Here is a 44639-nt window from a genome sequence, read left to right as displayed (position 1 = left end):
CCGCACCGGTGCTGGCCGCCGCGCCCGGGACCGAGATCGCGCCCCAGGCCAACCGCTTCGCCAGCCCGACCGTCGTGTTCGACGCGGGCACCGGCGCTGCCGTGCCCGTTGCGGGTGTCGCCGGAGAAGTCGCCAAGGCAGGCGGCGGGACGGCCAACGACGACTTCGCTGCGCGCATCGGCGGCCCCGGCTCGACCGCATCGGCCGCACGTTCGTTCGATCCGGCCACCACGGTCACGCAGGGCACGCTGATCCCCGCCGTGCTGGAAACCGCGATCGACACCGACGTCCCCGGCTATGTGCGCGCCATCGTCTCGACCGACGTGCGCAGCTTCGACGGCAAGCGCGTGCTCGTCCCGCGCTCCTCGCGCCTGATCGGCCAGTACAAGAGCGGGCTGACGGCGGGCCAGAAGCGCGCCTATGTGATCTGGAGCCGCCTGATCCGTCCGGACGGCGTCTCGGTGAACCTCGGCTCGCCCGCGATCGCGTTCGGCGGCGAGACCGGCCTGCCGGGCAAGGTCAACACGCACTTCTTCGAACGCTTCGGCTCGGCCATGCTGCTCTCGGTAGTCGGCGGGCTGACGACGCTGGCGTCGAGCGGTTCCAACGTCGTCATCGGCGGCGGCACTTCGGCGGCCTCGGCGGCGGTGCAGAGCGGGTCGAGCATCGGCCCGACCATCCGCGTGCGCCAGGGCGAGCCGATCCGCGTGTTCACCGCCAAGGACCTGGACTTCAGCGCGGTTCAGTGAGCGATCATGGCCGAAGTCCTCACCTTGCAGCCTGCTGCTGCGCATGCGTCCGTGACTGTGGCGCCCATGGCTGACACGCCCATCCATGCGGAGCCGCGCAGCGTCTATCTCGACGCCTACCTCGCGCCGTTGCGCCCGTGGCTCGACAAGGAGACGGTGACCGAAATCCTCGTCAACCGCCCCGGCGAGATCTGGGTGGAAGACGCGGCGCTGTCCGGCATGCAGTGCATCGCGCTGCCGCAGATGGACAACCGCCTGCTGCAGCGTCTCGCGGAGCAGGTCGCGCGGATCAGCCACCAGGGCATCAATCGCGAGCATCCGCTGCTCTCGGCGACGCTTCCGGCTTATGGCGGGCACTCAGGCGCGCGTATCCAGCTGGTCGGGCCGCCCGCCACGCGCGCGAACTGGGCGCTGGCGATCCGTCGGCATCGATTGCTGGAACTGCCGCTCGATGCCTACGATCGCGGCCCGATCCCGCCGCATATCGAGGAACCCGCGCCCGACGCCATGCTGGAGCCGATCGCCTTCCTGCGCGACGCGATCCGGCGGCGTCGGACGATCCTGATCTCGGGCGGCACTTCGACCGGCAAGACCACGTTCCTCAATGCGATGCTGTCCGAAATCCCGGAGCATGAGCGCGTGGTGCTGGTCGAGGATACCGCCGAACTGCGCCTGCCGGGCGCGAACGGCGTCGGCCTCATCGCCGTGAAGGGCGAACTGGGCGAGGCCAAGGTCTCGGCCAACGACCTCCTGCAAGCGGCGCTGCGCCTGCGTCCCGACCGCATCGTGCTGGGCGAACTGCGCGGCACCGAGACGGTCAGCTTCCTGCGCGCCATCAACACGGGCCACCCGGGTTCGTTCTCGACCGTCCACGCGAACACTCCGCGCGGTGCGCTGGAGCAGATCGCGCTGATGTCGATGCAGACCGGTATCGGCCTGACCCGCGCGGAGACGCTGGAATATGCGTCCTCGGTGATCGACATCGTGGTGCAGCTCGACCGCAGCGGCGGCAAGCGCGGCATCTCGGCGATCGCGGAGAGCAAGACGCTGGTGTGATGCGCTTGTTGGGTTTCGTTGATGGGGCTTCGACAAGCTCAGGCTGAGCGGGTTTGAGAGCGGGTCTTTAAATCCCGCTCAGGCTGAGCCTGTTGAGGCCCCACCAACGCGCAACGAGGTTTCCGGATCAAGCCGGGATCAACATCACGCCTCGATCGCGGACCCTTGTGCGTCCTGCACCCGGCATCCCAGTCTTAGCCAGTCGGCCAGCGCTTTCAGGTCCTTGCCGTTGCCCGCGCCGTAGAGCGGCCGCACGGCGTCCTGCACGGTCAGCACCAGCGTGCCCTGCTCCACGGCCAGCGAGGTCGCGGCAAGACCGCCCGCAACGCCGCCGGTCAGGCGTCGGCACAGGCGCACCGCGAGGCCCCAGCCAATCGCGCGGCGCAAGTCCTCGTCGCTGGCCAGCTTGGTGAACTGCGGCGGCACCTCGGTCTCGCCGGAGTTCGCAAAGACGGTCATCGCCATCATGCCGCGCCCGCGCATGTCGAGGCCGATCCAGCGCTTGCGCAGGGCCCAGGTAAGCGCTTCCTCGGTGCGCATGTTCGGTTCGGTGCGCATCGCGGCGAGGGCGAGCAGGCTGGCGGCCTTGCGCAAGTCGGCGTCGGTCCGGGCCTGCGTGCAGGCGGGGGCGGTCCATTCGGCGATGCGCACGGCGTCGTCGGCGCTGACGCGGGCGGTCTGCGCGAAATCGGCGACGCTGGCCAGCATCGGGCTTTCCTGACGGATGCTCTCGGGAAGCTGCATGTGCAGCAGCCCTTCGCGCAGGCCCCAGGACGAGAAGATCAGGCGTGAGGGATGCAGTTGCCCGACCATCTGCGCCATCAGCGCGGCGGCGTCGGGCAGTGTGGCAAGGCGCGAGGCAGAGATGCGCGGATCGGGGTTCTCGAGCTTGCCCTTGGCGAACTGCCGGGCGAGATGCATCGCCTCGGACGGGGCGAGTTCGAAGCCATGCGGATCGTCCACCGGCCAGTCGAGCACGCGCATCGCCTGCAGCGCCAGCGCGCGCCACGAACCGCCGACGATGTAGAGCGGTATCCCGCGGCCGCCGTGGTGACCATTGACGCCCCAGCCCCGCGCGGAAAGGCCGTCGCGCACGGCAGCGGCGAACTTCTGCTGGCCCAGCGCGCGCAGGTCCGGCAGGCGCAAGGTGCCGAAGGGAAGGGTGATCCCGCCCGGAGCGATGCCGCCGGGAACCGCCGCGTCGATCTCCACCAGTTCGAGGCTGCCACCGCCGAGGTCGGCCGCGATGCCGCGCGCGCCCGGGAAGGCGGCGATGACGCCGGTGGCGCTGGCGCGGGCTTCCTCCTCGCCAGAAAGCAGGCGGGGAGAGAGACCGAAGCCGCGCACGGCCTCAAGGAATGCAGGTCCGTTGGAGGCATCGCGCGCGGCGGCGGTGGCGACGCATTCGACGTCGTCCACCCCCTGCAGCCGCAGCAGCGTGGCGAATCGCGCCAGCGCGGCGAGGGCCGTGCGCATCGACTTCTCGCCGATCGCGCCGGTGCGGCCGAGGTCCTTGCCGAGCCGGGCGTTGACCTTCTCGTTGAGCACGACGACCGGCGAACGCGGCGGCCCGTTGTAGACGACGAGGCGTACCGTGTTCGATCCGATGTCGATGATGGCGCGCCGGGCGCTGGACTGGCTGATGCCGATCATTCTGGTCAATACTTACCACAAGGGCCCAAGGTTGCGATGCGCTCTTTAGAGCGGCGCTGACGCAAGGTGAAGTGTGAGGGGTCACATTTGTCCCCTCTCTCGTCATCTTTGCGCGGGAATGTGAACCTGTCGTTCGTCATTGCGAGCGCGGCTTCGCTGTGCTCGCAATGACGAAGGGGCTGGGAATCGTGTCAGATGTTGCCACGCCTCAGCGACAGCTTCGGCACCTTTCGTCCACTGTCGAGTGCTGCGCCGCGTCCGGAAAGCGACGGGTTGGTCATGAAATAGCGGTGGAGATTGAAGGGGTTCTCCACTTCGCCGACGCGGTCGTAGGAACCGTCCGGCGCCAGATCCCAAGACTGTTCGGAGTCCAGCAGGTTCGCCAGCATGACCTGGTCGAGCACCTGGTCGTGCACCGTCTTATTGCGGATCGGCAGCAGCACTTCGACGCGGCGGTCGAGGTTGCGGCTCATGCCGTCGGCCGAGGTGATGAACAGCTTGGCGCGGCGGTTTGGCAGGTAGGCGCCGTTGGCGAAAGCCCAGATGCGCGCGTGTTCGAGGAAGCGGCCGATGATCGACTTGACCGCGATGTTCTCCGACAGGCCCGGCACGCCCGGACGCAGGCAGCAGATGCCGCGCACGACGAGGTCGATGTCCACGCCCGCCCGGCTGGCGGCATAGAGGCGGTCGATCAGGTCGGGGTCGGTCAGCGAGTTCAGCTTGGCCCAGATCGCCGCGGGCTTGCCGGCTTCGGCATTGGCGATCTCGGCGTCGATGCAGTCGTTGAGGGTCGAGCGCAGTGAGATCGGGGAGATCGAGAGCATTTCGAGGCTCTTGGGCTCGACGTAGCCGGTGATGAAGTTGAACAGGCGCACCACGTCGCGTCCCGCCGCCGGTTCGGCGGTGAAGTACGACAGGTCGGTATACACGCGCGCGGTGATCGGGTGGTAGTTGCCGGTGCCGAAGTGGCAGTAGGTCCGGTACGAACCGTTCTCGCGCCGCACCACCGCCGAAACCTTGGCGTGGGTCTTCCAGTCGACGAAGCCGTAGATCACCTGGACGCCCGCGCGTTCGAGCTGGCTGGCCCAGAGCAGGTTCTGCTCCTCGTCGAAGCGGGCTTTCAGTTCGACCACGGCGGTCACCGACTTGCCCTGCTCGGCCGCCTGGATCAGCGCCGAGATGATCGCCGACTGCTTGCCCGCGCGGTAGAGCGTCTGCTTGATCGCCACCACGTCCGGGTCGAGCGCGGCCTGGCGCAGGAAGTCGATGACGACCTCGAAGCTCTCGTAAGGATGCTGGACGACGATGTCCTTCTCGCGGATCGCCGCGAAGATGTCGCCGTCATGTTCCAGGATGCGCTCGGGGTAGCGCGGGGTGTAGGGCTCGAACTTCAGCTCGGGCCGGTCCTCGTCGCAGATCGCCGACAGGCCCGAGAAGCCGATGATGCCGTCGGTCTTCATGATGAGGGCCTTGTCGAGGCCCAGCTGCGTGCGCAGGATTTCCTCGGCGGCCGGGTCGAACTTGCCCTGCAGTTGCAGCACGATGACGAGGCCGCGGCGGCGGCGCTGGATCGCGGTGCGGAAGTAGCGCACGAGGTCCTCGGCGTCTTCCTCGACCTCGAGGTCGCTGTCGCGCAGGATGCGGAACACGCCGTGGCCGTTGAAGCGGAAGCCGGGGAACAGCTCCTCGGTGTTGCGGCAGATCAGGTCCTCGATCGAGATCCAGGATGCCTCGGCGCCCGGAATGCGCACGAAGCGCGGCAGCGGCGAGGGGATCAGCACCATCTCCATCACCGACGCCTCGTCCGCCTCGCGCGTCAGCGAGAACAGTACGCCGATGCCCTGGTTGGCGACGAAGGGGAAGGGGTGCGCCGGGTCGATCGCCTGCGGGGTGATCACCGGCATGACCTGTTCGATGAAGTATTCGCGCAGCCACTTCTCGCGCTCGCGGTCGAGCTTGTCATCCTCGCCGACGACGGTGATGCCTGCTTCGCCGAGCTGGGTCTTGAGGGTGGACCAGGTTTCCTGCTGGATTCGCTCCAGCTCCATCACTTTTTCGTGCGTGACCGCGATCGCCTGCGACGGGGTGAGGCCGTCCATCGAGATTTCCTCGATCTGGCGGCGCACCTGCGCGTGGAAGCCGGCGACGCGCACCATCAGGAACTCGTCGATGTTGTTGCCCGAGATCGACAGGAAGCGCAGCCGCTCCAGCAGCGGATAGTTCGGGTTGCAGGCCTCGGCCAGCACGCGCTCGTTGAAGGCGAGCCAGCTCAGTTCGCGGTTGAAGTAGCGCGAAGGCAGGGTGGCGAGGTCTTCGGTTTCCTCCACGTCCTGCGCGGGTTCGTTGGCGGTCAGCATGTCCATGGTATTCACGAGAAGCCCTTTCGCACGCAAGAATGACACAAGTGCGACGGTGTGGGGAAGGTTTTACGCCCACTGTTGAACAATCGTTGCAGCGCAGCATTGAATCGCGCACACTCCGTTTCGATGATCAAGGCAGCCCTGCACCATCTCACCCGCTACCGCTATTCGCGGCGCATCCGTCTCGGCCCCCAGGTTATCCGGCTTCGCCCGGCGCCGCACAGTCGGACGGAGGTGCCCAACTACTCGCTGAAGATCAGCCCGCCCGACCATTTCCTGAACTGGCAGCAGGACCCGCACGGCAACTGGCTGGCGCGCGTGGTGTTTCCCGATCCGGTCGATCATTTCTCGATCGAGGTCGATTTGCTGGCGGAACTGGCCGTCATCAACCCGTTCGACTTCTTCGTGGAACCGGAGGCGGAGGAATATCCCTTCGCTTATTCGGAAGGCATGAAAGCGGATCTTTCCGCCTATTTCGAGGTCGAGGAGCAAGGCCCGCTGTTCGAGGCGCTGGTGGCCCAGCATGCCGACTACGAAGGCCGCACGGTCGATTTCCTCGTCGACATCAACAGCCGCCTGCAGCAGCGCATCGACTACGTGATCCGCATGGAGCAGGGCGTGATGACGCCCGAGGAGACGCTGAAGGTCGGCATCGGATCGTGCCGCGATTCGGCGTGGCTACTGGTGCAGCTGCTGCGCCGCCTCGGCTTCGCGGCGCGGTTCGTGTCCGGCTATTCGATCCAGCTGGTCGCCGACGTGCTGCCCAAGGAAGGGCCGGTCGGCGTGCTGGAGGACGTCACCGACCTCCACGCCTGGGCCGAGGCCTATGTCCCCGGCGCGGGCTGGATCGCGCTCGACGCGACGTCCGGCATGTTCGCGGGCGAGGGGCATATTCCCTTGTGCGCCGCGCCGCATTACCGCTCCGCCACCCCGATCGAGGGCATGGCCGAGCCCGCCGAAGTCGATTTCGACTTCAAGATGAACGTCAGCCGCATCGCCGAAGCGGTGCGCATCACCAAGCCTTTCACCGACGAGCGCTGGGACGGCCTGCTGGCGCTGGGCGACAAGGTGGACGCGGACCTCACCGCCTGGGGCGTCAACCTGACGATGGGCGGCGAGCCGACCTTCATCGCCGCCACCGACTTCGAGGCGCCGGAGTGGAACAGCGCCGCGGTCGGCCCGACCAAGGCTGCCTATGCAGACAAGCTGATCCGCCTGCTGCGCGCGAAGTTCGCGCCGGGATCGCTGCTCCACCACGGGCAGGGCAAGTGGTATCCCGGAGAGACGCTGCCGCGCTGGGGCTACTCGATCTACTGGCGCAAGGACGGCGTGCCGATCTGGCATGACGACAGCCTGATCGCAGGGGAGAAGCCGCTGGAGAAGGGCGGCGATCCCGATCCGGTGCCCACCATCGACGTGCTCGCCGCCGCCAACCTGCTGGCCGGCGCGGCGCAGGGGCTGGGGCTGGAGCGCGGCTACGTCCAGCCGGTGTTCGAGGATCGCGGCGTCTGGATGCTGCGCGAGGACGAACTGCCGGTGAACACCACGCCGCTCGACCCTGCGATCGAGGACGAGGAACTGGCCCGCCGCTTCCGCCGCACGTATCGGCGAGGGGTGGAGCAGCCGGTCGGCGTCGTACTGCCGGTGCAGCGCTGGAACGCGAAGGATAAGTCCACGCCGCGCTGGAAGAGCGAATACTGGCGCGTGCGCAAGGGCGTGCTGACGGCGGTTCCGGGCGATTCCGCGCTGGGTTATCGCCTGCCGCTGGGCTCGCTGCCCTATGTGGCGCCGGCCGACTTTCCCTACATCCACCCGCGCGACACGGCAGAGCCGCGCCAACCCCTCGCCGATTTCCGTCTCCAGGCGATCGAGCGCGGCAATCAGGGGCGCGAGGTCGGCACGGCGCAGCGTTCCCAGGCGGTGCCCGAGCCGCACAGCTTTACCGGTCCGGCGGTCGATCAGGACATCATCGAGGGCGCCGTGCGCACGGCCGTCACGGTCGAGCCTCGCGGCGATTACCTGGCCGTGTTCATTCCCCCGGTTGAGGCGCTTGAGGACTACCTCGAACTCGTCGCCGCGATCGAGGCGGTGGCCGAGGTGCAGAAGCTGCCGATCCGGATCGAGGGCTATGCGCCGCCGCCGGACCCGCGCCTGATGGTGCTCAAGGTCACCCCCGATCCCGGCGTCATCGAAGTCAACATCCATCCTTCCGCCAGCTGGCGCGAGACGGTGGAGATCACCGAGACGCTCTACGACTGCGCGCGCGAGATCGGGTTGACCGCCGACAAGTTCATGGTCGACGGCCGCTCGATCGGCACCGGCGGCGGCAATCACATCGTGCTGGGCGGGCCGACCTTGCTCGACAGCCCGTTCATCCGCCGCCCGGACCTGCTCAAGAGCTTCGTCACCTACTGGCAGCGGCATCCCTCGCTCAGCTACCTGTTCTCCGGCCTGTTCATCGGCCCGACCAGCCAGGCGCCGCGCATCGACGAGGCTCGGCACGACGCGCTCTACGAACTGGAAATCGCGCTCTCGCAGGTGCCCGGTCCGCACATGCAGCAGCCCGCGCCGTGGGTGGTGGACCGCCTGTTCCGCAACCTTCTGGTGGACGTGACCGGCAACACCCACCGCACCGAGATCTGCATCGACAAGCTGTTCTCGCCCGATGGCCCGACCGGCCGCCTCGGCCTCGTCGAGTTCCGGGGCTTCGAGATGCCGCCCGAGGGCCGCATGTCCTGCGCCCAGCAGCTGCTTCTGCGCGCGCTGACGGCGTGGTTCTGGCGCGAGCCGGTGGAAGGCCCGCTGGTGCGCTGGGGCACGCAGCTGCATGACCGCTTCATGCTCGGCCATTACGTATGGGCCGATTTCCTCGACGTGCTGGATGACCTGCGCCGCGCCGGGTACGACTTCGACCCGTCGTGGTTCGAGGCGCAGCGCATGTTCCGCTTCCCGGTCCACGGCGAGGTCGAGGGCGGCGGCGTCAACCTTCAGATCAGCCACGCGCTCGAACCTTGGAACGTGCTGGGCGAAACCGGCGCGATCGGCGGCACCGTGCGCTACGTGGACAGTTCCACCGAGCGGCTGCAGGTCAAGGCGACGGGGCTTGTCGAAGGCCGTCACGTCATCACCTGCAACGGCCGCCGCGTGCCGCTGACCAAGGTGGCGCACGGCGAAGGCGTGGGCGGCGTGCGCTACAAGGCGTGGTGGCCGTCGGAGAGCATGCATCCGATGCTGCCGCCGCATGCGCCGCTGACCTTCGACATCTACGACTTGTGGAACGGCCGCTCGCTGGGCGGCTGCGTCTATCAGGTCGCGCATCCGGGCGGGCGCAGCTACGACACGGTGCCGGTCAACGACTACGAGGCCGAGGCCCGGCGCAAGGCGCGGTTCCAGGATCACGGCCACTCTCCGGGGCCGCTGCCGGTGCCTGCGGAGGAACTGCCGAGTGAATTTCCCTACACTCTCGACCTCAGGCGGCCCTCGCGGCTAATGTAGGGGCATGTTCGAGGGGTGCAGCGCGCATAGATCATTCGTCGTCCTGGACTTGATCCGGGACCGCTGGCTGTCTTTAGGCAGGTGCCATCGGCAAGGCGCCCCGATGCCAAGCGGGTTGGTCACGGCCAGCGGTCCCGGATCAAGTCCGGGACGACGAGGTTTGCCATGGTGACCCGTCCTGCTTCCGGCCCCGATCTCGCCCCGACCGCGAGCTGGCTTGACGGCTATGCCGCCGAAGCCTCGCGAGGGGACCTGTTCGGCGATGCCAGCCGTCCGGTCGCCGACGTGTGGCGCAAGGTGGCGGCCGGGCTCGCCGCGGCGACCGATGGCGACCCTTCGGCGCTGCAGGACGCCACCGCGCGCCATGCCGCCGACCTCGGCCTCGCCTTCCGTCTGACCGGGGACGAGGACGAGCGTTCCTGGCCGCTCAACGCGATGCCGCTGATCGTCGGCGCGCAGGAGTGGAGCCAGGTCGAACGCGGCCTGATCCAGCGCGCCGAGCTGATGGAGGCGATCGCCACCGACATCTATGGCGAGCAGAAGCTGGTGGCGGACGGCCATCTTCCCGCCGCCGTCGTCGCCGGCAGCCCGTTCTTCGCGCGGCGCATGATCGGGCGCACGCCTCATGAGGGCCGCTTCATCCACGTCTACGCCGCCGACCTCGCACGCGGGCCGCGCGGGCAGTGGCGGGTGCTGCAGGACCGGGTGCGCGTGGCCGGCGGGATCGGCTATGCGCTGGAGAACCGCCTCGCCATGTCGCGCGCGATCGGCAACCTGCTGGCCGATGCCCATGCGCGGCGCCTGTCGGAGTTCTTCTCGGGCATGGTGGAGGGCATGGCCGCCGCCTGTCGCCGGGAGAATCCGCGCATCGCGCTGATGACGCCCGGTCGTTTCAACCAGACTTATGCCGAGCAGGCGCACCTCGCCCGCTACCTCGGCCTGCCGCTGGTCGAGGGGCGCGACCTCACCGTGCTTGACGAAAAGCTCTACGTCGGGACCATTGCCGGGCCCAAGCGCGTGGACGCGGTGTGGCGCTGGATCGATACCACCGCGCTCGATCCGCTGTCGTTCGACGCGAAATCGCAGCTGGGCGTGCCCAACCTGTTCGGGGCGTGGGCGGGCGGCGGCGTCGAGATGGTCAACTGGCCGGGCGTGGAGGTGCTCGAATCCGCCGCCTTCGCGGCCTTCATGCCGCGCCTGTGCCGCACCCTGCTGGGCGAGGCGCCGATCCTGCCCAACGTCGCGACATGGTGGTGCGGACAGGCGGTGGAAAGCTCCACCGTTGCCGCGCGGCTTGAGGAACTGGCGCTGGTTCCCGCATTCGGGCAGCCGGTGGAGGCGCTGGCGAACCGCAATCCGATCGCCGGGGCCGGGCTCGACGGCAAGTCCCGCGTCGCGCTGATCGACGCGCTGTGGCGGCGCCCCATGGACTATTGCGGGCAGGAGATCGTCCACCTCTCCACCACGCCCGCGATCATCGACGGGCAGATCGTGCCGCGCCCCTTCACCGTCCGCGCCTTCGTAGCGCGCACGGCCGACGGCGGCTGGACGGTCATGCCCGGCGGCTTCGCGCGCCTGTCTTCCAGCACCGCGCTGCCGACCTCGCTAATGGGCGACGGCGACTTGTCGGCGGACTTGTGGGTGGTGGACGACAAGCCCGCCGCCGCCCACCTCGGCAGCCGGGTGGCCGGAGAGCCGCCGATCTCGCGAGGGGGCGGCATCCTCGCCAGCCAGGCGGCGGACAACCTGTTCTGGTTCGGCCGCTACAACGAGCGCGCCGAGGCGATGGTGCGGGTGGTGCGCGCGATCCTCGCCAACCCGGCGGACAGCGACGGCAACGTCGATGCCGAAGGCGCCGCGCTGCCGCGCCTCGCCGCGCTCTTGGTCGAAGGCGGAGCGATCGAGGCGGCGACGGCGAAGCTCCCGATCGCGAAGATCTGCGCCCGCGCGCTTACCGAGACGCGGCTGGCCGGCGGCGTCGCCACGCTCATGCGCCGCCGCCAGCAGGTCGGCATGGCCCTGCGCGAGCGGTTCGCCCGCGATTTCTGGCGCATCGTCAGCCGCCCCATGCCCTCGATCAACGTCGAGCGCCCGCAATCGATGCTGTCGAGTGCCCGCTGGCTGACCGAGCATTTCAGCGCTCTCGCGGGCCTGATCTCGGAGAACATGGTGCGCTCGGCCGCGTGGCGCTTTCTCGAGATCGGGCAGCGACTGGAGCGCGCGCAGGCGATCTGCCGCACCGCGCGGCAATTGACGAAGGCGGGCGACGTCACCTCGCTCGGCCTGCTGCTCGACTTGTGCGACAGCCAGATCATCTATCGCAGCCGCTACCTCACCGGGCCGTCGCTCAACCCCGTGCGCGATCTCGTGCTGCTCGACCCCGACAACCCGCGCGCGTTGGTGTTCCAGGTGGCGCAAGTCGTCGCGCACCTTTCGGCGCTGCCGTCCTCGCGCGATGACAATATCCCCGAGCCCCCCTTGCGCGCCGCCCGCGCGCTGCTGGGCGAACTGCAGGCGCTGCTGGCGACCGACATGACGCCCGAGCGGCTGGCGGCGATGGAAGCGCAGTTGCTGGCGCTGTCGGATGCGATCTCGCTGCGCTACTTCCTGCAGCTTGACAACGAGGACGCCGAACGCAGGACCCCGCTGCTCTGATGCGCTATTCCGTAAGCCATATCACCACGCTCAAGTACGCGCAGTCGGTCAGCATGGCGCAGTTCAACGTGCGCCTGAAGCCCGCCCCCTGGAACGGGCAAGTGGTGAGCGACTACAAGCTGACGCTCGATCCCTCGCCTGCGCAAGTGGTGGAGGGGCAAGGCGGCTACCACGTCAACGAGGCGCGCTTCGCGCTGCGCGAGGTGACTTCGCAGGTCCAGATCGAGAGCCGCTTCACGGTGGAAGTCGAGCCGCTGCCGTTCTTCGTCGAGGATGCTGCCGGGCCGGGTCTTGCCGAACTGCGCGAGCGGGCGATGAAGAAGCCCGACCTCTCCGATCTCGCGCCCGCGTCGTACATCTTCGCCTCGCCGATCGCGCAGCCGCAGCACGAAATCGCGCGGTGGGCGGGGTCGCTGCTCAATGAGGCGATGCCGGTGATGGAGGCCGGGCGGGCGCTGATGTCGGCGATCCACGGGGAATTCACCTTCGATGCGGACGCGACCGAGACCGACACGCCGCCGATCGAGGCGTTCAACCGGCGGCACGGCGTCTGCCAGGACTTCAGCCACATCATGATCATCGCCGCGCGCGCGCACGGCATCCCGGCGGCCTACGTCAGCGGCTACTTGCGCACGCTGCCGCCGCCGGGGCAGGAGCGGCTGGTCGGCGCCGACGCCATGCACGCCTGGGTCAACTTGTGGTGCGGCGAGGAACTGGGCTGGGTCGGCTTCGATCCCACCAACGACAAGCTGGCGGACACCGACCACATCTTCCTCGGCATGGGACGCGACTATTCGGACGTGGCGCCGCTCGACGGCCGGTTCCGGGGCGCGGGGACGCAGGCGATGTACGCTTCGGTGGATGTCGCGCCGCTGGATTGAGGTTTGGCCGCAAGGAAGGCCCACCCCCGGCCTCTCCCGCAAGCGGGAGGAGAACAAGGCCCCCTCCCGCTTGCGGGAGGGGCAGCGAGACTTGGCAGCTTGCTGCCTAGTCGCAGCGGGGTGGGCGCGGTCGCGCACCCATTCGCGCAAGAGTGAAGCCGGACCGCGTCAGCGCCTATCTAGCACGGGCCGACTTCACTCTTGCGCGAATGGGTCAGTGGCTGATTTCAGTGGCTGCGGCCGGGATTGGCGACGGGCTCGCCGGGAAAGATCCCCGCGATGGCGAGCGCCGCGCCGATCTTCGACAGCGTTTCGAGCATGTCGCCCACGCTCTCCTCGGTCACCACCAGGTCCAGCGTCTCGCGAGTCGCGGTGGGGCCGCGGTCGCGCAGCGAGGTGATCAGTTCGAGAATCACCGCCTCGTGCTCCGACACATGGCTGCAGCCCATCGGGCAGAACGCCAGCGTATCGAGTGCGTCGCGGTTGAGCAGCACCATGGCGCGGTGGAACGGCTGCAAGCCCCCGATCATGCGCCAGCGCGCGAAAGCCGGGGCGAGAAGCTGCGCCGGGCACCGCTTGTGGCCGATCGCGGTGACCCACGCCCGCATGGACCAGACGAGGAACCGGCAGCCTTCGTCGAGGCTGCTGAGCGGGCGGTCGACGTACTTGTACATGGCGGGTCTCCTTTTAGGGCTTGCACATGCGAATGATTATCATTAGCTAGTGTTGCGCGGCTTGCTCCTCTCGTCAAGCCTGCACCAAGCCCGGAGAAACGCTTGTCATGGGGCGTTTCTCCCATCCTGTGACCTTGGCCGGGGCGGCTCCTTGCCTTGCCCGCCCCGGCCGTTTTTTCTTCAGGGTCACGGAGACGGCGAAAGGCCCGAAAATCGGCCAATTTTCTGCAGATACCGTCATCCCAGCGAAGGCTGGGACCGCTGGCCGCGAACAGGCCATCTGGCGTTCGAACGCCCTGCACGACATTGCGCGCCTAAAGACCGCCAGCGGTCCCAGCCTTCGCTGGGATGACGGTTCGATTATGCTCCGATTGTCCGCTGCTTATCCACAGGGGTTTCAACAGAATCGGCCACAGCGTCGCCCACCGCCGAATCAGCGGTAGTCGAAACCGCCCTTCGGCTGAATCTTGAGCGAATTCTGCTGCAGCGCCGTCATCAGGTACGAGCCGACGAGCAGCGGGAACTCCAGCATCTGCTTCTCGTCCCAGCTTTTCGCCAGCGTCGCCCATGTCGAATCGCTCAGGCAGTGGTCGGCGACCAGTTCCTCCACACCGCGCAGGACCGCCGATTCGTGCTCGGTCCAGCCGGGCGCGGCGGAGCCTTCCAGCACGCGCTCGATTTCCTCGGCCGTGACCCCGAAGGCCTTGCCGATATCGACGTGCTCGCTCCATTCGAAGGGCGCGCGGGCGAGCCAGGCAAGGCGCAGGACCGCCAGTTCACGATCGCGCCCGGGAATCGCGCCCTTCGCCAGCTCGATGCCGAGCACCATCTGGCCCTTGAACATGCCCGGATGGCGCAAGGTGATGAGGCTGACGTCGGGGAAGGGGCGGCTGTCGGGGATGGAGAACGCGGCGCGGATGACCTGCACCTGCTCCATGCCCTCGGGGGTGACGTCCTCCAGCCGCAGCGGCGCGTAGCGTGGGCCATTGGCGACGGTCTGCGCCATGCGCGCGTCGGCGTCGAAGTCGTACTTGCCGGTGATCGGTTCGGGCATTCGGGTTCCTCTTGTCAAGCGGCCCACTGGTCCATGTGGTTCAGGTAATCGGCGAAGCGTGCGCGCACGGCCTGCGGGTCGAGGCCGAAGCGGGCGGGATCGGGCTTGGCCATGCGCTCGGCGGCGGTGTTGCTCTCCCACCATATGGCCATGGCCTGCGCGAAGGCGGGCGAGACCGTCTCGCCCAGCCAGTCGTAAAGGCGGCGCACTTCGCCGAGCGGGGCGGCCTGCATGGCGCGGAAGTGGATGTCGAAGAAGCGATGGTCGTTGCCGGCCTCGCGAAAGGCGATGGCGCGGGTCATCGCCTCCGACCAGCACTGGACGTTGAGTTCGCCGATGTAGGCATGGTCGACATGGTCGGTGAACTTGCCGATGATCTCGGCATAGACGGTTGCGACCGAGAGCATCACGTCGGTCGGATCACGGTGCGTCATCACGAAACGCGCGTCGGGATAGGCAGCGTCGAGCGCATCCAGATAGAGCATGTGCGTCGGCGCCTTGAGGCGCCATGGCCGCGCGGGCTCACCCCACTGCAGGAGCCTCAGGGTACGCTTATGGTACGCGTAGGTGCCGCTGTGTGCCGTCTCCAGCAGCCACTGCGAGTAACTGGGCACCTGGGCGAAGGCCTGGAAGATCTGGCTGCGGAAATCGAGCGCCATGAGGTCCTGGCACTCCATGGCCCCGTCGATTCCGGAAGGCGTGCGGCTGCCGCCCTTGAGCGTCTCGTCTGCGGCGCTGGCTGAGGCGCCCCGGCGCGGGTCCGGTCCATCGACCGTCGAAGGCGGTGGGCAGGGCTGCGAACTCTCCCAGACCCGCAGGTAACGCACCCCCGGATCGCTGGATAGCAGGTAGGACAGCGCCGAGGAACCCGTGCGCGGCAGGCTGACCCCGAACAGGGGGCTGCGAATGTCCTCGTCGTCGATTTCGGGGTGGCGGGCGTACCAATCCTCGATCATCAGGCGCTGGCGCAAGTGCAGCAGGATGCGGTCGCGCAGCGCATGTTCCCCGGCCGAGGTAAGCCGCGCCTCGGTGTTCAGCGCCAGGACCAGCCGTTCGAGGCCCTCGCGAAAACCGTCGTCACCGAAATCGGCGAGCCCGGTCTGGCCTTGCGCGGCGGCCATCAACTCTGTGGCGGTTTCCATGGCGCTCTCCCCTCGGTGGGCCGATGTACTCGGCTCGGGGAGGTACTATGCGCGGGGTCGGAGAGAGCGCCAAACGCTGCGGCGATTTCGCCTCGTCGTCCCGGACTTGATCCGGGACCGCTGGCGGTCTTTAGGCGCAGGCCGTTCGCGCGGCGCGTGAAGAGAGGTGGGCTGTGCCCGGCCAGCGGTCCTGGATCAAGTCCGGGACGACGTCAGCCGCGCGAGGCTCTGACCGCAGCCCCGCCCGCGAACGGCGCGATGGCGATCAGTACGAGGCTGGCGGCGGCAGTGAGGGCAAGGCCGCTCTCGCCGCCGGTGCCGAGGCTTCCCGCGCCGAAGATCAGCACCGGGATGGCCATCGGGATGACCAGAAGGCCCGAAAGCGCCGCGCCTCCGCGCAGGCCGGACGTCAGTGCCGCTACCGTCACGCCGAGCGCCGCAAGGCCGGGAGTTCCCGCCAGCAGGCCGATCTCGACGATGCGCAGGCTATGGCCGTCCAGCCCCAGCAGGGCGGCGGCGGGCAGGGCGGCGAGCATCAACGGCGGCCCGAAACTCAGCCAGTGGGCGAGCACGCGCACCGCGATCACCAGTTCCTCGGAGATGCCGCGCAAGGCCCACTGGTCGAACAAGCCCTGTTCGATGTCGGGTTCGACCAGGCGGTCGAGCGGCAGGATCGCGGCGAGCAGCGCGGCGACCCAGATCACCCCGCCGCCCGTCTTCGCCAGCAGCGGTGCATCCGGCCCGACCGCGAAGGGGTAGAGCATCGACACCGAGAGGAAGAACAGCACCGGCAGCAGCGCCCCGCCACCGCGCCCGCCGAGCAGCAGCCGCGCAAGGTCGCGGCGCAGCAGCGCCATGACCCGGCTCACGCGGCGAACTCCGAGAGGTGGAGCGTGCGCAGGCCCGGCAGGCGGAACGGCTGGTGCGAGGCGATCATCGCGACGCCGCCGCTCGCGCAGTGCTCGGCGGTGATGGCCTCGGCGAGTTCGACGGCGTGCCCGTCGAGGCCGTTGAGCGGTTCGTCCAGCAGCCAGACTTTCGCCCCCTGGCCAAGCAGACGGGCAAAAGCGGCGCGTTTCTTCTGCCCGGTGGAGAGGTAGCGCACCGGCACGTCGAGCAGCGTGGTGAGGCCGAGGCGCTTGAGGTGAGCCTCTTCGCCAGCGCCATCAAGCTGTCGCCAAAAGCCGAGCGCGCGGCCCAGCGGCAGTGCCGGATCGAGGGCGGGGCGCTCGTCGAGCAGGCCGACGGCGCCGTCCACCGCGATCGTTCCCTCGAACGCGGGCGCAAGCCCGGCGAGAATGCGCAGCAGGCTCGACTTGCCGATACCGTTGTGGCCGGCGACCTGCATGGCCTCGCCTTTGCCAAGCGCGAGCGAAAGCCCGGCAAACAGCAACCTGTCGCCCCGACGGCACGCGAGATCGGTTGCGCTGACCACTGCCCCTTGCATGGGCGGGAGCCTTAGGGGAAACGCTGCGGGCTGCCAAGGAGACCGAAATGGCTATTGTTCGCCTCACCGACGCCCAGCGCGATGCCGCGCTCGCCGAATTGCCGCGCTGGAACTTGCGGGCCGACGGCCTCGCCATCGAAGCCGAGCTTAAATTCGGCGATTTCAACGAGGCGTTCGGCTTCATGACCCGCGTGGCGATCTATGCCGACAAGGCCGACCACCATCCGGAGTGGTTCAACGTCTATTCCACCGTGCGTGTCACGCTGACCACGCATGATGCCGATGGCCTCAGCGAAAGGGACGTGGCGATGGCGCGTTTCATCGACAGTATTGCCTGAAGTCGCGGGTGCCATCCGCCTCTCGTATCGGGCGGGTGGTCAGCAGTGCTGTCGATTTTACGGGGCATGTCTCGCGATGCTGCACTATTCGTGAAAATCCAAAAGGTTGCATCATGAAGAAAAAAATATAATGCTCGTGGGGATCGCTACTCGTTGAATCGACCTGCTAACCGGCGAAGCAATGCTGGCCAGATATAGTGATCGATAGTCCCGGAGCATGATCGGATGCTTGCCGGGACACAGTCTGCAACGGTTCGTCGCACGTTGCTCTCCCATTACCGGCCTCGCGCTGCTGTTGCGGCGCGCGTTCATCTGCCCGCAAGGTGAACCTGAACACGCAGAACATCCATGGTGATCAGGTGTCGCTCCGCCGCACATCTTACGAAGCTGAATGGACGGGTTCCGGCAACCCGGGGCGCTTTCAAGCGCTAGGTGGCCGGACGAGAAAAGCTGCGACCCCGCAGGCCCGATTGGTCGTGTTTGAAGGAGTAACGCAATGAGTGTCATTTCAAAGAGCCCCCGGTTCCTCCTGATGGCTGCCCTGCTGGGCGGCGCCGCGTCGGTCAGCGTTTCGGCGCAGGATTCCGATCTCGCGGTACAGGTTACCGATACCAGCCCCGAAATGGTCAAGGGGCCGGAAGTAAAGGGTATCATCTCCGCACGTAGCGGTGACCGCATGCAGGTCACCTCGGACGACGGCACCAAGACGGTCGTGACCATCAACGATGCCACCAAGATCAAGGCCAGCAGCGGCTTCCTGGGTCTGGGTGGCAGCCGCATCGCCGCGACTTCGCTGCTCAACGGCATTCCGGTCGAGGTCGAGACGCTGCAGGGCGGCGGCGGTCTGCTTGCCAGCAAGATCGATCTGAAGGGCAAGGACTTCAAGACCGCCAAGATGATCCACAACGGCACCGACCAGCGCTTCGCCTCGAACGAGGCGGCCACCGAAGGTCTGAAGGCCCGCATGGGTGACATCGACAAGTACAACATCAAGGGCACGACCAACGTGAACTTCGACACCGGCGTGTCCAAGCTGTCGCCGGAAGCGAAGGCGAACCTGTGTCAGGCTGCGACCCAGGCGGAAGGCATGGACAATGCCCTCCTGCTCGTCGTCGGCTACACCGATTCGACCGGTCCGGAGGAAGTGAACCAGGTGCTCAGCGAGAAGCGCGCCAGCGCAGTGGTCAATTATCTGCAGCAGGCCTGCCACTGGAAGCCCTATCGCATGCTGACGCCGACCGGCATGTCGATGGCCGATCCGGTCGCTGACAATTCGACCGAGGAAGGCAAGGCGCAGAACCGCCGCGTGGCCGTGAACATCATGGTCAGCAAGGCCGTCGACGGCATCTGATAAAGTTGGGGTGGGCGTCGCGCCCACCCCTTTCTTTACGGCGTCAAAGCGCCGGATTGTTGTAGCAGTGCCAGGTGAAGATCGCCGCCGCCCCGCGATGCGGGCGCCAGGCTTCGGCGAGTTCCCGCGTCTGTTTTTCGCTCGGCCGCTCCGGCAGGCCCAGCAGTTTCCCCAAGCCCACCTGCACCGCCAGATCGCCCGCCGGCCAGATGTCGGGGCGGCCTTCCGCGAAGAGCAGGTAGATTTCCGCCGACCAGCGGCCGATCCCCTTGATCTGCACGAGATGCGCGATCGCTTCCTCATCGTCGGCGGGAAGACTGTCGAAGTCGAGGCTACCCGCCACCACCAGTTCGCACAGCGAGCGCGCATAGCCCTGTTTCTGGCGCGACAGGCCGCAGCCGCGCAGCGCGTCGAACTCGGCCGCCAGCAGCGCTTCGGGGGCCATCGTCTCGCCCAGCAGCGCCTCCAGCCGGTTCCATACCGAGGCGGCCGCGGCGACGCTCACCTGCTGGCCGACGATCGTGCGCAGCAGCGTCGCATAGCCGGTCGCACGGATGCGCGGTTCGGGGTAGCCCGCAATTGCGATCGCGCGCGCGATCGCGGGTTCCTTCCCGGCGATGGCGTCGAGGCCAAAGCGTAGTTCGTCTGCCGTCAAACCCATGATTTTCGCCACCTTGCAAAACGGGGTTGCAGCCTTTAGCAGCCTGCGGCAAGTCCGCATACAAAGACAATTACGATACAGGGTGTATCACAAGGGGAATCGAGAGCCATGCCGCAGATCATCGTCGTCAATCATGCTGGTGAAGAGAAGTCCGTAGACGCTGCCGAGGGTCGCACCCTGATGGAAGTGATCCGCGACGACGGCTTCGACGAACTGCTGGCGCTGTGCGGCGGCTGCTGCTCGTGCGCGACCTGCCATGTCTTCATCGACCCCGCCTTCGCCGACAAGCTGCCCGCGATGAGCGAAGACGAGAACGACCTGCTCGACAGCTCTGACCACCGCAACGAGACCTCGCGCCTGTCGTGCCAGGTGCCGGTTACCGCCGACCTTGAAGGTCTGCGCGTCACGATCGCTCCCGAAGACTGACGTTTTTCCGCGCTGGCGCACGGACGCGGCACCGGCCCTCACCCCCACCCGGCCTCCCATCAGAATACACTAGTGGGAGGCCGGGTGGGGGTGAGGGCCGGTGCCGCAGCTTTCGACGGATGTCGAAAGCGCACCGAAACAGATTGCACCTCGCGCCTTGGCTTCCTAACTGTCGCGCCATGACCGCGACTTTGGCCACTGCCCCGCAACCCCGTGCTTCCACGCTCGACCTGATCGGCAATACCCCGCTGGTGCTCCTCGAAGGCCCCAGCGAGGCCGCCGGGTGCGAGATCTGGGGCAAGTGCGAATTCGCCAACCCCGGCGCCTCGGTGAAGGACCGCGCGGCCCTCTGGATCGTGCGCGACGCCGAGGAGAAGGGCCTGCTCGAGCCGGGCGGCACGATCGTCGAGGGAACGGCAGGCAACACCGGCATCGGCCTTGCGCTGGTCGCCAACGCGCTCGGCTACAAGACCGTCATCGTCATGCCCGAGACGCAGTCGCGCGAGAAGATGGACACGCTGCGCGCGCTCGGCGCCGAACTTGTGCTGGTCCCCGCCGCGCCGTTCTCCAACCCCGGCCACTTCGTCCACACCTCGCGTCGTTTGGCCGAGGAGACCGAAGGCGCGATCTGGGCCAACCAATTCGACAACATCGCCAACCGCAAGGCGCACATCGAATCGACCGCGCCCGAAATCTGGGAGCAGATGGGCGGCCGGATCGACGGCTTCACGTGCGCGGCGGGCACCGGCGGTACCATCGCGGGCACCGGAATGGGCCTGAAGGCCTTCGACGAGAACATCGTCGTCGCCCTGACCGACCCGCACGGCGCGGCGCTCTACAACTACTACGCCAACGGCGAACTCAAGGCCGAGGGCAACTCCGTCGCCGAGGGTATCGGGCAGGGGCGCATCACCGCCAACCTCGAAGGTGCGCCGATCGACACCCAGTTCCGCATCTCGGACGAGGAGGGCCTCGAATGGGTCCGCCGCCTGCTGAGCGAGGAAGGGCTGTGCTTGGGGCTGTCGTCCGGCATCAACGTGGCGGGCGCGGTGGCGCTCGGCCGCAAGCTGGTCGAGGAAGGTCGCGAGGACCCGCGCGTCGCGACGATCCTGTGCGATACGGGTTTCCGCTACCTCTCTTCACTGTACAACGCCGAGTGGCTGGAGGCGAAGAATCTCCCCGTCTTCCCTTGGCTCGCGAGGTGATGTAAACCTGTCACACACGGCAGGAAATCGTCCGCCCATATGATCGAGTCGCATTCTATTCTGGAACCCTTGCAGACGGCGCAGCACTTCGCGCCGCCCTCCGCCCGCGAACTGAGATCGCAGGCCGTCTATCGGCTGCAGATCGGGCTTTTCGGCCTCTGCGCGATGCTGCTGATCGTCGGTCTCGCCAACGTGATTCGCGACCGTATCCGGCTCACCGATACGGTCGATCCGATCCAGCAGGTGGTCGCGGTCGATGCCAAGCCGACCAAGGCCGCCAGTGATCCGCTCGCGGACATCGGCGTGGTCCCGGCGGCCGATCCCAGCCCTACGCCGACGCCTGCCCAGAATCCGGGCGCCTCGACGTCCCCGACGCCGGGTATGGACATGACCGGCTCACCCTCGGCGCAGACGGCGCCCTGACTCGTCCTTTCGGGGTTTCGTGCTGATGTGGCGGCGTGCAGCATCCCTGTTCGCCGTGGCCCTGCTCACCGCATGCGGGCAGGGCGCTGCGCCTCGGCCGCAGGGCGAGGAGGTGATCGGCCTCTACTCCAGCCTGCCCATCGCGTGGAACGAGAGCGAGGACATCAAGGGTCTTCTTGCCGACGACGGCGCGCCGCACTGGGCGCTGGAGGTCCTGCGTGCGCAAGGCCGCGTGATTCCGCTCGATACGCTGGCCAATGCGCAAGGCGTGCTGCCGCTGCCCGAGAATGGCGTGCTGGTGCTCGCCCAGCCGCGTCCATTGACGGCGCACGAGAACGTCGCGCTCGACGCCTGGGTGCGTGGGGGCGGGCGGGTGCTGCTGGTCGTGGACCCGATGCTCACCGTGCATTCCCGGTTCGGCCCCGGTGATCCCCGGCGGCCGCAGGACATCGCAATGCTCTCCCCGATCCTTGCGCGCTGGGGACTCGAGCTGCAGTTCGACGACACGCAGGAGGCCGGAGAGCGGCTGGAAGGCGGCATTCCCGTCAATCTTGCGGGGCGGTTCCAACCTTTGGGGAAATCCGGGGGTGGCTCGGGGAAAGCCGGGGATGCGGTTGCCGAGTGCCGAATCGAGGCGCGGGGATTGCTCGCCGACTGCGTCTCGGGGAAGGGGCGCATTCTTGCACTGGCAGATGCGGCCGTGCTCGAAAATCCTGATGAATCGGCAGATTTGGCCGCCAGGCAGGCGCTTCTGGCCGATTTTCTGCATCGTCTCGCCAAGTAGCAACCCGCCGGGAATATTGGGGACGAACTCCCTGAAACCGGGGATGGCGCGGGATCAGCGCGGGAAAGATGGAATCTTTCTGATTCTCAACGATATTGTGCGATAGTCGGCGCCCCGGATTCATGAAACGTTCCGCCACGGTTCGCCGCAAGTCCCACATTTCGGCGCAAAAGTGCCCGTTCATCCCCATATTTCCCTTTAATCCCCGACATTCCCGATATAGAACCACTGTCAATCGGAAAGGCTGATTCCTGCCGTGCCCGTCTCGGGTCACGGAAACCGGCGCGCATGCGTCGCCGGGCGAGGGGGTCTTCATGTTCCGGGACGGCAACTTAGGGGCGATTTCGGACAGTCATGGCGGGGCAGCCATACATCTACAGCGGACCGGGCTTCTCGCTTCTGCGCGACAAGAACCGCTTCGTGCTGCCCAAGGAGCTTCGCTCTCCCGTACGGGATTCGAGCGGCAAGGACGTTCTGTGCCTTGCCAAGCACGCCGACTGGAAGTGCCTCGTCGGTTTCGGCCTCTCCCGCGTCGAGGATTTCGAAACCCAGCTCGATGCCGAGCAGGTGCGTGCAGATACCGCCGGCAAGCCCTTCAATCGCGATAGCCGCGCGATGCAACTCTACAACTTCCAGCAGGTGCCCTTCGACGGCAGCGGCCGCTTCACCATGCCCGAGGCGCTCGCCGGTCTCGCCGCCGTGGGGGAGCAGCTGTTCTTCCAGGGCATCGGCCGCACCGGCATCCTGATCTGGAACCCCGACGAACTCTACAAGCACGCCGAAGACCCCGCGTTCGAGGCCGCCATCGCCACCTGCCGCTCGCTGCAGGAAGCCGAAATCGCAAAGGCCAAGAAGTCGTGAGTGCCCCCGGAATTCCCCATATCCCCGTGCTCCTTGAGGAGGTGGTCGCCGCCCTGAACCCCCGGGGCGGCGACCTCATCGTCGATGCGACGCTGGGTGCCGGTGGCTATACCCGCCGCCTGCTCGACGAGGGCGCGACGGTGCATGCCTTCGACCGCGATCCCGATGCGATCGCCGCTGTGCAAAACAATCCGGGGAAATGGCCCGAACTCGCCAGCAATCCGCCGCGCCTCGTGTTGCACGCCCGCCGCTTCTCCGAAATGGTCGAAGGCCTTGGAGATGTGGGGGTCGACAAGGTTGACGGCGTGGTGATGGACATCGGCGTGTCCTCGATGCAGCTCGATCAGGCGGGGCGCGGGTTCGCGTTCGGTTCTGACGGCCCGCTCGACATGCGCATGAGCCAGGACGGCATGTCCGCCGCCGACTTCGTCAACGAAGCGGACGAGGCGCAGATCGCCGACGTGCTCTATCTCTACGGCGAGGAACGCCAGTCGCGCCGTCTGGCCCGTGCGATCGTGGCCGCGCGGCCGCTGGAGACGACCGGCGACCTCGCCCGCGTGGTGCGCAAGGCACTGGGCTACAATCCCGCCTACAAGGGCAGCAATGCGCCCAAGGACCCGGCGATCCGCACCTTCCAGGCGATCCGCATCCATGTGAACGGCGAACTGGACGAACTGGACGCGGCGCTGGAGGCTTCCGAGACGCTGCTGCAGGGCGGCGGGCGGCTGGCGGTGGTGACGTTCCACAGCCTCGAGGACCGCAAGGTGAAGCGCTTCCTGCGCGATGCCAGCAGCGCCGGTCAGTCCACCTCGCGCCATCTGCCGCAGACGGCCACCGCGCCCGCACCTTTCGAGAAGGTGTCGAAGGGCGTGCGTCCCGGTGAGGCGGAGCTGGAAGTGAACCCGCGTTCGCGCTCCGCCACGCTGCGCAGCGCGGTCCGTACAAGTACCCCCCCCAGGAATCCAAGCTCACCCGAGCCTTATGGCACCCCCGGCCGAAGGAAAGTCGCATGAACCTTACCAGTGATCGGATCCGATCGATCGGCTGGGTCTCGGTCCTCGTTGTCTGCTTTGCGGGCACCGTGGGCCTGACGCTGCGCGTGAACGCGGTAAAGAGCCAGGTCCACGATACCGACAAGAAGATCGTCTGGGTCAAGCGCGACATCGACTTCCTCCAGACCGAGTTCCAGACCCGCTCCAACCAGCAGGCGCTGCGCGACCTCAACGATCTGGAATTCGGCTACAAGGCACCCACCGCCGGCCAGTACATCGAGGGCGAGCGCCAGCTGGCCGCGCTTGGCGTCCCGGCAGGTCCGGGCGCGCCCGCGCCGATCCGCTACGCCAATGCCGAAGTGCCGGGTGGCGCTTCGGGCGATGGCTCGAAGGGTGAGGGCGGCTCGCTCCTCGCGATGGTTTCGCCGGTCGCGGGGGCGACGGCGGCTGCCATTACCGACAAGCCGAAGTCGGAAACCCGCGATCCGGAGCGCGAGGCGATCGCGCGTGACGCCGCCGCGCTCGGCAAGCGTCTGGCCCGCATCGAAGTGGCGGAGGCTGCCCAGCAGTGAACGCCCCGGCGTTTCCCCTCGGGACGATCCCCACTACCGTCTCGGTCGGCCGCCGCCGCCTGGTGAACGTGCGCCAGCGCTCGCTGCTCACGGCGAAGGCGCGCATGCTGTGGATCCTGGCCGTCTTCATGCTGGTGACGGTGCTGGCGATCTTCCGCATCGTCTATCTCGGCTTCACCGGCGTCGGCCCGCGTCAGGGCGATCTGGCCGACATGCTGATCCCCGCGCGCGGCGACATCGTCGACCGCAACGGCGTGCCGCTGGCGCGCGACTTCCGCGTCTATTCGCTCTGGTACAACCCCAAGGCGATGACCGAGGGCTCGGCGCTGATCCACTCGCCGGAAGAGGTGACCGCAGGCTTGCTGCGCATCTTCCCCGACCTCGACCGCGACGAAATCCTCGCCAAGCTGCGCGCAGGGAAACCTGCGTACCTCCGCAAGTCGCTGCTGCCCGAGGACGCGAACAAGGTTCACGCGCTGGGCGAACCGGCGCTGGAATTCCCGCTGGAGGCGACCCGCTTCTACCCGCAGGGGTCGATGGCGGCGCACGTGCTCGGCTATGTCGACAGCTACGGCAAGGGCAAGGTCGGCATGGAGGAGGCCTTCAACGACCAGCTCATCAGCCCTGAAGGCCGCACCGGCCACGCGACGCTGTCGATCGACTTCCGCGTGCAGAGCGCGCTTGAGGACGAACTGGCGCGCGCGATGCAACTCAGCGCCGCCAAGGGCGCGGCGGGCGTGGTGCTCGACGTGGACAGCGGCGAAATCCTCGCGCTGGCCTCGCTGCCCTCGTTCGATCCGAACCACGTCAAGCCGACCGACATGGTGATTTCCGCTGAGGAAGCCCGCAACGGCGACGTGCCGCACGGCTTCAACCGCGTGACCAACCAGGTCTACGAGCTGGGCTCCACCTTCAAGCCGATCACCGTCGCCGCCGCGCTCGACGCGGGCGTGGTGACCGATCTTGGCAAGCAGTGGCCCGCGACGCCGCTGCATGTCGGCCGCTTCACCATCCACGACCTGCACAACTACGGCGCCTCGCTGAACGTGCCGGAGACGCTGATCCATTCGTCCAACACGGTGACCGCGCGCATCGCCGACGAACTGGGCGGCGTGCGGCTCAAGAAGACGATGGAAGCGCTGGGCATGAACCAGCGGCCTTACGTGGAACTGCCCGCGAAGGGCTTCCCGATCTGGCCGCGCGGCGAGTGGCCGCGCCTGCGCACGATGACCGTCGCTTATGGCCACGGCATCGCGGTGACGCCGCTGCATCTGGCCTCGGCCTATGCGGCGCTGGTCAACGGCGGCATCTGGCGTCCGGCCACGCTCAAGAAGCTGGCCCCTGCCGACGTGCCTGCGGGTCGCCGCGTGTTCACTGCCGCCACCAGCGCGCGGGTGCGCCAGCTGCTGCGCATGATCGTGCAGTACGGCACCGGCCGCAAGGCGGACGCCCCGGGCTTCCGCGTCGGCGGCAAGACGGGTTCGGCCGAGAAGCCGGGCGTGGGCGGCTATCGCCACCACTCGCTGATCGCGACGTTCGCCTCCGCCTTCCCGATGGACAAGCCGCGCTACGTCGTCATCGCCATGATGGACGAGCCGCAGGGCACTGCCGCCACCTCGTACCAGCGCACCGCCGCCTGGAACGCCGCTCCGGTGATCCAGCGCGTGGTGCCGCGCATCGGGCCTTTGCTGGGTGTCATGCCCGACGAAACCCGCGACATCGACACTACCGATCTGCGGCCTCTGGTGCCGCAGGGGAGCGACGGAGAATGAAGCTTTCAGGCCTTTGTGCTGCTGCCGGACTGCCTGCGATAGACGGCGACGCCAACGTCACCGGTTTCGCGATCGACAGCCGCAAGGTCGCGCCGGGCACCGTGTTCGGCGCATTTCGCGGCACCAAGTTCAATGGCGAGGACTTCATCACCGCCGCCGTCAAGGCGGGCGCGGTGGCGATCGTCGCGCATCCCGACGCCGTGGTCGAAGGCGCGATCCACTTCGCTGCGGAGGAACCGCGCCGCCTCTTCGCGCAGCTGGCCGCGCCGTTCTTCGCGCCGGTGCCCGAAACGCTGGTGGCGGTGACCGGCACCAACGGCAAGACCTCCACCGTCGAGCTGACCCGCCAGCTCTGGCGCATGGCGGGCGAACGCGCTGCCTCGATCGGCACGCTGGGCGTGACGACGGGGGACGAAACCGTCTCCACCGGCCTGACCACGCCCGATATCGCGACTTTCCTCGCCAACCTCTCTGGTCTAGCGCGCGAGGGCGTCACGCATGTCGCCTACGAGGCGTCGAGCCACGGCCTGTCGCAGTTCCGCATCGAGGGGCCGCGCGTCGTGGCGGGCGCCTTCACCAATCTCAGCCGCGATCACCTCGACTATCATGCGACGATGGACGAGTACTTCGCCGCGAAGATGCGTCTGTTCGACGAAGTCGTGGTTGACGGCGGCACGGCGGTCGTCTGGGCCGACGACGTGTGGTCAGACAAGGCGATCGAACATGCGAAGGCGCGCGGCCTCACGCTATTCACCGTAGGCGAGAAGGGTGAGGCGATCCGCCTCGTCAAGCGCACGCCCACGAGCCTCGGCCAGACGCTGGAGATCGAATATGCGGGCAAGGTCCGCAAGATCGACCTGCCGCTGATCGGCGCCTATCAGGCCGCCAACTCGCTTGTCGCTGCAGGTCTGGTGATCGCCAGCGGCGGCGATGCCGACGCGACGTTCGATGCGATGAAGCGCCTCGTAACGGTACGCGGCCGGATCGAGCGGGCGGGTCTCAACACGAACGGCGCGCCGATCTACGTCGATTACGCGCATACGCCCGATGCTTTGGAAGCCGCCATCGCGGCGCTACGTCCGCATGTGACGGGCAGGCTCATCGCCGTGTTCGGCGCGGGCGGCGATCGGGATCAGGGCAAGCGCCCGGAAATGGGCAAAGTGGCGAGCGCGGGGGCGGACCTCGCCATCGTCACCGACGACAATCCGCGCGGGGAAGACCCGGCGACCATCCGGGCGATGATCCTTGCCGGGATGGAAGCGGGTGCGCGGGAAGTGGGCGACCGGCGCGAGGCGATTCGTCTCGCTGTCGCCGAGGCCGGTGCGGGGGACGTCGTCCTCATCGCCGGCAAGGGGCACGAACAGGGGCAGATCATCGGCAGCGGCGACAGTGTGCGCGTCCTGCCATTCGACGACGTCACCGTGGCCAGGGAAATGGCCGGTTCACTGGGAAGGTAGGACATGAACGCCATCACCCGGATCCTCGACTGGCCTGCCGCGCCGCTGGAGGACAATCCGCTGGTCCTGTGGGACGCAGACGCCATCGCGCGCGCGGTGAAAGGGGAGGCGAGCACGGACTTCACCGTCTCCGGCGTCGAGATCGACAGCCGCGACGTCCAGCCCGGCGACTTGTTCTTCGCGCTCAAGGGCGAAGCGATGGACGGCCACCGCTTCGTCGAGGCCGCCTTCGCCAAGGGCGCGGCGGCCGTGGTGGTGGACCGCCCGGTCGATGGCCCGCATATCCTTGTCGAAGACACGATGGAGGCGCTCGAACGCCTCGGCGCGGCGGCCCGCCTGCGCGCGCGTGGCCCGATCATCGGCGTCACCGGCTCGGTCGGCAAGACGGGCGTGAAGGAGATGATCTTCGCTGCGCTCGACCGCTCCAGCCGGGGGGACGCGCACCGTTCGGTCAAGAGCTACAACAACCACGTCGGCGTCCCGCTCAGCCTTGCCCGCATGCCCAGCCGCGCGCGCTACGGCATCTTCGAGATGGGCATGAACCACGCGGGCGAGATCGCCGCGCTGACCCGGCAGGTTCGCCCGAACGTCGCGCTCATCACCACGATCGCCCCCGCGCACATCGAGATGCTCGGTTCCGAAGAGGCCATCGCCGACGCCAAGGCGGAAATCTTCGAGGGACTGGAAGAGGGCGGCACCGCCGTCATCCCCGCCGACAGCCCGCACTTCCTGCGCCTGCGCGATGCGGCGCTGGCCTTGGGGGCGAAGGTCGTGTCGTTCGGCAAGGCGGCGGATGCGGACGTGCGCCTGCTCGATGCGGTGCCCGCGATCGGTGGCGGCTCGCTCGTCACCATCGACATGGGCGACCGGCGCGTGTGCTACACCGTCGCCGCGCCCGGAGAGCATCAGGCGATCAACTCGCTGGCCGTTATGGCCGCGGTACGTGCCGTTAAGGGCGATCTGGGTGCCGCTGGGGTCGCGCTTGCCGAGATGGGCGGGCTGGCCGGTCGCGGTGCGCGGATGGACATCGATGTTGAGGGCGGCAAGGCGCTCCTCATCGACGAAAGCTACAACGCCAACCCGGCTTCCATGCGCGCCACGCTGGCGCAGCTCGGCCGCACGCCCGCCCATCGCCGGATCGCCGTTCTCGGTGCGATGAAGGAACTGGGCAGCCACGGTCCCGACTATCACGCCGGCCTCGCCGAACCGATCCGCGAGGCGGGTGTCGACTATGCGATTCTGGTCGGCGATGAGATGAGTGCTTTGGCGCAGGTACTTGGGGGGGAACTGGGGAAATCCGGGGCTTCCGGCCTTGGCAAACCGGTGGCATTCGCCCATTGCGCAAGTGTGCGGGAAGCTGTCGAAACCTTGCGCGCTTTCGGCCTCGAACGGGATGACGCCATCCTCGTCAAGGGCTCGAATTCGGTGGGTCTGGCAGCACTCGTGACGGCGCTAGGAAAGACGGAAGGGTAGGGGCGAAAGCCCACAAGATGCTGTATCTCATTGCAGAATGGTTCCATTACGAGGGACTGTCCAACCTCTTTCGCTACCAGACGTTCCGTTCGGGCGCCGCCTTCATGACGGCGCTGGTGATCGGCCTGATCATCGGCCCCAAGTTCATCAACATGCTGCGAGTCCGTCAGGGCAAGGGCCAGCCGATCCGCGAGGACGGCCCGCAGAGCCACCTCGCCAAGCGCGGCACGCCCACCATGGGCGGGTTGATGATCCTGACCGCGCTGATCGGTTCGATGATCCTGTTTATGGACGTGACCAACCCGTTCGTCTGGGCCTGCGTGGCGGTGACGGTGGGCTTCGGCGCGATCGGCTTCCTTGACGACTACGACAAGGTGACCAAGCGCCACCACGCCGGATTGTCGAGCAAGATCAGGCTTCTGCTGGAATTCGTGGTGGCGGGCATCGCGTCCTACATCATCGTCAGCCAGCTGAACACGAACCTTTATGTGCCGTTCCTGTCGGGCCGCTACATTCCGCTTGGGCCGTTCTACTACGTCTTCGCCGCCGTGGTGATCGTGGGTGCGGGCAACGCGGTGAACCTGACCGACGGCCTCGACGGCCTCGCGACGATGCCGGTCATCATCGCGGCGGGCACCTTCGCGATCATCTGCTACCTCGCAGGCCGCGTCGATTACGCCACCTACCTCGGCATTCCGCACGTTCCGCGCGCGGGCGAACTGGCGATCTTCTGCGCCGGGATCATGGGGGCGGGCCTTGCCTTCCTGTGGTTCAACGCGCCGCCTGCCGCCGTGTTCATGGGTGATACCGGCAGCCTCGCCCTCGGCGGTGCGCTGGGCTGCATCGCGGTCGCGGCGCATCACGAGATCGTGCTGGCGGTCGTCGGCGGGCTGTTCGTGCTGGAAGCGGCCTCGGTCATCATCCAGGTCTTCTGGTTCAAGCGCACCGGCCGCCGCGTGTTCCGCATGGCGCCGATCCATCACCACTTCGAGCAGAAAGGCTGGAAGGAATCGACCGTCGTGATCCGCTTCTGGATCATCTCGATCGTCCTTGCGGTGCTGGGCCTCGCCACTCTGAAACTGCGTTGAGGAGAGCGGTCGGGTGATCGTCTCCTCCATCTTCGCCGGCAAGCGCTACGCGGTCCTCGGCCTCGCGCGTTCGGGCCTCACCGCCGTCGCCACGCTGGTGGAGAGCGGGGCGCACGTCATGGCCTGGGACAGCCGCGACGAAGCGCGCCAGCAGCTGTGCGAGTGGACCGACTGCGGCAAGGTGGAACTGGCCGACCCGGTCAGCGCCGACATTACCGGCTATGACGGCGTCGTCGTCTCCCCCGGCATTCCGCTTAACCGCCATCCCATCGCCGAAGCGGCCGAGCGTGCGGGCGTACCGGTGATCGGCGATATCGAACTTTTCGCGCTGGCCCGCGCCAGCCTGCCCGCGCACCGCGTGGTCGGCATTACCGGCACCAACGGCAAGTCCACCACCACATCGCTGGTCTGCCACCTGCTCGAAGTCGCGGGCGTTCCGGCGCGTGCGGGCGGCAACATCGGCGTGCCGGTGCTCGGCCCTGAACCCTTGCCCGAGGGCGGCGTCTACGTGCTCGAACTGTCGAGCTACCAGATCGACATCACCCGCAGTCTCGACTGCGACGTGGCGGCGCTGCTCAACATCACCCCCGATCACCTCGACCGCTACGACGGGTTCGAGGCTTACGCCGCCTCCAAGGGGCGCCTCTTCTCCATGCAGGGGCGCGAGCGGCAGGCCGTGTTCGGCGTGGGCGACAAGGAGACGCGGTCGATCGCCCATATCGAGGCCGCGCGCCGCGCGCCCGGTCTGGTTCGCTTCGCGGACGGTGCCGACCTCGTCGAGATCCAGAAGGAATGGCCCTCGCTGCAGGGGCCGCACAATCTCCAGAACGCCGCCGTGGCCGTCGCCATCGTCGAGGCGCTGGGGGTGAAGAAGGCGCAGTGGCGCAAGGGCCTGCGCACCTTCAGCGGCCTCCCGCACCGCATGGAGCGCGTCGCGGTCGCCAACGGCGTCACCTACATCAACGATTCCAAGGCGACCAATCCGGCCTCCACCGCGCCCGCGATCGCGGCATTCCCGCCGGATCCGGAGCCGCGCATCCACTGGATTCTCGGCGGTCTGCCCAAGGGCGACAACCTCGACGAGTGCAAGCCGTTCTTCGGCAACATCGCCGCCGCCTATACCATCGGTGACGCGGGACCGCTCTTCGCGGAAATCCTCTCGCCCTACACGCAGGTCCATCGCAGCGAGATGATGGCCGAGGCGATCCGTCAGGCGATGGCCGCGGCCAAGCCCGGTGACGTCGTCATGCTGTCACCGGCCTGCGCCAGCTTCGACCAGTTCCGCGACTACGAAGCGCGGGGTGACGTTTTCCGCCAGATCGTCGAGGCGTTGCTGGAAGGGCAGGATTGATGGCCACCCTCGCGCCCAACCAGAACGCGCAGCGCTACAACCGCAACCGCCGCAGCCAGATCGCGATCTGGTGGCAGGAGATCGACCGGCCCACGCTGGTCCTCGTGCTGATCCTGATGGCGATCGGCGCGGTCGCCGTGGCGGCGGGTTCGCCCGCGAGCGCCAAGCGCCTGTCGACCTCGGTGGAAAAGCTGCGCTCGCTGCACTTCTTCTATCTGCACATGCGCTGGCAGATCCTTGGTCTTGCGGCGATGTTCTGGGCATCCAGTCTTTCCAAGGAAGGCGCGCGCCGCTTCGGCATCCTGCTGGGCGGGGCGATGCTGTTCGCGCTGGTGCTGGTGCCGATCGTCGGGTCCGAGGTGAACGGCGCCAAGCGCTGGCTGCGCTTCGGCATCTCGCTCCAGCCATCGGAATTCCTCAAGTGCGGCTGGCCGATCCTGCTGGCATGGATCGTCTCGTGGCGCGCGCGTGATCCGCAGATTCCGGTCGTCGGCATCTGCTTCGCGGTGATGGGTCTGCTCGGCGCTCTGCTGATGCTCCAGCCGGACTTCGGCTCGACGATGCTGTTTTCCGGCGCCTTCCTGGTGATGATCCTGCTGTCGGGCATCGACGTGAAGCGCATCGGCATGTTCGCGGGCGCAGGCATCGCGGGCCTTGTCCTGATGTATTTCACTTATGACAACGGCCGCAACCGCATCGACAACTTCCTGTTCGGCGGCTCGGCCTTCGATCAGGTCGACCTTGCCCAGCGCACGCTGCTCAACGGCGGGTGGACCGGGCTCGGCTTCTGGATGGGCACGCGCAAGATGGCGCTGCCCGAGGCGCATACCGACTACATCTTCTCCGTCATCGGCGAGGAGTTCGGCCTGCTCGCCTGCATGGTCATCGTGATCCTCTACCTGGCGATCCTGACGCGGGTGATCCTGCGATTGGTGGACGAGGAGGATCTGTTCACGGTGCTCGCCGCATCGGGCTTCGCCGCGCAGTTCGGCGGGCAGGCCTTCATCAACATCCTCGTCAACCTGCAGCTATTCCCGTCCAAGGGCATGACCCTGCCGCTTATCAGCTATGGTGGTTCCTCCACCGTGGCGATGTGCCTCTCCATGGGCCTGCTGCTGGCGGTGACGCGGCGAAACCCGTTCATCCAGCGCGAGAAGTTCAGCCTGCGCGCCATCGGAGATATGTCATGAGTTCGGTTTCGCGCCACTACGTGCTTGCGGCCGGCGGCACTGGCGGACACCTGATTCCCGCCTTCGCGCTCGCCGCCGAACTGCACGCACGCGGCCACCACGTGGCGCTGGTGACCGACGAGCGCGGTGCCGCGATCCCCGGCAAGCCTGCGTACCTGACCACCCACGTCCTGCCGCAGGGCCGCATCGCGGGCAGGAACCCGCTCGGCTGGCTCAAGGGCGCGAAGGGCGTGCTGGCCGGTCGCCGCATGGCGCTGCGCCTGTTCGAGAGCTTCGAGCCGACCGCCGTGGTCGGCTTCGGCGGCTATCCGGCGATGCCGACGATGCTGGCCGCGCGCGCCGCGAAGCTGCCGATCGTGCTGCATGAGCAGAACTCGGTGCTCGGCCGCGTAAACCGCTGGTTTGCCAAAAAGGTGGACGCCATCGCCACCTCGGCCGAGAAGACCGAGAAGCTGGACCCGGCGCTGGCTGGCAAGGTCACCGTTGTTGGCAACCCGGTGCGCGAGGATGTGCTGCGCCTGCGCGAGCAGCCGTACCCCGAATTCACCGAGGACAGCCTGTTTCGCATCCTCGTCACCGGCGGCAGCCAGGGGGCGCGGGTGCTGTCGGATGTCGTGCCCGAGGGACTGGCGATGCTGCCCCCGGCGCTGCGTTCGCGCCTGCAGGTGATCCAGCAGGCCCGCGCCGAAGACATCGAGCGCGTGCGCGAACGCTACGCCGCGCACGGCATTCCGGCGGAACTGGCGACCTATTTCGAGAACATGGCCGAGCGCCTTGCAGGGGCGCACCTGTTCATCGGCCGCTCGGGCGCCTCGACGATTGCGGAACTGACCGCCGTAGGCCGTCCGGCGATCCTGATCCCGCTGCCCTATGCGATGGACGACCACCAGAGCGTCAACGCGCGCGAGATGGTCGCGGGCGGCGGCGCGCGGGTGATCCGTCAGCCCGCCGTCACCACCGAGAATCCCGACGCCTACAAGGGCGACAAGCGCAACGCGCTGCTCAGCGAACAGGCCGAGGTCCATCAGAAGATGGCCAAGGACTTGTGCCTGCAGATTCAGGCGATCGCGCAGCATCCCGAGACGCTGGCCAATGCCGCGCATGCCTCGTGGAACTGCGGCTATCCGAACGCCGCGCGTGATCTGGCCGACCTCGTCGAGAGCTTCGGCGCGGCGCCGATCATGGACGTCATTCGCATGGAAAAGGCCAGCGCCCCGCAAGGCGGTGAGGCACTGGCAATGGAGAATATGAAGTGAAGGGCGTCGGCACCGAAATCGGGACCATCCATTTCGTCGGGATCGGCGGCATCGGCATGTCGGGCATCGCCGAGGTCATGCACAACCTCGGCTACTCAGTGCAGGGCAGCGATATCGCCGAGGGCTATGTCGTCGAGGGCCTGCGCGCGCGCGGGATCAAGGTGATGATCGGCCACGCCGCTGAGAACGTCGAGGGCGCGGCGGTGGTCGTCACTTCGACGGCGGTGAAACGCGAGAATCCCGAGGTCGTCTACGCCCTTGAACACCGCATCCCGGTGGTGCGCCGCGCGGAAATGCTGGCCGAACTGATGCGGCTCAAGAACACCGTCGCGGTGGCGGGTACGCATGGCAAGACCACCACGACCTCGATGGTCGCGGCGCTGCTCGATGCGGGCGGCGTGGACCCGACGGTCATCAACGGCGGCATCATCAATTCCTACGGATCGAACGCGCGCCTCGGCGCGTCGGACTGGATGGTGGTCGAGGCCGACGAGAGCGACGGGTCTTTCCTGCGTCTCGACGGCACGATCGCGATCGTCACCAACATCGATCCCGAACACCTCGATCATTACGGCTCGTTCGACCGGATCAAGGAATCCTTCGTCGAATTCATCGAGAACGTGCCGTTCTACGGCGCGGCGATGCTGTGCATCGATCACCCCGAAGTGCAGGCGATCATCCCCAAGGTGCGCGACCGCCGCGTGGTGACTTACGGCTTCTCCGCCCAGGCCGACATTCGCGGCGAGAATGTGACGCCGATCCCCGGCGGCAACCGCTTCGACGTGGCGCTGCGCCAGCGCGACGGCAGCTTCCGCCGGATCGAGGGCATCGAACTGCCGATGCCGGGCCGCCACAACGTCCAGAACGCGCTCGCCGCCGTGGGCGTGGCGGTGGAGATGGGCTGCTCGGACGCCTGCATCCAGACCGGCTTCTCCAAGTTCGGCGGCGTCAAGCGGCGCTTCACCAAAGTCGGCGAAGTGGAACTGGATGGCGGCAGCGTCACCGTGATCGACGACTACGGCCACCACCCGGTCGAGATCCGCGCCGTGCTCGCCGCCGCGCGCGAGGGTGTGCAGAACCGCGTGATCGCCGTCGTCCAGCCGCACCGTTTCACCCGCCTGCGCGACCACATGGAAGACTTCCAGGGCGCCTTCAACGACGCCGACGTGGTCTATGCCGCGCCCGTCTACGCGGCGGGCGAGCAGCCGATCGAGGGCGTGGACAGCGCGGAGATGGTTTCGGGCATGAAGGCGCGCGGGCATCGTTCGGCGCAGGTCATCGCGGGCGCGGACGCGCTGGCGGAGGTGCTGGCGGGCTCGATCCAGCCGGGCGACATGATCGTGTGCCTCGGCGCGGGTGATATCACCAAGTGGGCCGCCGGCCTTGCCGACAGCATTCGCGTGCGGAGGGCGGGGTGACACTCACGTTCGATCAGACGGCGGTTCGGGGCAAGCTGACGGCCAATGCGCCGCTGGCCCCGCTCGTCTGGTTCAAGGCGGGCGGCCATGCGCAGTGGCTGTTCGAGCCGAAGGATCTGACCGATCTGCAGGATTTCCTGCGCGCGCTGGACCCGGCGGTGCCGCTGATGGCGCTGGGCCTTGGCTCTAACATGATCGTGCGCGACGGCGGCGTTCCGGGCGTGGTGATCCGGCTGGGCAAGGCCTTCGCCAAGGTCACCAAGGTGGATGACGTCACGCTCGACTGCGGCGGCGGGGCGAGCGGCATCCTCGTGTCCTCGACCGCGCGCGATTCGGGGATTGCGGGCGTCGAGTTCCTGCGCTCGATTCCGGGTACCGTGGGCGGCTTCGTGCGGATGAATGGCGGCGCTTACGGCGGCGAGGTCAAAGATATCCTGATCGACTGCGACGTGGTGCTGCGCTCGGGCGAACGGGTGACGCTGGGCAACGCCGACCTCGGCTATACCTACCGCCATTCGCAGCTGCCCGAGGGCGCGGTGGTCGTCTCCGCGCGCTTCAAGGGGCGCCCCGGGGAACCCGCCGCGATCCAGGCCGAGATGGACCGCATCTCCGCCGCGCGCGAGGCATCGCAGCCGCTGCGTTCCAAGACCGGCGGCTCTACCTTCAAGAACCCCGAGGGCCACGCCGCGTGGAAGCTGGTGGACGAGGCTGGCTGCCGCGGTCTGACCATGGGCGGCGCGCAAGTGAGCGAGAAGCACACCAACTTCCTCCTCAACACCGGCGAGGCCACCAGCGAGGACATCGAAAACCTCGGCGACGAAGTACGCCGCCGGGTGAAGGACAAGTCCGGCGTCGATCTGGAATGGGAAATTCAGCGGGTAGGAACCCGCCCATGAGAGATGATCGCCTCAGCCGTCACGAACAGCAGATCCTCGACAACATCGAGGAATTCGGCTGCCACATCACCGTCGTCACCCCGCCCGACGAACCGGACGAGGACGACGAGGATGAGGAACGCTTCGCCTACTCGGTCGGCTTTCGCACCAGTGTCAGCCAGCCCGAGGTGATCGTCTTCGGTTTCTCGACCGAACTGTCCGCCGCCGTCATTAACGGCTTGCTCGACATGTGCCGCGAGGGCTTCGAGATGGAGGACTGGAAGGTCGTCGATGGTCTCCTCAAGGGCCACCGCTGCGTGCTGCGCGAAGTCGAGCCCGAATGCCTGATCCCGCACTACTTCAACTCGGCGATGTGGTACGCCGAGCATGAGGGCGAGGAAATGTCCCGCGCGATGCAGATCGTCTGGCCGGGCGTCGACGACGGCCTCTTCCCCTGGGACAAGGGCTGCTCCGAAGCCGTCCGCGACCTGCAAACCCCGCTTTACCGAACGAGTCTGAATTCATGAGCCTGAATCCCTTGCATGTCGCAGTCCTGATGGGCGGTTGGTCGAGCGAACGCCCGGTCTCGCTGATGAGCGGCGAGGGCGTGGCCAAGGCTCTGGAATCGAAGGGCCACACCGTCACGCGCATCGACATGGACCGCGACGTCGCGCTGCGTCTGGCCGAGGCGAAGCCCGACGTCGTGTTCAACGCCCTCCACGGCGCGCCGGGCGAGGACGGCACAGTGCAGGGCATGATGGACCTGATGGGCCTGACCTATACGCATTCGGGCCTCGCGACTTCGGTGATCGCGATCGACAAGGAATTGACCAAGCAGGCGTTGGTCCCGCATGGCGTGCCGATGCCGGGTGGCCGCGTGGTCAAGTCCGCCGACATCCACGTCGCCGATCCGCTGCCGCGTCCTTATGTGCTCAAGCCCGTGAACGAAGGCTCGTCGGTCGGCGTCGCCATCGTCACGGCTGACGGCAATTACGGCAATCCCATCGCGAAGGACGTCACGGGGCCGTGGCAGGAATTCGCCGAACTGCTGGCCGAGCCTTACATCCGTGGCCGCGAACTGACGACTGCCGTGATCGGCGACCGTGCGCTGCTGGTTACCGAACTCAAGCCCAAGTCGGGCTTCTACGACTTCGATTCCAAGTACACCGACGGCATGACCGAGCATGTCTGCCCGGCCGACATCCCCGACGAGATCACGCAGGCCTGCAAGGACATCGCCTTGCGCTCGCACCAGCTGCTGGGGTGCAAGGGCACCAGCCGTTCCGACTTCCGTTGGGATGATACGCAGGGGATCGAGGGGCTGTTCCTTCTCGAAGTGAATACCCAGCCGGGCATGACTCCCTTGAGCCTTGTGCCCGAGCAGGCGCGCGCCTGCGGCATGGACTATCCCGAACTCGTCGAGGCGATCATCGCCGAGGCGCTAAGCGACAAAGCAAAGGCCAAATGAGCCAGACCATCCGGCGCAAGGGCACCACCGCCCGCAAGGCCGCCGCGCAGGCAGGCGCGCAGCGCAAGGTGCGCGTCGCCAAGGCGCGGACCGGATCGGCGCTCGATTCCGTCATGGCCTGGCTGCCGTTCTCCGAAGGGCAACTGCACAAGATCTTCCTCGTCGCCATCCTCGGCGGCGCGGCGGCGCTCGTCTGCGTGGTCGCCAGCTTTGCCGGACTGCCGGGGCTGGCCGGACACCAGATGGCGCTGGTCGCGGGCCAGACCGGCTTCGAGGTGAAGCGCGTCGAAGTGCGCGGCGTCAAGAACATCAATGAACTCAAGGTCTACGAGAAGGCGCTGGCCGAGCGTGATCGCGCAATGCCGCTGGTCGATATCGAGGCGCTGCGGCAGGATCTGCTGACGCTGTCGTGGGTCAAAGATGCGCGCGTCTCGCGCCAGCTGCCCGATACGCTCGTGATCGATATCGTCGAGCGCGAGCCGCATGCGGTGCTGCGCAAGGCCGACCGTTTCGTGCTGATCGACGAGACGGGCCATGAACTCGAAGCCATCAGCCGCAAGGATGCAGGCGGCAAGCTGATCGTCTCCGGTCCCGGCGCGGGCCAGCAGGTGATCGCGCTTGGGCACTTGCTGGAAGCCGCGCCTGCGATGAAGCCACGCGTGGCCGAGGCGGAATGGATCGGCAATCGCCGCTGGAACCTGACCTTCCAGTCGGGGCAAGTGCTTGCGCTGCCCGAGGGCGATCGCGAGTCCGCCGGCGCGCTGGTCACGTTCGCGCGGCTCGACGGGACCAACCGCCTGCTCGGCGGCAAGGTGACGGCCTTCGACATGCGCGCGAAGGACCGAATCTACATGCGCGTGCCGGAGCAGGACGGGCAGGAACTGGCCTTGAAGGCGGGCTCGGTTCCGCATACCGGCGCCACCGAAACGACGGCGGGGGAAGAACAGTAATGGCCAACCAGCGCATCACCCGCGTGTTCGGCGCGGTCAACATCGGCTCCTTCCGGATTTCCGCGATCGTGGCGGGGATCAACGAGGTCGGCGACATGGTCGTGCTCGGCTCGGGCCACCGCGCCAGCCAGGGCATCAAGCGCGGCTTCGTCACCGACATGGCCGCGGCGACCTACGCCGTGCGCGACGCCATCGACCGGGCCGAGAAGATGGCCGACACCGCCGTCCAGAAAGTCTGGATCGGCTGCTCGGGGGCAGGGCTCGCCAGCCGTATCGACCAGTTCGACGCCGAAATCGGCGGCCGCCGCATCGAGCAGGAGGATATCGACCAGCTGCTCATCTCCGCCAAGGACGTGATCCAGCCGGATGGCCGCATGGTGCTGCACGCGCAGCCCGCGCAGTACCGCCTCGACGGCGCGCACGGGGTGATCGACCCCAAGGGCCTCCATGCCGAGCGCCTTGGCGTCGACATTCACATCATGCTGGCGGACGGCGCCCCGATCCGCAACCTGACCGAAGCGGTGCAGTCCGCGCACTTAGAAGTGGAGGCCGTCGTCGGCTCGCCCATCGCGGCGGGGCAGGCTTGTCTTTCGCCCGAGGAGCGCGATCTTGGCGTCGCCCTCGTCGAGTTCGGCGGCGAGGTGACGAACGTCGCGATCTACGAGCAGGGCATGCTCAAGGACATGATGTCGATCCCGATGGGCTCGGCCGATATCACCGACGCCATCGCCTCGGCCTTCGGCATCCGCCGGTTCCAGGCGGAGCGGCTGAAATGCGTGAACGGCTCGGCCATCGCCAGCCCGCACGATCACCGCGAGATGATCCCGGTCAACGCGCCGGGCGAGGAGGGCACCGGCCCGATCGCCCGCCATGCCGACGACAAGAACCGCATCCCGCGCGCCGAATTGATCGGCGTCATCACCGGCCAGCTCGGCATGCTGATGGAAGAGGTGAACAAGGCGCTCAAGACGATGCGCTTCACCGGGCAGCGCGGCAAGCAGGTGGTCTTCACCGGTGGCGGCGCGGAGCTGGTGGGGCTGGCCGACTATGCGCAGGCCGCGATCGGCAAGCCCGTGCGCATCGGCCGCGTGGCGCACCTCTCGGGGCTGGCGGAAGCGCATGTGAAGCCGGGCTTCTCGACGCTGGCGGGACTGGTGCTTTACGCGGCGGCGGACCCGCAAGACATCCGCTCGCTGGGGCGCAGCCACCAGAGCACGGTGCGGCTCGGCAAGCTGGGCATGGTCGGGCGGGTCTATCAGGCTTTGCGCGAATACTTTTGACCGTTTCAAAGGCCTTGAAGACCAGCCGTGCAAACCGGACGACAAACGCGGTGGAAATGGCGGAATTGGCGGCTTTGGCTGTGGACAAAGGTTTATGGTCCTTTGCCTAGACGAATCGAAGCGTGCAATCAGAGTGGTCAAGGAATTTTCTTCGCGCGACGTGCCTGCAGGAGAGCGAAATGAGCATTAACATCGGACCGCCGGCTATCGAGGAGCTTCGTCCTCGCATTCTCGTCATCGGCGTCGGCGGTGCGGGCGGAAACGCGATCGCCAACATGATCGGCGCCCAGATCGAGGGCGTGGACTTCGTGGTGGCCAACACCGACGCACAAGCGCTGAACAACTCGATCGCGGAAACGCGCATCCAGCTCGGCCCCGAGATCACCCAGGGCCTCGGCGCCGGTGCGCGCCCCGAAGTGGGCCGTGCGGCGGCAGAGGAAACCCGTGAGGAGCTGGAGCGCCTGCTCGACGGCGTCCACATGGTCTTCATCGCGGCCGGCATGGGCGGCGGCACCGGCACGGGTGCGGCCCCGATCATCGCGCAGGCCGCGCGCGAGAAGGGCGTCCTGACCGTGGGCGTCGTCTCCAAGCCGTTCATGTTCGAAGGCACGCGCCGCATGCGCGCTGCGGACTCGGGCATCGAAGAGCTGCAGAAGCACGTCGATACGCTGATCGTCATCCCCAACCAGAACCTGTTCCTGGTTGCGAAGGCGGAAACGACCTTCAAGGAAGCCTTCACGCTCGCCGACGAAGTGCTCCAGCAGGGCGTGCGCTCGATCACCGACCTGATGATCATGCCGGGCCTCATCAACCTCGACTTCGCGGACGTGCGTTCCGTGATGGGCGAGATGGGCAAGGCGATGATGGGCACCGGCGAGGGCGAAGGCCCCAACCGCGCGCTCGAAGCTGCCGAACGTGCCATCGCCAACCCGCTGCTCGACGGCGTGTCGATGCAGGGCGCGAAGGGCGTCATCATCTCGATCATCGGCGGCGACGACATGAAGCTGCTCGAAGTCGACGAGGCCGCGAACCACATCCGCGAACTGGTCGATCCCGATGCGAACATCATCTGGGGTTCGGCGTTCAACCCGGACCTGCAGGGCAAGATCCGCGTCTCGGTCGTCGCCACCGGCATCGAGCAGACCACGGAAATGGCCGAAATCGCCTCGCGTCCGCTGAATCTCGGCGCCTCGCGCGGGATCGCACGTCCGGCGCTGCACTCGCCGCCGCCGGCGCCGACCTATCAGGCGCCTGCTGCTCCGGCACCCGCTCCGGTAGCGCAGCAGCCGGCTCCTGCCCCGGCGCCCGCGCCGTTCGTTTCGCCTTCACAGGCGTTCGAACCGTCGGCGGAGCTGGAACTCGGCGCCGAGGACGAGGCTCAGTCAGCGCCTGCGTCCACTCCCGGCTTCGCGGGCCTTCGCGGCATCCAGAAAGAGCCGCTGGACCTCAGCTTTGAGGCTCCGGCCGAGCCGGCCCCGGCCCCGCGGCGCGCGCAGGACGAACTGCTGCTCGACGGCGGCCAGGCGGCTCAGTCTCCGGCTCAGGCGCCCGCCGCGCCCCGCGCCAAACCGGCTGGCGGCGGCAGCACCCTGTTCGAGCGCATGACCAGCCTGTCGCGTCCGCGCCCGGGCGCCGAAGCGGCTTCCGGCGAGGATGACGGTGACGCCGGATCGATCAGCATCCCGCGCTTCCTCGGTCGTCAGAACAACCAGTAAGTGGTGAAAAGGCGGGGGCAGCAGTGCTCCCGCCTTTTTCTCCTTCGGGTCGCAACCTGTCGAAGGAAGCTCGTCGAGCGCGGGGGCGTTCGCTTGAAGTTCATCTGCGCCGGTCCATGGGCGCAGGCACGCGCAATCGGTGCGTATGGAGTCGTGCGGCATTCCGGCCTGTCGTGCGGCCGTCCGGTTCATGAAGTGTCGGCAGTCGTCGTGGGGAGGGCTGCCTGCAGGGTCGGGAATGACAGAGGACGTGCGGGTGAATCACTTGGTTTCGCGTTTGCTCGGCGGCGCAGCGCTGGTCGGCGCGCTCTCGGGTGCTCCGGCATTCGCGCAAGGCGCGCCCAGCGTTTCGCGGCCGGTGGTCCAGGCCGTGCCCGGCGAGGACAACAAGAAGCTCAGTGCCGCACTGGCCCGCCTCGGTCGCGATTCCCGTGACGTCGCCGCGCTGATCGACGCCGGCGATGCCGCCCGCGCGCTGCAGGACAGTGCGGCCGCCATCGGCTTCTACCGCCGCGCCGACGAAGTCAGCCCCGGCAACCCTCGGGTGCAGGCCGGGCTGGGCAGCGCCTTCGTCCATAACGGCGACCCGGTAAGCGCGATTCCCTATTTCGATGCGGCCGAGAAGGCGGGCGCCGGTGCTGCGCTGATCGCGGCGGATCGCGGTCTCGCCTACGACCTTGTTGGCGATAATGCCTTGGCGCAGCGTTACTACGCGGCGGCGATGACGAGCGCCTCGGGCGACAAGGCCGACGAACTGCGGCATCGTCTGGCAATCAGCCAGGCGATCGGCGGGGACGTCGATGCGGCCTATACGACGCTGCTGCCGCTGCTGAACAGGCAGGACAAGCCGGGCTGGCGGACGCGTGCGTTCACGCTTGCGATCGCAGGCGACGCAGACAAGGCGGTCGAGATCACCAACACGATCCTGCCCGGAAAGCTGGCGCAGAGCATTGCGCCGTACTTGCGTTACATGCCGCGCCTGACCAGGGCGCAGCAGGCGGCCGCAGCGGACCTCGGCCGGTTTCCGCGCGCCTCGGAGATCGGACGGGATGACGCCCGCATCGCGGCTTACGCACCGCCGCGCAGTTCGGCTGCCGGTGGAGGACTGATCCCCAAGGGCGAGCCGCTTGGCGGCACGAAGCTGGCCAAGGCGACAAAGACCTCGCGAACCCGCAGCGCGCGTACGGACACGGCACAGGCGGCGCGGCAGCAGGGCCAGTCCACCCGTCCGACAAGCCTTGCGTCGGTCGATCCGGACCGGGTCGCGCCGCCCGAGCCGAAACCCGCGATCGAACGCGACACCGGCGAACTGCCCCCGGTCGGGCGCAGTGCCGAGCCTGCCAGGGTTGTGGCAGCGACGCTGGCGCCCGTTACCACTCCGGCGGCCGCGCCTTCCGCAGCGCCTGTGCGTACCGCTGCCCCCGCGCCCACCCAGGTTGCGCAGGCGACGGAGGCCTCCACGCCGCCGGCGCGGGCAACTGCTCCGGGCTTCGATCTCGGTCGTCTTCCCGCCTCGCAGGCGCCCGCTACGGGGGGCGCGCCTGCCAGCGCGCTGGCAGCGAAGACGCCGCCGGTATCCGCCCCGGCAAGCCCGCCGCCGGTTCCGGGACCGAACCAGCTTTCGCTTTCCGAGATATTCGCGGACATCGGCAAGCCGACCGTGGACGTGATGCCGACCTCGGGCGCCGTCGACATCCGGCTGATCACTCCCGCGGCGCCGCCACCCCCGCGTGTCCAGCTGCCGAAGGTCGAAGAGGCCAAACCGGCGGAGACAAAGCTGGCCGAGACAAAGCCAGTTGAAGCCAAGGCTGCCGAAGCCCCGGTCGCCGAAGTCAAGGAAGCCAGGGCGACCAAGGCCAAGACCGCCGCCGCCAAGGCTGCCGAGGCTAAGGTGAAGGCCAAGGCGGACGCAGAAGCCAAGGCCAAGGCCGAAGCCGCGGAGAAGGCGAAGAAGCCCACGCATCCCAGCCGGATCTGGGTCCAGATCGGGGTCGGACGGGACAAGAGCGCCATCGCCTTCGACTGGCGGCGCTACACGCGTGAGAGCGCCGCGCTGCTCAAGGGCCGCAGCCCCTACGTCAGCGAGATGGGGCGGACCAACCGCGTGCTGATCGGTCCTTTCGCTACGCAGAAGGCGGCCAGTGCTTTCCTCGCGGATGCCAGGAAGCAGGGCTTCGCCGACGCGCTGCCCTGGACCAGCCCGGCGGGTCAGGTCGTGGATCCGCTCTCCTCCAAGTAAATCTGCGGGTTTGTGGGGTTGGCGGCGGCCTTGTGTTAACGCGTATTCACATTTATCCACACGCTGTGAACAGGCTTGTGCAGTTATGCGCAGGCGATGTCGGGCGGGTGGATTGTGCTCCCCCACCCACAGGCAGCATCCATGCACCCGTATTCTCGGAGGGCTGATGTCGCAGATTATGAGGACCGTTCAGGACGATATCGACCGGGACGAAGAGGCTGCCCCCGTGGAAATGCTCGCTTCGCTTTTCGAGGCGCGCGACTGGCCCTTCGAATATGCCGGTGAGGACGAGATCTCGGCGGAGATAAAGGGCGCCTGGGCGACGTAC

Annotated in this window: 38 protein-coding genes (1 of these 38 cut by a window edge); 30 read left to right on the top strand and 8 right to left on the bottom strand. The window is 67.4% G+C overall.

Annotated features, from left to right (window positions below; translation table 11 throughout):
- Both HWN72_RS12760 and virB11 read left to right on the top strand, forming a co-directional pair.
- A partial coding sequence (locus tag HWN72_RS12760) for a TrbI/VirB10 family protein (RefSeq protein WP_211150403.1) occupies positions 1–749 on the top strand: 749 nt, incomplete at its 5' end.
- Between the two features lie 6 nt (positions 750–755).
- On the top strand, positions 756–1805 hold the full coding sequence (gene virB11, locus HWN72_RS12755) for a P-type DNA transfer ATPase VirB11 (protein WP_008831080.1): 1050 nt from the start codon (positions 756–758) through the stop codon (positions 1803–1805).
- A 144-nt stretch (positions 1806–1949) separates the two neighbouring features.
- On the opposite strand, the gene HWN72_RS12750 is transcribed toward virB11, so the two are convergent.
- Positions 1950–3458: an exopolyphosphatase gene (locus HWN72_RS12750; RefSeq protein WP_008831081.1), complete on the bottom strand. Its 1509-nt coding sequence runs from the start codon at positions 3456–3458 to the stop codon at positions 1950–1952.
- A 191-nt stretch (positions 3459–3649) separates the two neighbouring features.
- Complete coding sequence (locus HWN72_RS12745) at positions 3650–5821, bottom strand: RNA degradosome polyphosphate kinase (RefSeq protein WP_008831082.1); 2172 nt, start codon at positions 5819–5821, stop codon at positions 3650–3652.
- A 123-nt stretch (positions 5822–5944) separates the two neighbouring features.
- On the opposite strand from HWN72_RS12745, the gene HWN72_RS12740 reads away from it, so the two are divergent.
- The 3 genes from HWN72_RS12740 to HWN72_RS12730 all read left to right on the top strand — a co-directional run bounded on the left by HWN72_RS12740 (position 5945) and on the right by HWN72_RS12730 (position 12849).
- Complete coding sequence (locus HWN72_RS12740; RefSeq protein WP_036526285.1) at positions 5945–9313, top strand: DUF2126 domain-containing protein; 3369 nt, start codon at positions 5945–5947, stop codon at positions 9311–9313.
- Positions 9314–9478: 165 nt separating this feature from the next.
- The gene (locus tag HWN72_RS12735; protein WP_036526283.1) at positions 9479–11968 is read left to right on the top strand and encodes a circularly permuted type 2 ATP-grasp protein; all 2490 of its coding nucleotides are present in this window, start codon (positions 9479–9481) and stop codon (positions 11966–11968) included.
- Positions 11968–12849, top strand: a complete 882-nt coding sequence (locus HWN72_RS12730) for a transglutaminase family protein (protein ID WP_036526280.1) — start codon at positions 11968–11970, stop codon at positions 12847–12849. Before HWN72_RS12735 ends, HWN72_RS12730 begins: the two co-directional genes overlap by 1 nt.
- Positions 12850–13076: 227 nt before the next feature.
- Here the strand turns inward: HWN72_RS12730 and HWN72_RS12725 are convergent, their stop codons facing one another.
- From HWN72_RS12725 to ccmA, 5 genes are all read right to left on the bottom strand, one after another.
- Entirely contained in the window at positions 13077–13523 is a 447-nt protein-coding gene (locus HWN72_RS12725) for a hypothetical protein (RefSeq protein WP_008831086.1), read from the bottom strand.
- A 433-nt stretch (positions 13524–13956) separates the two neighbouring features.
- Positions 13957–14577: a carboxymuconolactone decarboxylase family protein gene (locus HWN72_RS12720; RefSeq protein WP_008831087.1), complete on the bottom strand. Its 621-nt coding sequence runs from the start codon at positions 14575–14577 to the stop codon at positions 13957–13959.
- Positions 14578–14591: 14 nt separating this feature from the next.
- Positions 14592–15719, bottom strand: coding sequence for a sulfotransferase (locus HWN72_RS12715; RefSeq protein WP_036526276.1), 1128 nt, complete (start codon positions 15717–15719; stop codon positions 14592–14594).
- A 212-nt stretch (positions 15720–15931) separates the two neighbouring features.
- On the bottom strand, positions 15932–16576 hold the full coding sequence (locus tag HWN72_RS12710; RefSeq protein WP_008831089.1) for a heme exporter protein CcmB: 645 nt from the start codon (positions 16574–16576) through the stop codon (positions 15932–15934).
- Between the two features lie 8 nt (positions 16577–16584).
- Complete coding sequence (gene ccmA / locus HWN72_RS12705; RefSeq protein WP_036526274.1) at positions 16585–17166, bottom strand: heme ABC exporter ATP-binding protein CcmA; 582 nt, start codon at positions 17164–17166, stop codon at positions 16585–16587.
- A gap of 47 nt (positions 17167–17213) precedes the next feature.
- On the opposite strand from ccmA, the gene HWN72_RS12700 reads away from it, so the two are divergent.
- The gene (locus tag HWN72_RS12700) at positions 17214–17504 is read left to right on the top strand and encodes a 4a-hydroxytetrahydrobiopterin dehydratase (RefSeq protein WP_008831091.1); all 291 of its coding nucleotides are present in this window, start codon (positions 17214–17216) and stop codon (positions 17502–17504) included.
- 496 nt (positions 17505–18000) lie between these two features.
- Positions 18001–18855, top strand: a complete 855-nt coding sequence (locus HWN72_RS12695) for an OmpA family protein (RefSeq protein ID WP_008831092.1) — start codon at positions 18001–18003, stop codon at positions 18853–18855.
- 43 nt (positions 18856–18898) lie between these two features.
- Here HWN72_RS12695 and HWN72_RS12690 read toward each other — a convergent pair whose 3' ends face one another.
- Entirely contained in the window at positions 18899–19516 is a 618-nt protein-coding gene (locus HWN72_RS12690) for a DNA-3-methyladenine glycosylase (protein ID WP_008831093.1), read from the bottom strand.
- A gap of 108 nt (positions 19517–19624) precedes the next feature.
- On the opposite strand from HWN72_RS12690, the gene HWN72_RS12685 reads away from it, so the two are divergent.
- The 23 genes from HWN72_RS12685 to HWN72_RS12575 all read left to right on the top strand — a co-directional run.
- A complete protein-coding gene (locus tag HWN72_RS12685; RefSeq protein WP_008831094.1) occupies positions 19625–19942 on the top strand; it encodes a 2Fe-2S iron-sulfur cluster-binding protein in 318 nt (105 codons plus the stop codon).
- Between the two features lie 179 nt (positions 19943–20121).
- The gene (locus tag HWN72_RS12680; RefSeq protein ID WP_051211523.1) at positions 20122–21147 is read left to right on the top strand and encodes a cysteine synthase A; all 1026 of its coding nucleotides are present in this window, start codon (positions 20122–20124) and stop codon (positions 21145–21147) included.
- 39 nt (positions 21148–21186) lie between these two features.
- The gene (locus HWN72_RS12675) at positions 21187–21570 is read left to right on the top strand and encodes a hypothetical protein (protein WP_008831096.1); all 384 of its coding nucleotides are present in this window, start codon (positions 21187–21189) and stop codon (positions 21568–21570) included.
- Between the two features lie 55 nt (positions 21571–21625).
- A complete protein-coding gene (locus HWN72_RS12670; protein WP_211150402.1) occupies positions 21626–22354 on the top strand; it encodes a DUF4350 domain-containing protein in 729 nt (242 codons plus the stop codon).
- Between the two features lie 354 nt (positions 22355–22708).
- Positions 22709–23215 carry a division/cell wall cluster transcriptional repressor MraZ gene (locus HWN72_RS12665; protein WP_008831098.1) on the top strand — a complete coding sequence of 169 codons (507 nt, stop codon included), beginning with the start codon at positions 22709–22711 and terminating at the stop codon, positions 23213–23215.
- Positions 23212–24228 carry a 16S rRNA (cytosine(1402)-N(4))-methyltransferase RsmH gene (gene rsmH / locus HWN72_RS12660; RefSeq protein WP_037520089.1) on the top strand — a complete coding sequence of 339 codons (1017 nt, stop codon included), beginning with the start codon at positions 23212–23214 and terminating at the stop codon, positions 24226–24228. Before HWN72_RS12665 ends, rsmH begins: the two co-directional genes overlap by 4 nt.
- Positions 24225–24779, top strand: a complete 555-nt coding sequence (locus HWN72_RS12655; RefSeq protein WP_008831100.1) for a hypothetical protein — start codon at positions 24225–24227, stop codon at positions 24777–24779. Before rsmH ends, HWN72_RS12655 begins: the two co-directional genes overlap by 4 nt.
- Complete coding sequence (locus tag HWN72_RS12650; RefSeq protein WP_008831101.1) at positions 24776–26551, top strand: penicillin-binding protein 2; 1776 nt, start codon at positions 24776–24778, stop codon at positions 26549–26551. The genes HWN72_RS12655 and HWN72_RS12650 overlap by 4 nt, the downstream gene beginning before the upstream one ends.
- A complete protein-coding gene (locus HWN72_RS12645; RefSeq protein ID WP_008831102.1) occupies positions 26548–28008 on the top strand; it encodes a UDP-N-acetylmuramoyl-L-alanyl-D-glutamate--2,6-diaminopimelate ligase in 1461 nt (486 codons plus the stop codon). The genes HWN72_RS12650 and HWN72_RS12645 overlap by 4 nt, the downstream gene beginning before the upstream one ends.
- A gap of 3 nt (positions 28009–28011) precedes the next feature.
- Entirely contained in the window at positions 28012–29481 is a 1470-nt protein-coding gene (murF, locus tag HWN72_RS12640) for a UDP-N-acetylmuramoyl-tripeptide--D-alanyl-D-alanine ligase (protein ID WP_211150401.1), read from the top strand.
- 17 nt (positions 29482–29498) lie between these two features.
- Entirely contained in the window at positions 29499–30569 is a 1071-nt protein-coding gene (mraY, locus tag HWN72_RS12635) for a phospho-N-acetylmuramoyl-pentapeptide-transferase (RefSeq protein ID WP_036526256.1), read from the top strand.
- Between the two features lie 13 nt (positions 30570–30582).
- Positions 30583–31920 carry a UDP-N-acetylmuramoyl-L-alanine--D-glutamate ligase gene (gene murD, locus HWN72_RS12630; RefSeq protein WP_211150400.1) on the top strand — a complete coding sequence of 446 codons (1338 nt, stop codon included), beginning with the start codon at positions 30583–30585 and terminating at the stop codon, positions 31918–31920.
- Complete coding sequence (locus tag HWN72_RS12625; RefSeq protein WP_211150399.1) at positions 31920–33110, top strand: FtsW/RodA/SpoVE family cell cycle protein; 1191 nt, start codon at positions 31920–31922, stop codon at positions 33108–33110. The genes murD and HWN72_RS12625 overlap by 1 nt, the downstream gene beginning before the upstream one ends.
- Positions 33107–34366 carry an undecaprenyldiphospho-muramoylpentapeptide beta-N-acetylglucosaminyltransferase gene (gene murG, locus HWN72_RS12620; RefSeq protein ID WP_008830202.1) on the top strand — a complete coding sequence of 420 codons (1260 nt, stop codon included), beginning with the start codon at positions 33107–33109 and terminating at the stop codon, positions 34364–34366. Before HWN72_RS12625 ends, murG begins: the two co-directional genes overlap by 4 nt.
- Positions 34363–35784 (top strand): UDP-N-acetylmuramate--L-alanine ligase, encoded by a 1422-nt coding sequence (gene murC, locus HWN72_RS12615; RefSeq protein WP_008830201.1) that lies wholly within the window; start codon positions 34363–34365, stop codon positions 35782–35784. The genes murG and murC overlap by 4 nt, the downstream gene beginning before the upstream one ends.
- Complete coding sequence (gene murB, locus HWN72_RS12610) at positions 35781–36680, top strand: UDP-N-acetylmuramate dehydrogenase (protein WP_211150398.1); 900 nt, start codon at positions 35781–35783, stop codon at positions 36678–36680. Before murC ends, murB begins: the two co-directional genes overlap by 4 nt.
- Positions 36677–37186: a DUF4262 domain-containing protein gene (locus tag HWN72_RS12605; RefSeq protein WP_211150397.1), complete on the top strand. Its 510-nt coding sequence runs from the start codon at positions 36677–36679 to the stop codon at positions 37184–37186. Before murB ends, HWN72_RS12605 begins: the two co-directional genes overlap by 4 nt.
- Complete coding sequence (locus HWN72_RS12600) at positions 37183–38127, top strand: D-alanine--D-alanine ligase (protein ID WP_008830198.1); 945 nt, start codon at positions 37183–37185, stop codon at positions 38125–38127. The genes HWN72_RS12605 and HWN72_RS12600 overlap by 4 nt, the downstream gene beginning before the upstream one ends.
- The gene (locus tag HWN72_RS12595) at positions 38124–39077 is read left to right on the top strand and encodes a cell division protein FtsQ/DivIB (RefSeq protein ID WP_008830197.1); all 954 of its coding nucleotides are present in this window, start codon (positions 38124–38126) and stop codon (positions 39075–39077) included. The genes HWN72_RS12600 and HWN72_RS12595 overlap by 4 nt, the downstream gene beginning before the upstream one ends.
- A complete protein-coding gene (gene ftsA, locus HWN72_RS12590; protein WP_008830196.1) occupies positions 39077–40357 on the top strand; it encodes a cell division protein FtsA in 1281 nt (426 codons plus the stop codon). Before HWN72_RS12595 ends, ftsA begins: the two co-directional genes overlap by 1 nt.
- 179 nt (positions 40358–40536) lie before the next feature.
- Positions 40537–42072, top strand: coding sequence for a cell division protein FtsZ (gene ftsZ / locus HWN72_RS12585; RefSeq protein ID WP_008830195.1), 1536 nt, complete (start codon positions 40537–40539; stop codon positions 42070–42072).
- A gap of 256 nt (positions 42073–42328) precedes the next feature.
- Positions 42329–44311, top strand: coding sequence for an SPOR domain-containing protein (locus HWN72_RS12580; RefSeq protein WP_236727360.1), 1983 nt, complete (start codon positions 42329–42331; stop codon positions 44309–44311).
- A 166-nt stretch (positions 44312–44477) separates the two neighbouring features.
- A protein-coding gene (locus tag HWN72_RS12575) for a YbjN domain-containing protein (protein ID WP_036526250.1) crosses the window boundary here: on the top strand, positions 44478–44639 show its 5' portion. Its footprint extends 357 nt past the window's final position; only the first 162 of its 519 coding nucleotides appear in the window; its start codon is at positions 44478–44480; its stop codon lies off the right edge, out of view.

This window comes from Novosphingobium sp. HR1a, from assembly GCF_015594425.1.
Taxonomy (GTDB): Bacteria; Pseudomonadota; Alphaproteobacteria; order Sphingomonadales; family Sphingomonadaceae; genus Novosphingobium; species Novosphingobium resinovorum_A.
The sequence above is the reverse complement of the archived record's forward strand: the minus strand, read 5'-3'. Positions and strand labels throughout refer to the sequence as shown.

Excerpts from the sequence above, each read along its gene's own strand:
- virB11 (WP_008831080.1), top strand. The coding sequence starts at position 756 with ATGGCCGAAGTCCTCACCTTGCAGCCTGCTGCTGCGCATGCGTCCGTG.
- HWN72_RS12750 (WP_008831081.1), bottom strand. The coding sequence starts at position 3,458 with ATGATCGGCATCAGCCAGTCCAGCGCCCGGCGCGCCATCATCGACATC.
- HWN72_RS12745 (WP_008831082.1), bottom strand. The coding sequence starts at position 5,821 with ATGGACATGCTGACCGCCAACGAACCCGCGCAGGACGTGGAGGAAACC.
- HWN72_RS12740 (WP_036526285.1), top strand. The coding sequence starts at position 5,945 with ATGATCAAGGCAGCCCTGCACCATCTCACCCGCTACCGCTATTCGCGG.
- HWN72_RS12735 (WP_036526283.1), top strand. The coding sequence starts at position 9,479 with ATGGTGACCCGTCCTGCTTCCGGCCCCGATCTCGCCCCGACCGCGAGC.
- HWN72_RS12730 (WP_036526280.1), top strand. The coding sequence starts at position 11,968 with ATGCGCTATTCCGTAAGCCATATCACCACGCTCAAGTACGCGCAGTCG.
- HWN72_RS12725 (WP_008831086.1), bottom strand. The coding sequence starts at position 13,523 with ATGTACAAGTACGTCGACCGCCCGCTCAGCAGCCTCGACGAAGGCTGC.
- HWN72_RS12720 (WP_008831087.1), bottom strand. The coding sequence starts at position 14,577 with ATGCCCGAACCGATCACCGGCAAGTACGACTTCGACGCCGACGCGCGC.
- HWN72_RS12715 (WP_036526276.1), bottom strand. The coding sequence starts at position 15,719 with ATGGAAACCGCCACAGAGTTGATGGCCGCCGCGCAAGGCCAGACCGGG.
- HWN72_RS12710 (WP_008831089.1), bottom strand. The coding sequence starts at position 16,576 with ATGGCGCTGCTGCGCCGCGACCTTGCGCGGCTGCTGCTCGGCGGGCGC.
- ccmA (WP_036526274.1), bottom strand. The coding sequence starts at position 17,166 with ATGCAAGGGGCAGTGGTCAGCGCAACCGATCTCGCGTGCCGTCGGGGC.
- HWN72_RS12700 (WP_008831091.1), top strand. The coding sequence starts at position 17,214 with ATGGCTATTGTTCGCCTCACCGACGCCCAGCGCGATGCCGCGCTCGCC.
- HWN72_RS12695 (WP_008831092.1), top strand. The coding sequence starts at position 18,001 with ATGAGTGTCATTTCAAAGAGCCCCCGGTTCCTCCTGATGGCTGCCCTG.
- HWN72_RS12690 (WP_008831093.1), bottom strand. The coding sequence starts at position 19,516 with ATGGGTTTGACGGCAGACGAACTACGCTTTGGCCTCGACGCCATCGCC.
- HWN72_RS12685 (WP_008831094.1), top strand. The coding sequence starts at position 19,625 with ATGCCGCAGATCATCGTCGTCAATCATGCTGGTGAAGAGAAGTCCGTA.
- HWN72_RS12680 (WP_051211523.1), top strand. The coding sequence starts at position 20,122 with ATGACCGCGACTTTGGCCACTGCCCCGCAACCCCGTGCTTCCACGCTC.
- HWN72_RS12675 (WP_008831096.1), top strand. The coding sequence starts at position 21,187 with ATGATCGAGTCGCATTCTATTCTGGAACCCTTGCAGACGGCGCAGCAC.
- HWN72_RS12665 (WP_008831098.1), top strand. The coding sequence starts at position 22,709 with ATGGCGGGGCAGCCATACATCTACAGCGGACCGGGCTTCTCGCTTCTG.
- HWN72_RS12655 (WP_008831100.1), top strand. The coding sequence starts at position 24,225 with ATGAACCTTACCAGTGATCGGATCCGATCGATCGGCTGGGTCTCGGTC.
- HWN72_RS12645 (WP_008831102.1), top strand. The coding sequence starts at position 26,548 with ATGAAGCTTTCAGGCCTTTGTGCTGCTGCCGGACTGCCTGCGATAGAC.
- murF (WP_211150401.1), top strand. The coding sequence starts at position 28,012 with ATGAACGCCATCACCCGGATCCTCGACTGGCCTGCCGCGCCGCTGGAG.
- mraY (WP_036526256.1), top strand. The coding sequence starts at position 29,499 with ATGCTGTATCTCATTGCAGAATGGTTCCATTACGAGGGACTGTCCAAC.
- HWN72_RS12625 (WP_211150399.1), top strand. The coding sequence starts at position 31,920 with ATGGCCACCCTCGCGCCCAACCAGAACGCGCAGCGCTACAACCGCAAC.
- murG (WP_008830202.1), top strand. The coding sequence starts at position 33,107 with ATGAGTTCGGTTTCGCGCCACTACGTGCTTGCGGCCGGCGGCACTGGC.
- HWN72_RS12605 (WP_211150397.1), top strand. The coding sequence starts at position 36,677 with ATGAGAGATGATCGCCTCAGCCGTCACGAACAGCAGATCCTCGACAAC.
- HWN72_RS12600 (WP_008830198.1), top strand. The coding sequence starts at position 37,183 with ATGAGCCTGAATCCCTTGCATGTCGCAGTCCTGATGGGCGGTTGGTCG.
- HWN72_RS12595 (WP_008830197.1), top strand. The coding sequence starts at position 38,124 with ATGAGCCAGACCATCCGGCGCAAGGGCACCACCGCCCGCAAGGCCGCC.
- ftsA (WP_008830196.1), top strand. The coding sequence starts at position 39,077 with ATGGCCAACCAGCGCATCACCCGCGTGTTCGGCGCGGTCAACATCGGC.
- ftsZ (WP_008830195.1), top strand. The coding sequence starts at position 40,537 with ATGAGCATTAACATCGGACCGCCGGCTATCGAGGAGCTTCGTCCTCGC.